Source organism: Photorhabdus tasmaniensis (genome assembly GCF_011189505.1).
Lineage (GTDB): Bacteria > Pseudomonadota > Gammaproteobacteria > Enterobacterales > Enterobacteriaceae > Photorhabdus > Photorhabdus tasmaniensis.
This window is the reverse complement of the sequence record NZ_PUJU01000007.1, coordinates 1-57671: the sequence shown is the minus strand read 5'-3', so window position 1 is coordinate 57671 and position 57671 is coordinate 1. Positions and strand designations below refer to the sequence as shown.

Sequence of the window (57671 nt, the reverse complement as noted above, 5' to 3'; positions counted from 1 at the left end):
GCACTGGAACTCATGCCTGATCAACAGACGCTGAAAGAGCGACAACAACGCTGGATGCAAGGAGCGTCTCTGGAAGAAGTTTTAGGTGACTTCAATCCAGCGATCCAGCGAAAAATCGTCTGGCAATGGCATCAGACCTTATCAACTGATAGCCAGCCCTCTCAACGTGCTCAGTTAGAGGGCAAACTTATTGCCCCGGTACAAAAACATCTGTGGTCGCAGTTTGGTGGCCTGACCTTGCCCGTCAAACCACAACTGGATTTACCAGAATTCAGAGCGATTGTTCGTGAATTCGCGCCCACAGGCCGACAACAGGAAACGGTCCTTCTCAAGGTACTCAGCGAGATTAAATCTCTAGACGGTAATGAGTACCTGAGTGACCTAATCCGACGTGAGTTGCAAACACTTATCCCCCGTAACGGTATGGTGGATAACCTGATCCGAAACTCACATAAACTCGATTTGGAGGAATAATGGACCTGCCACAAATAAGCGAGACACTGATAACCAGCCTGGATGAACTCAACACACCTCAGGCCAGTGCCGAAAATGTTGCACATTTTGAACTGGCTATGTCCAATCAAGATCAGGGGCTTGGAAACAGTCTGATCAGCGAATTGGGCCAGTATAAACAACAAATTACTCAGGCTAAACAAGAGTTGGAAGCACAGCTGGCCGTCCCCGGCAGTGATCCCAACAGCCTGATGCAAATGCAGTGGTCTCTAATGCGGATTACCCTACAAGAAGAGCTGATTGCCAAAACAGTAGGACGATTGAATCAAAACGTTGAAACCCTAATGAAAGCCCAGTGAGGAGCCGTGAAGAAACATCCTATAATCTGCATCCTGTTAGCTGTCTTCATGCTAACAGGATGTAAAATCGAACTCTATACTGGAGTTAGCCAAAAAGAAGGCAACGAAATGCTGGCCTTGCTCAGGGAAGCAGGAATTTCCTCTGATAAGCAGCCAGATAAAGATGACAATATCAAGCTATTAGTGGAAGAATCCGATGTTGCACAAGCTGTCGAGGTACTCAAGCGTAAAGGATATCCACGGGAGAACTTCTCCTCTTTACAAGATGTCTTCCCTAAAGACGGCCTTATCTCCTCGCCGGTAGAAGAACGGGCACGGCTCAACTTCGCCAAAGCGCAGGAGATTGCCCGAACGCTTTCGGAAATCGACGGTGTACTCGTCGCACGGGTACATGTAGTCTTACCGGAGGAACAAGATAGACTGGGGAAAAAGTTATCGCCGGCCTCTTCTTCTGTGTTTATTAAACACGCAGCTGACGTTCAACTCGATACTTATATTCCTCAGATAAAGCAGCTGGTCAATAACAGCATCGAAGGACTGAGTTATGACCGCATCAGCGTCGTATTAGTTCCTGCGGCGGGCGTGCGGCAGGTACCGTTAGCACCGCGCTATTCCACACTATTTTCTATCCAGGTTACTGAAGAATCACAAGGCCGCCTGATCGGAATTCTGGTTTTATTGTTAGCCTTGTTATTCATCAGCAATCTGGCTCAGTTCCTGTGGCACCGAAGCAGGATGCAATAATGGTAACAGCATTAACACCCTACCAATTTCGGTTTTGCCCTGCCAGTTATATTCATGCGGACCATCTATCACCAGATTGGCTTTCAGTCTTGTCCTCCCTTCCTGAATGGCGTAGCTCTCCCAGGATCAATGGCCTACTGTTGACTCAATTTGACCTGAATGTAGATTATGAGTTGCCAGCCGGCTTGGGAAACATTGCCCTGCTAGAGCAATCATACTTAGAACAGCTTCTGACTTGGCTGGGAGCCTTACTGCACGGGCAAGCTATTCGCCATTGCCTGTTGGCAGCAGAGCTTCGCCATTTACATGACGCGCTTGGGAGAAAGGGGCATCACTTTTGCTTAAAATATCTCGACATCATCATCGGTAACTGGCCGGCTGGTTGGCAACGTTCGTTGCCAACCACAATCAATGCGAACTATTTTCGTATCAGTGCTTTACAGTTCTGGCTAATGGCTATGGAGCCACTTCCTGCCGATTTCGCCAAACGCCTGAGCTTACGGCTTCCCCCTCATGACAATCCCCCGGCTTGGCCTATCAGCCAGGCAGAACGACCACTGGCACAGGCATTGTGTCTCAAATTGGCTAAACAAGTGAATACAGAATGTTACCTTTTATTAAAATAACAAAAGAGCATCTTCAACTTTCTCCTGAACTTCTGATACTACGTAAAACAGACTATCAAACCTGTCTCAGCGCCCAGTCTCTGCTTGATGAAGCCCGAGTCCAGGCTCAAGAAATTGAACGAGAAGCCCAGACCGTTTATGAGCAACAAAAAGAGTTAGGCTGGCAGGCCGGTATTGATGCTGCCCGTGCAGAACAAGCCAATTTGATTCACCAGACTCAGCTCCAGTGTCAGCAATATTACCGACAGGTCGAGCAGCAAATGAGCAATGTAGTATTGCAAGCTGTTCGTAAAATCCTAAAGAATTATGACCAGGTTTCCCTTACCTTACAGGTGGTTCGTGAAGCTCTTTCATTAGTCAGCAACCAAAAACAGGTCATCCTGCGGGTTAATCCTGAACAGGCCACAACAGTACGGGAACAAATATCCCGGGTACATAAAGACTTTCCTGAGATCGGCTACTTAGAAGTCACGGCGGATGATCGCCTCGATCAGGGCGGCTGCATTTTGGAAACAGAAGTCGGGATCATTGATGCCAGCTTAGATAGCCAACTCGACGCACTCATGTCCGCTATTAATAATCAATGGCAGAGTTGACTATTTCGCCACCTAAACGGATGGAAAAAAAGACATTCTTGGCGTAATAACTAAGGAATTCGTTATTTCTGAAACATCCATAAAAAAAGAGAGTTGGGATCTTTCTGGAATGAGAGTTTTACAACATTCCAGAGACACAACTTGTTTTCGACGGAAAATGAAAATTTCTTCTGCCATTATTAATATTCTCTATTTCGACAAAACATTATGATTCACTCTATCTGATATCCAGGCTCATATTCCCTGGAATAATCCCACAAAAAACGTTCAAGGAGTGACCATTGTCTCCTATCTCAAGTATTAATCACCAAAGAATATTTCCTACCCAACAACTCGACACCACAGCTGTTAACCAGCCTCAGGGGGAACTCTCTGGCCGATCACTGAAAGTCTCTTCCCCCAGACCTGGATTGCTGGAACGTCTCTCGGCCACGATCCAACGCAACCTGCCGGGCCACTCTATGCTCGATCGCCAGCTGACAACCGACGGCAAGAAAAACCAGGAGAGCCGCTTCTCTTTCAGCATGATAATGGACCGAATCATTCACTTTGCGGTCAGCACTAAACTGGGGAGCGTTCGGGATTCTGCGGATAAGCATGGCGGCGAAGTCACCTTCAAATTTGCCCAAACCAAAGGTGCCTTTCTAGACCAAATAATGAAACACCAAGACACCGCTGGCGGCGTCTGTGAATCCATATCCGCCCACTGGATAAGCGCCCATGCCAAAGGTGAGAGCGTCTTTGACCAACTCTATGTTGGGGGTCAAAAAGGTCAGTTCCATATCGACTCTCTGGTTTCCATCAAACAATTACAGATGGATGGCATAGCCCAGGATGCCGACCAAGATACCATGACCGAATCCTGGCTCAGTGAAAACGGCATCCAACCGCGCATGAAGACGATAACCTATCAAAGCGCCAACGGGCCAATTGATTACAAGCGTCCAATCGAAGTCAATGGTCAAACCGGCAGCAATGGCACAAAAGACCTGCTAAACGCCATCCTGGACACAGGTGAGCCGGGTTCTAGCTACAAGAAGATCGGTTTTTCAGGGCAGATGGCGGGCCACACAGTAGCAGCTTATGTAGATGACCAAAAAGGGGTCACCTTCTTCGATCCTAACTTCGGCGAGTTCAATTTCCCGGATAAAACCTCATTCTCCAGCTGGTTCACTCAGGATTTCTGGTCCAAGTCCATGTATAACAAGGAAATCGGTCTGGGACAACATTTCCAAGTTCTCAACTACGAGCCTAAAACACAATGACACACGACTACCACCAACTAGTAGAAACCCTGTTCTCCAAACTCAGCCTCCCTGTGTCCCCTACCGACGATGGCATCTACACTTTGGAGGTCAACGGACGTTTTCAGGTACTGATTGGCTGCCATCACGATAATTGGTTACAGCTGTTCTGCGAATTAAGCTCCGAAGTTAGCTGCTCTAACAACCTTTTTGGACAACATTGGCCCGCCCATGTCCAAGGTGATCTGGATGGACAAGCAATCCTGTGGTCACAACGCCCTTTACCCGAGGTGGATGTGGTCGAACTACAGGCTTGGTTAGAGCGTTTCATTGACGACATTGAACAACGCCTTGCACCTGCCACTCACCAGCCCAAAGATCTTCCTCCTCCTTCCCTGATGCGGGTCTGAAAAGAGACGGCTATCGAGCTATAAGCTCAATGGAGGCCTCAAGATTTAGCGCCCTTTATAGGATAATCCGGTATACATTTCTTGTGCCGGATTTTTTCTATATAGGCAAGGAATAGTATGTAACATTTTGGCGAATACACATGCAAAAAACCCGCAATTAAGCGGGTTTTTACTATTAACAACTTTAACTGCTCAGGCTTTCACCTTCATCGCTATCGTAAAGTCGTTAATGGATTTAAGCAGTTAAGTTAAATCAAGATAATACGATAACATTTACCGCTGATGGACCTTTAGCGCCATTCTCAATAGAGAATGAAACTTCCTGACCTTCTTCCAGCGTTTTGAAATTATTGCTCTGAATTGCAGAATAATGAACAAAAACGTCTTTGCTACCATCTTTCGGAGAAATAAAACCAAAACCTTTATCGTTATTGAACCATTTTACTGAACCAGTCATTGCATTAGACATAGAATTTTCCTTTAAATTTATTTAAGTTGCCATAAGGCATGTTTAGGTCTGTTTTTCAGTTTTACTTATGGGTACTAATTAGAAGGAATTCGCAATGAAGTGGTATCGGGGATAACGCTAAATGGTGAACTGCTTTAACTTGCTTTTCATAAAGTAGGTCTGTACTTCCAAACCAGTGATGCTATTAACTCATATTTACTGACATTTAGCAAATTTTAATTTCATTTATTTTTTCTATTTGAATTTCCCTTTTCGAAAATTGCTGAAATATCAATTTGATGACCAAAAAAGCTAAGAGTGCAGGATAAGGCTGTGATTAGAGTTGCACCACAAGACGCTAATACATATGGCCTTAATACTTCATCAAAATCTTATCGCCCGCAATGGAGAACGACTGAATAGATGTATAAAAGTCTAAATGGATTCTCGCCAAATTAAGATACGACATTAAATACGATGCCGTACCTGTCGGTATTAACAAATTATTCTTACTCTATACACCTATAAGACTAAAGCAAGTTACATGCATTAGAATTTCTTCACATTTTTCTATTTCTCCTCTTGTTCTCACTCTGTAACAATTTATACTCCCAATCACGGTATTTCTGTCACATAGAGCCTGCTATCGCTAACATTCTGGTTTTCATGCTCTCAGTCTTACCTGTTTGTTACAATGCATTAACAACATTTTCACTGCACACCCTGCACGGAAAAGTGATCACATTAATAATATCTTTAGATATATTTATCATTTTCCATCTATTTGAGAGCGAAGGAAGGGATGCCCTAAACGGGAAACTAGCAAGATCGCTGACAGCGTAAATACACTATCCAGAGCATTGTGCGAAGTTAAAACGTTTAATGAATCTATGGCAGAAAACGCCAACCATGGAGCCATTTCTGTCTATATCCATAGTGGCATCACGATATTAACCTCACCACCGAAGATATCACTGAACATCAGTGTAAGCTGAATAAAACCGATATTAGTATGCTCGTTGCGTAACATCACACACTACATAGGAAAATGTAAAAATGAAGAAATTAATCGTTTTAGTAGGAAAGCCGCCTTCTCCTCACCCTAAAAGACAGGATTTTCCAGAGGCTAACTGATGAAAAATAAACTCATTAGCATACAGCAAGCCGCCGAGCATTTTTATGATGGCATGACCATCATGGTGGGCGGTTTTATGGGCGTAGGTACGCCTCCTCGTTTAATCACCGCATTACTAAACACTGGTGTAAAAGATCTGACTCTAATTGTCAACGATACTAGCCGTGTCGACTTCGGCATTGGCCCTCTTGTGGTCAACCACAGAGTGAAAAAAGTTATCACCTCACATATTGGCACTAATCCGGAAACTGGACGCCAAATGATTGCTGGAGAGATAGAGGTGGAACTGGTTCCTCTGGGAACATTGATCGAACGTATTCGGTGCGGTGGCGCAGGTTTGGGCGGATTCCTGACCCCTACTGGAGTCGGTACCTTTGTAGAAGCCGGAAAACAAAAAGTGACTCTCAACGGAACAGACTATCTGCTGGAACTCCCACTGCGTGCTGATCTGGCGTTGATTCAGTCTCATCTTGCCGATCATCAGGGCAACCTGACTTATCAGTTAAGCGCCCGTAATTTTAACCCGGTTATTGCTCTGGCTGCGGATAGCACGATTGCCGAGCCGGATGCATTGGTTGAAGTGGGTGAGATCGCACCGGACTGCGTTATGACACCAGGCGCACTGATCGACTACATCGTTTATCCGAGAGGAAATTCATAATGAACGCCAAACAACTTATTGCCCATCGTATCGCGCTTGAACTACAAGATGGCGACGTTGTTAACCTCGGCATCGGTATTCCCACGCTAGTCGCGAACTATCTGCCCGATAACATTCATATTACCCTACAGTCAGAAAATGGTTTTCTGGGCCTTGGCCCCGTTACAGAACCTCATCCGAATCTGGTCAATGCCGGTGGAAAACCCTGTGGTATCCTGCCCGGAGCCGCCATGTTTGACAGTGCATTCTCTTTTGCTTTAATACGCGGTGGTCACATAGATGCTTGTGTGCTAGGTGCTCTGCAAGTTGACCAACATGCCAACTTAGCCAGTTGGATGATACCGGGAAAAATGGTGCTCGGTATGGGTGGGGCGATGGATCTCGTTACGGGTGCCCGCAAAGTGATTATTGCAATGGAACACTGCACCAAAGACGGATCCGCAAAGATCCTCAAGCAATGTACCCTGCCGCTAACCGCCGTCAACAAAGTCAAGATGATCGTCACCGAACTGGCCGTCTTCTACTTTGAACAGGGGCAGTTAATCCTGAAAGAACATGCGCCAGGTATCACACTAGAAACTCTACAGGAAAAAACCGAAGCAAAATTCAGCGTCGCACACGATCTCAAAGTCATGTCCGTTCCAATGCAGCAAAATAGAGGATGATTGGTCATATTGACAACATACTGACTGGTTTTGTCAGCGGTTATCCCCTTGATCGACTAGACCTTACTACACCGCTGACCACACTTACCTTATTAATCAATTTAACACCCGTTTTTCCTGATGTTTTCTCTCTTAATGTCAGTATAACATTGAATTTTTTACCTGCGTTGAAAAACCCTTAACCACTGCCTTTTTACCTTTAATGATTAAGGTTTTATCTGTTTTTTCATGACACACTTAATGCGCTTTTTCCCGGTTTTAAAAACCATCTGATTGCAGCAAAATGCCATAAGGGAACCTCACTTGATGACAACAACTTGACAGTTAATGCTTACATTTAAATAATAATCATTATCATTTTCACAAGTTATTGGAAATCATAATGGTAACCCAGAAAGCCATGCCTGAAATTAATAGTTTTGCGCAACAATTTTACTTTGAACATCATGACTGGTTATACAACTGGTTACGCCATAAAGTCTCCTGTCCCTGCCATGCTGAAGATCTGACTCAAGATACATTCCTGAATGTTCTGTCCGGCTCAAATCTGTCAGATATCCGTCAACCACGGCCTTTTCTGGCAACTGTGGCTCGCTGTCTGGTTGCTAACTACTACCGCCGGAAAAAAACGGAAGAACGCTACCTGCAATATATAAACTCCATACCAGAAACGACCATACCTTCGACAGAAAGCAGATTGGTTACATTTGAACAGCTTGAAAAACTGGATATCACTCTTGATAAATTACCCAACCGGGTAAAACAAGCTTTCCTGCTGGCACAACTACAAGGTCTGCATTACAACGAAATCGCTGATAAGCTTCAAGTTTCTTCCAGTTCAGTGAAACAGTATCTGCAACAAGCCCATAACAAATGTAAAAAAGTTCAATTTTTCATTTAAAATTCACCAAGCCGTGTTACATTCAAAATTGATTTCTTTATGAAATCATAAATAAATTGAATTATTTCAATTTAACTATAATTGGACATTATGGGGAAAATTATGCGACACGGAATTACCGCTGCAATCCTGCTTTGCTGCTCTGCCGGCGCTTTAGCAACAACACCACAAATCATCGCTCACCGTGCTGGCACAGGTGATGCACCTGAAAATACAGAATATGCAATTTCCAAGTCCTTAGAGAACAAAGCGGATGCCATCTGGATAACCGTTCAGCTTGCAAAAGAGGGTATTCCTGTGCTCTATCGTCCATCAGATCTGAGTAGCTTAACCAATGAAAGTGGGCCTGTTTCTGCCTATAACGCAAGTCAGTTGACCAAATTTGATGCCGGTTACAAATTTGATTCTGATAGTGATCATCCATTTCGCAATAATGAAGTGTTTCCGTGCTAAAGGTGGTGCAAACATCATTTTATTTGGCATTAAAACCAAAGAAGATTTCAAACAGGCTAAAGAGCTTGGTGCCGATGGTGTGCTGGTGGATTCTCCCAAGCTGTTCAGTACTTTTAAAACAAAATAAGAATTTGGGGTTCCCAGAAAGAAACGCCTCCAGTAATCATTTTGAAAGAACACTTTCCCCACACAGACAAAATAGAACCCGCAGTTTTCTGCGGGTTTTGGCCGCTGACAAACCTGGTTTAACATTGCCCAAGTTTTTTCTAACCTTCGGCCTTCGGTATTGATACTCAAAAATAGCACCGTCCCTTAAGCATCCAGAATGCCATAAAAAGGTGTTAATACATATGAGGCGCATTTTCCAAGCTCAAGATAAGATTTTTAATAATCAATCGCCAATTTCTTTAAACGTGAGATCAATGTTGTTGGGTTCATTCCCAACAATTTTGCCGCACCGCCATCACCAAAGATTTTCCCTTTGCATTGTTTAACGGCAAGAGAGAGATTTTTAATTTCTAACTCTTTCAGCTGTTGCATAGTCAGCACACCTTCGATTTGTTGAAGTTCATTGTGAATATTCTGATACGTAGTTTCATTTTGCTGTTGATCTTGTTCCAGCAAATATTTGAAGGAAACCGTCCCCTGTTTTGCGGTAATGAGTGCGCGTTCAATGACATTTTGCAGCTCACGGATATTGCCAGGCCAGTCATATTGCTGTAGCACCAAAATATGCTTTTGTGAAAATGGGAGATAATTAATTTTACGCTTGTCACAAATCAACTTCGTAAAGTGTGTAACCAACAGTGGAATATCTTCTTTACGGTCACGTAAGGCAGGGGCATAAATCGGGAATACATTTAAACGGAAATACAGGTCTTCACGAAATCGTTTGTGTTTAACTTCTTCTTTTAAATTGCGGTTGGTGGCGGCAATAATCCGCACATCCACCTGCCGCGTTTTTTCTTCGCCGACTCGCTCAAAGGTTCCTTCTTGCAATACACGCAGCAGTTTACTTTGTAGCTCTATAGGAATTTCGCCAATTTCATCTAAAAACAGTGTGCCCTGATCTGCCAATTCAAAACGTCCGACACGGTCACGCACAGCCCCAGTAAATGCACCTTTGACATGTCCGAAAAATTCACTTTCAAACAGTTCCGAAGGAATGGCAGCACAGTTGACCCGAATAAGGGGTTGCTGTTTACGGTGACTGGATTGATGAATGGCTCGGGCAATCAGTTCTTTGCCTGTACCGGATTCACCATAAATCATCACGTTGGCATCAGTTGAGGCGACCACCTCGATTTTTTCAATAATCTGTAAAATGGATGTACTGCTGCCAATAATTTCATGATATTGATTTTCTTGTAAAATCTCCTCTTGCAAATATTCATTTTGCTGTTCCAGGCGGCTTTTTAAATCTTGCAGTTCTTCAAGGGCATGGGTCAGTTGTTTTTCGGTATTCAGCCGATCGGTAATATCACGGAACACCACTACCGCGCCAATAATTTCACTGTGACGAATCACTGGGGTACTGGTAAATTCCACTGGAAAGCAACTGCCATCACGGCGCCAAAAAATTTCCTGAATACCTTCATGTACAATGCCATCATGTACCGCCGCATAAATCGGGCACTCTTCTTCAGGATAGGGGGCACCATTTTCATGGGTATGGTGATGAATTTGATGGATATTGTTACCCAGTGTATCTTCAGGTTGCAATCCCAACATCTTAGCCCCGACAGGGTTAATAAAGGTACATAAGCCTTGTTTGTTAATACTGTAAATACCGTCACCGACTGAACTCAGCAATAAATGCTTGCCCGTGTCGGAGTCAATAAACAGTTCTTGCAAGGTTTGCTGTTCTTTTAAACCTATGCTGATGACTTTACCGGCATTTTTATTGAGTTGGCGCAGTTCTAAAGCTTTGACATCCATCAACGACCATATCAGCAAGGTCTTGTTTTTATAGGGCAATGAAATAGAAGTAATATCCAACTGGATTTTTTCACCATTTTTATCCAAGGTATACAGTTCATTGTTCCAAGCCCAACCTTTTGCTAAAGCGCCTTCGGTAAATGCCATAAGGTATGGCAGTTGTCTGAAATGACCAAAAATGGAAGTTACCGTTTTTTGAATAATTTCATGACGTTCATAACGTAATAGTTTAGTAGCACTGATATTTACATCAATAAACCGGTTTTGATGTGGGTCCAGCACAATTAATGCCTGTGACGAGTGTTCAAACACCAACGGGCGAATCGAATCTTCAGAAACGACCCAGTCAGAGATAAAGTCAGTTGTATTCATACTATGAATTTTCATAATTTAAGTTATGGGATTTCATAATACTACGAAAAATCGTAACGTCCCAGCAGTTCAATTTATCTCCACAAAAAAATTTTCATAAACATTAAATGTTATTTTTCAATTTGATAGAAATTAACCTCCGCCCAAAAGTATAACTTGGCACAGCTCTCGCATTAATACAGTCAGACTAGACTACATGTTGGTTCATTCCCAAATAACATTGAACTAGGAGGCTGCTATGCCAAACATTGATATCGAACAATATAAAGATGGCGATTTTCTCGTTGATTATGAAGAAAAAGTGTTTGAGGACGTCAAAGCCCAGCCGGGTGAAAAAGCATTGGTGACTTTCCATACCGTTGTATTTGAAGGATCAATTGGACTGCTCAACGTGTTACAAGCAAAGCGTTTATTGCGTAAAGGCTTTGAAACCAAAATCTTGCTTTACGGCCCAGGCGTGCAGTTGGGTGTACAACGCGGTTTTCCAACTTTAGGGGCAGAAGCTTTTCCCGGTCATCTGGCCGTCAATAATCAGTTGAAAGCCTTTATGGCAGAAGGTGGCGAAGTCTATGCCTGCCGTTTTGCGTTGCAAGCGATGTATGGTCAAACCGAAAAAGCGCTTATTCCAGGGATCCGTCCTATTAATCCATTAGATGTGATGGATTTAAAACTGCTGATGCGTCGTGACAATGCCTTAATCATTGATACTTGGACTGTCTAAGTAAATATAAACTATAAGGGGATAAGGTTATGAACAGAATCGTTAAAGCTGCCGCAGTGCAATGCAGTCCAGTGCTTTATAGTCAAGTCGCAACGGTAAAAAAAATCTGTGACATTATTTTAGAGCTTGGAAAACAAAGGGTGCAATTTGCCGTTTTTCCTGAAACCGTCGTGCCTTATTACCCTTATTTTTCCTTCGTACAACCACCATTCGCCATGGGTAAAGAACACTTAAAGCTGTTGAATGAATCGGTGGTTGTCCCTTCCGAAGCAACCTTAGCGATTGGGCAAGCCTGTCTTGAAGCCAGCATGGTAGTGTCGATTGGCATTAATGAACGTGCAGGCAGTACGATTTATAACGCCCAACTGTTATTTGATGCCGATGGTTCAATCATTCAGCATCGCCGCAAAATTACCCCAACTTACCATGAACGAATGGTGTGGGGGCAAGGTGATGGCAGTGGTTTACGTGCCATTAATTCTGCGGTGGGACGTATTGGTTCGCTGGCATGTTGGGAACATTACAACCCGTTGGCACGTTTTTCTTTGATGGCAGATGGTGAGCAAATTCATGCTTCCATGTTTCCTGGTTCGTTGGTAGGGCAAGTGTTTGCCGATCAAATTAACGCAACCATTCAACACCATGCTTTAGAGTCTGGCTGTTTTGTGGTCAATGCCACTGCATGGCTGCATCCCGAACAGCAACAGCAAATTATGCAGGATACTGGCTGTGATGTCGGTCCAATTTCCGGCGGATGTTTTACCGCCATTGTTTCTCCCGAAGGCAAGTTCCTGGCTAAACCGATCACGCAAGGTGAAAGTTATTGCATTGCCGATCTGGATTTCAACCTGATTGATAAACGCAAACGCATGATGGATTCGATTGGACATTACAGCCGTCCTGAATTGCTCAGTTTATTGATTGATCGTCGTCCAACACATGTATTACACGAACTGAAAGTTGAACCATCAGATCAAAGTCATCTCGAAAGGCACTCAAAATCCAATGAAGAGCATGTCGAAACCATATTGATGCAAACCCAATCGATAGGGGGTAAAGATGTCTGCAATACAACTATTGACCGATTTGCAATGTAATGGTCTGAAATGGGAAGGCAAGTTTGGTTTGTCCCGTAAAGGTGGCGCAGGGCCAAGCGATCATAAAGCGTTGAGCCTTGACGGGCAGACCATGATGATCCCTGTGCTGAACCTTGCAGCACAAGACTCGCCCTATACCGCAAGGCCTGAACCGCACTCCGGTAAGGTGATTGTCTTTAAAAACCGGATCCCGGTGGCGACCTTAACCGCACCTGCTCGACCCCGTTTCTATGATTTAAAAACCGCCGAAGGCATTGCCTATGAACAAATTGCGACCTTACATAGCCATGATGTGTTGGCGACAACGGTGTTACAGCATTGCATTCGTATGAAGGACAAAGCAACTGCATGCCAATTTTGCTCGATTGATCAGTCGTTAAAAGAGGGTCGAACCTTAATCCGTAAACGCCCGGAACAATTGGCGGAGGTCGCGAAAGCCGCCGTTGAACTGGATGGTGTCAAGCAAATGGTGATCACCACAGGCACGCCAAATACGGCAGATCGTGGGGCAAAAATTTTATATGACTCAGTTAAAGCGATTAAAGCACAAGTCAATTTGCCAATACAGGTACAGTGCGAACCACCGGATGATTTTGCCTGGTTTCAACGTTTAAAAGAGGCAGGAGCTGTGTCGATTGGGATGCACCTTGAGGCAGTGAGCGAACGTGTACGGCAGAAAATTATGCCGGGTAAAGCCGAAGTCTCGTTAGAGAAATATTTTGCGGCATTTGAAGCAGCCGTTGCCGTATTCGGTCGGGGACAGGTCAGTACCTACATTTTGGCCGGTTTGGGCGACACTGAACAGGAAATCGTGGAGATGACCGCCAAACTGACTGAAATGGGGGTGTATCCATTTGTAGTGCCGTTTGTGCCGATTCAAGGTACGCCATTAGAGCATCATCCTAAACCTGATCACGCTTCTATGCAGTCGCTTTATCCGAAAATTGGACAGCAACTTAAACAACAGGGTCTGAACTCGGAAAATACTCAAGCAGGCTGCGCCAAATGTGGCGCTTGCTCTTCGCTGAAAGCGTATGAGTAAGGAGAATGTGATATGAAACTTTCTCACTATCCTTGGCTGCTTGATCTGAATGAAGCGCTGAAACCATTTATTAGCGATGATATTGCCATCAAAATTGTGTCGGAAGATTGGGAGCGTCGCCAATATTATCGTTTGCGTGAAATCACCTTTCGCGATGAACAGAAAATCTTGCAAGAAGATCGCGACGAGCACGATGTTGAAGCATTAGGCATTGTTGCCATTGGGAAAATGTTTGGTGAGCATGACCGTGTGATTGGTGCAGTGCGGATTTTCCCTGATGGCGAACAGACGTGGTATGGCGGGCGTTTATGCGTAGAACCTTTATATCGACGTCACCATATCATTGGTAAAGCATTAATCAATACCGCAGTATCAACCGCCAAAAACCTGGGATGCCGTACTTTTTTAGCCACCGTGCAAAGTCAAAATGAACGCTATTTCCAAAGGTTATGTTGGGATAGCTTGCGTCAGTTGACCATTGCCAGCATTCCACATGTGCTGATGCAGGCACAGATTGAAAACTATCCGTTACAGCATATCCCAATGCAAGCCTATATGCTAAAGGAGACCCGATGATGGCACTCAATCAACTACTCGAAATGTTAAAACAGACACCCGCTATGCAGTCCAAACAGGCGATTGCTCACACGGTTTCAGTCAATACAACTTGCCACATGGATTCATTGGATAACTTATATGCCTGTCCCGGAGATGATACGGCGGCACTGCCGCTAAATGGTCAATATGTATTGCACGCCTGTGAAGGCATGCTACCCAGTTTTGTGACCCATCATCCTTATTTTGCCGGATGGTCAGCGGTGATGGCGAATATCAGTGATATTGCCGCAATGGGTGGCCGGGCATTGTCGGTGGTGAATAGTTTTTGGCATACCAGTAGCGAACATGCCCAGTTATTAATGCAAGGTATGCAAGATGCTTGTCGTGCTTATGGTGTGCCATTGGTCGGTGGACATACCCATCTTGACGTCGTTTATCAGCCCACTTTATCCGTTGCGATTCAAGGCATAGCGCGAAAACTGCTCTCGGTGCTGCATGTCAAACCACAACAAAAAATTCTGATTGCGTTAAATCTGCGAGGGCAATTCCACGCTAATACCACTTATTGGAAATGCTTTGAACAGGTGCCTGACCGCATTTTACAGTCACAAATTGCCTTGTTGCCGCAATTGGCGGAGGCAAATCTGGCTCATGCCGCCCGTGATATTAGCAATGCCGGTATTTTAGGCAGTTTGTTGATGCTGCTCGAAGCGACAGCATCGGGGGCGCATATCAACTTAGATGCCATTCCTAAACCTGATGATGTGGACTGGTTTAAATGGCTGCAAATTTTCCCCAGTTTTGGTTTTTTACTGACAGCCGATGCAAATGAATGTGAAGAAATTATCGGGCTGTTTCACCGGCAGGGCATTGCCTGCGCGGTGATTGGTGAAACCAATGTCAGTGGTGCGGTTGCAGTGCAGCAGCAGCAGTACGACATATTTTGGGATTTTAACAACCAAATGTTTACCGGTTTTTGTTATGCCGATGTTTTAACCAAGTTACAGGCTCAATCCGTACAGATTGAGGCTAAAAGTCAGCAGGAGTCTATGTTATGCCCAGTGTGAATTTTACTGTGAAATGGCCTGATGGGGAGCTGATTCAATATTACTCACCTTCAACGGTGATTTATGAATATCTGTCCATTGGTCAGCATTACCCAAGTACGCAGTTCTTGCATCAGGTTGAAAATGGCCTGAATGCCGCATCGGAAAGGGTGCAGGTACGTTATGGCTTTGCCTGTAGTTCAGCAATGGACACTCTGGCAATGATCAAACGCCAAGCCCAGTTCTTCGGGTTAAGTCCGGAAGATCAAATTGAAATTATTGAAATGACTAATCAATGAGAGGGGTGTCCCATGTTAAATATCCAAAATCAAATGTTACAGCCAGATTATGATGTGGTGATTATTGGTGGTGGTCAGGCAGGTTTATCTATCAGCCATTATTTGCAAAAAATAGGCATTGACCACGTGATATTAGAAAAAGAATCCGAGTTGACCCCTAGCTGGCACCGTAAACGTTGGGACAATTTTACCTTGGTGACACCGAACTGGCAGTGTCTATTGCCTGAACATCCTTATCAGGGAAAAGACCCTGACGGTTTTATGACAAAGCCTGAGATTGAGGCATATCTTGATGATTTTATTGAAAAAATCAACCCTCCTGCCATTTTAAATATTCAGGTAGAACAGGTGAAAAAAGTGGCGGCACATGAGTTTGTCATTAAAACCAATCACGGTACAACCACCGCCAAACAGCTTGTCGTTGCAGCAGGTGGGTATCACACCCCGATTTATCCAAAACTCAGCGATGCCTTGCCTAAGCAGGTGAAAGTGATGCATTCGGAAGAGTATTTAAATGCAGATCAACTGCCTGAAGGTGCGGTGTTGGTGGTTGGGTCAGGGCAGTCCGGTGCACAGATTGCCGAAGATTTACATCTGGCAGGCAAAAAAGTCTATTTATCGACAGGCAATGCACCACGTTGTGCCCGATTCTATCGCGGTAAAGATGTAGTGAAATGGCTGTTTGATATGGGTTATTACGAAACTACGGTCAACAATCATCGTTATAGTGAAGAAGTACGTAACAGCACCAACCACTATGTCACCGGGCGTGATGGTGGGCGTGATATTGACCTGCGCAAATTTGCCTTAGAAGGTATGCAACTGTTCGGATATTTTGATGACTTTAAAGAGGGTCAATTCTGGTTTAGTCCAAATTTATCAGAAAACCTGGACAGTGCCGATGCCACTTATAATCGCATTAATGCCTCGATTGATGAATATTTAGAGAAAAACAATATTGCAACCGATGAACCTGCATCGGTGTATCAACCTGTTTGGCAGCCTGAACAGGAAATCACCCACATTGATTTAGCAAAAGAAAATATTACTTCCGTGATTTGGTGTATTGGTTTTAGACCAGATTATTCATGGCTTGATTTAGATATTTTTCAAGCCAATGGTTATCCAAAACATGACCGTGGTATTACCATCGATCCGGATGTCACGTTTATTGGTTTACCGTGGTTATATACATGGGGCTCCGGGCGTTTTATGGGGATTAATCAGGATGCCGCCTATGTGGTGCAGCATATTGAGCAACAAATAAGTCAGCAAAATATAGATATGTTATCTACTTTAATTAAAGGAGCTAAATCTGAAATCAAAGATGAAAGAATATCTCAAATGTGAAATTTCTCACTTCGCCTGACAAAATATTTTTAAACTCTTATTTTTTCAATAAGAGTCTGATAAGGCGTTTTACTTTTCAAACCATCATATGGTCTGTAGTCATTGTAAAATGCCTTCCATTCAACCAATTTGAATAGTGTATTTTAAACCTAAATACTTATAAGAGAGTTTTTTTAGATACTTCTGGTATAGGCGTTATTGAAAATATTTTACCGACAATAGCAAGTTTCAGTTTTCTTTTCAGCGAATTTTACGTTTCATAAAACACAATTTCATTTTTAGCAACGAAATAGGGAAACAAAAAATTAAATGCCAAATAAAAAACCAACGCTTTGTCAGTCAGTGTGATTTTGAAATCTGGAAAAAAGCAAGACCGCCATTAATCAAAATCATTGTTGCAAAAACGGGGATAACCATAGATTTTATGCTCTCAAAAAACGTCGATGTTATACTGACATTGGCGCTGTGTTATTTTTATCTGTGGATGGAAGGGATATCCAGTGTGGCAGAGGCCAAAATGGTGGATGGACCCGGCTTAATGGGGCAAAATGGATACAGCATTTTTCATAATGAAAAAACAAGCCACATTCAAAATAATAGGGTTTGTCAGCGGTCTGGATGCATTGAATTATCACATAAAAATCAATAAATTAAGCTGATATTTCGATAGGATTCTGTATTTGACTCTCGACCATATTTTGTATGATTGCATACAGGTCTACATCTGTTTGCGGTGCATGGATAGAAATGATAAGGCTATAATTTGCCACGGAATCATAACGCTCAAGCACACCTCGCGTTCTCCACCACCCCTGCGCAGGATAAACCGCCAGATACCCGCAGTTAGCCAGTTCTGCCGCGGTTCCTCGCCAAATATCTTGATGTAATGAGCCTTTGTGTCTCTGTGTTGCTCCCAATAACCAATTATCATCGTTGCCTGTAGCACCATAATCATTATCATCCGAATCAGCAGCCGCATTGATTCTGGTGGTAAATTCGTCTAACGACTCCATTTGTCGTTTCACAGCAAACCGAAGGCGATGTGATGGATAATGATACTTCGAAGCTCCCCCGCGTTCTGATGGATTGGGTTCAATGAAGTAAGAGAGCGTAACACGCATTTCAACCTCTGTATTTTGCAACACCTGTAGTTGCTCTTGCGGCCAAGGCAAAGTGTGTAAGTTTAAGTCGCGCGTTTTAATTCCCTTGTTAGTTTTTCGATAGGGTTGCAAGCTGTCTTCTGCAATAAGCGTTAAGCTGTTTTTTACGCTCCACAGTGCTCTTTCAATATTGGGTGCGCCCCAGCCACAGTGGCGGACAAGCAATGCGTAGCCTTTTTTTGTGCGTGCTGGGTACATCTCCAACATCGCTGGTGTCCATTGTGCAGAATGAGTAATCAGCGCACGAATTGTTTCCGGGCGTAGGGAAGGATATTGAGCCATCAATTGCGCTGCCATACGGGCGCAAAGGGCAGAAGCCGCACTAGTCGCGTTTGTTGTCCAGAAAAGGCGATGTTGTGGAGAAGCGTTTGTAGTTAGTAGCTCTAAACTTGCGAAGTTATCGACAATTTCTGTGTTTGATGCCGCATTCCCACCTTCGAATACGACGTCTGGTTTGTACGGCCAAACCCTGTCCCATTGAATAGATGTCGTGGTAAAAGGGCTTAATGCTCCTTGGCCGGCGACAGAGGAAAAGTCATCAACATCATCTTCGCTGATGTCAATTTTATTAGTAAATGCGCCTACGGTAATTGCATTCCAGGCTTGCCCCGGGTCATGGATTTGGTTTAATGAAAGGCTGTCAGGATATGTTGCCCAGTGATCTCTATCGCATATGTTTCCAGCCGAAAGCACGAAAAGACGGGGGAATGCGTTACCTGACAGAGCATCAGCAGCAAGGGAATCAACTATGGATGACCAAGCGGAAGGACGACCAAAATCACGATAGTCAGTAGCAGTAACGGCAGAGCAGAAGACGCGTCTTCGTTGACCAAATAAAATTTCAGGTCGGGCTACCGCAGCGCTAAACAAGTAAGCATGCTGTTTCGCATCTCCTGCGTTAGCGCCCTGACTTGGCGTGAGTTTTACTGACTCAAGACGATGACGAATATCGATTATGGTATTGGATGTTAACGTTTCAAACAGGTCACCATAAACAGCTATACCGGCTAAACCCGTACCGTGATTAGCCGTATCATTTATACCCCAAGCATCATTAACCGTATGCACATCTCGCTGATGTAATACAGGAGCAAGCATTGGATGCCCGCGATTTACTCCTGAATCGAGTAAACAAACATAGGGTACATTATCGTCTTCCGATGGAGTCTGTAGTCGTTCAAGCGCATCATCAGACCAAAGCCGTTGCTCCGTGATTGAAGAACCGACAAAGAATTCTGCGGTATCTTTCGCTCGTCTTAATTCTGCTACGCAATTTAGAATCAATTCTGCACGGGAAAATTGTCTTTGAGAGCAAAACATCCATGTAATGGTTCGTTCAGGAAAAGGAACTTGATGTTCACTAATACGACATTCAGCGAGATGGCTTAACTTACGAAAATCTGCAACAACGGCATCTCTGTTGCCTCTGACAGGAAGCCAAACCTCCCACCAAAACGCTTCATCTAAATCAGTAGGAAGAAGATCAAGATCATCGGTCCATAATGACCTTATTCCGGCAAGCCGTATCGAAGAAATAGTGTTTATTAGCGCTTTGTGATCGGCAGCTTGACCATCGGTTCGACACTTTTTTTTCAAATAATCCTGAACATAATTCTCAAAGTGCTTAATTTTACCGTCAGGAATAAATACGTTGGCAGAGATAACCGCCTCTTCTTCGTGAATACTAAGTACTTCAATATGTCTGTCTTTGTTCCTACCTTTTTCGCTGCTAAGACTTTCAAACGCAAGGGCTACGTCGGGCTGACCAACAAACTCAACCTGTAAGCCAATACCACTTCTGAGTTTTAACTGGATATGCTGATTTCGCGATTTGGCTGCAATGGCTTTTAACTGCTGTAATTGTGCATTTAGAGCTTGTCCATGCTCCCTACGCTCCCGCTCTGGAAGATCTTGTGATGAACCTCTGCCAGTGGAGTGAGCTGTATATAGTTGGGAAATAGACGTTTTTGGGAGAGTTAGATGTAGCCTTTTATCGTGCGTTGTTTCCATCATAGCTTAATTTATTTTTTTCGTTAATTGATAGTTTATTACTGATTAAACGACGTTGTTCTAAAGCTTGCTTTAGAACAACGGGATCAACTTGAGTGCGGTCGCTCATAATTGCATCTTTTATCGATTCATCTACCGCTCTGCAAATTTCAGCATAACTTAAATCTAGTACATGCTTTTCTAATCCACTTTTACGGAAAGGCTTAGGTATAAAAGAACCTAAACGAGACTTAATCAAGTTCAAGGCTTGTTCTAAAGTAGGTAAGTGATATTCGATGACATCATCAAAACGCCTGAACAGTGCATAATCCAATATTTCAGGATGATTTGTTGCAGCAATGATTATGCTATTTGAGGTGTCTTGCTCAATCATTTGAAGAAAACTGTTCAGTACTCGACGAATTTCACCAACATCGTTTGCAAGACTACGCTGGGAACCAATAACATCAAATTCATCAAAGAAATAAACGCCCCGAATATCAGCGATTGCATCAAACACTTGCCGAAGTTTAGACGCTGTTTCTCCCATGAATTTTGTAATTAAGGCATCAAAACGAACTTGGAACAAGGGAATACCTAACTCACCAGCGAGAGCCGATGCAGTCATCGTTTTTCCTGTTCCCGGTGGGCCAACAAGCAGTACTTTTCGTCTGGGTGACAATCCATGCTCTTTGATGCGAGACATCATCCGCTGTTCTCTTATCAATCTTTGAAGCTGTATATTGGCAGATTCATCCAATACTACGTCAGATAGGCGATAAGCAGGGTGGCTTACATTAAGTAAATTACCAAGATCAGTACGATTTTTAGCGGCATTGGCTAATGGAACTAATTTACCGCCCTTATCATTAGCGAGTTTTGCTTTCGCTTTATCCAGTAAATTTAGCAGATCCTCTGCCAATCTACCGTGTCCTTGTTTGGCTTCGTGCGCAGCAACTTGCATAGCAACTGAATAAAAATGGCTATCATCGCGACTGATGTACGATTTGATAAGTGCCTTGAGTTGCTCTGCGCTTGCCACGTTGATATTCCTATCTTTTGCTTGCCTGAAATTCACTTGCATATTTCTAGGAGTTTAGCAAGTAAGCCGATACAGAGTAAACGTAATAATGCTTGTGTTTTTAGTCTTTAAAGACTGAGAAAGTATATATAAAAAATATTTTCAAAATCCAATTTCTAGTTGTCTTAGCAGAGAAATAGGTAAAAAAACTAAATATTAAATAAAAAAACCAATATTTTGGATAACTATTCCGTCGATCGACGTTTTTACATCCAATTCTATGCCTACTGACCACCCTGTTGACGTAAACGTGTAACTTATTTCACATATTGATTATTAGCACATAGTTTCACAAAGTCACTTGGATTCACATAATAAGTGCAACATCGTTAATCTAGAAGTAAACATGTTCGTATTCCCTTAAATAATTCATGTCGCTACTTTTCAAATCATTTCCGTGCCCTATTAACGCTTAAATATCCATCTCCCCCAAATACTAAAAGTTCGCTTTGCCCCTAATTAGCATTTGGGAAGGAGTATTCCGCCGATTTATTAAACTCAAATAATCCGATGCTTCTCTAACTGAACCTGTCGGGCTGCTTCACGAGCCATACGTCTCTTACGAGCATCACAAGGTTCTGGGCAATCACACACTTTCTCTACCCCAATGCTGCTTAAACCCCCACAGCTCCCTTGTATGCTTTTACGTTTAATCATATAACCTAATGACATTCCCGCAAAAGCCAGCAGGAAAAAGATGAAGGTTGCAATAAATACTTTTAACATTCCCTTCTCCTTTCATTGATTTTTCTGTAAGTATGGCTCAAAGGCTTTACTATAACGCTCTTCAAAGCCATTTTTTGTTTTTACAATCATAAAAACCGGGATATTCAAGCTTTCTGCAACTTTCAATCCTTTTTCCGGCCCTAACACATTCAACCCGGTAGAAAGCCCATCAGCACTCATGCAAACCGGTGCAACTACAGTAATAGAGACCAGATTATGCGAAATAGGATCACCTGTTTTTGGATCAATCGTGTGTGAATAGCGCACACCATCTTGTTCAAAATAGTTACGGTAATCGCCAGAAGTAGCAATCGACATATTTCCAGGCGTTATCACCTCCTGAGCACTTTGTTCCATTCCGGTATCAGAAGGCTTTTCAATCGCAATCCGCCACGGCAGATCTTTACCATTATGGCCTGATGTACGAACTTCACCACCAATATCAACCATGTAATCGTTGATATTCTGCAATTCCAGATATTCAGCAACAACATCTACACCATAGCCTTTAGCGATAGATGACAAATCGACATACAGCTCCGGCACTGTTTTAATCAGATTATTGCCTTCCACCGCCAGCTTCTCAATCCCCGTCCATTCACGACGTTTTTCCAGTTCACTTTCAGAAGGTGCTTTCGTCACACGGCCTTCAGGGCCAAAACCCCATAAATTCACCAACGGCCCCACTGTTACATCCAATGCACCATCCGTTAATCTATTAATACGGATCGCTTCTTTGACCACTTTTGCTGTCGCCGGTGATACAGGGAATAGCTTGTTAATTTCACGACTTTGATTAAAACGACTCAATTCAGAATCAGGACGATAAGTTGACATCTGGTCGTTAACCTCTTCCAGCAAACGATCAATCTCTTTTTGCAAAATTTCTGGCGAGGGGGCCGACGAGCCAGTGACAAATTTAATGACGTAATAAGTCCCCATCGTTTGCCCATGAATATTTTGCTGCTCCTGACCATCACATGCTGCCAACAACAGTACTGCAAACATTAACGCTATCCAGCTACTTATCTTTTTACGCACAATTCATTACCCTTCCTGAACCACCAGCGCCCACAAATTGTGGGCGCCAGCATTAAATCAAACTGTTTATGGCCTATCAGCCACCGAAATCATCCAGCATGATGTTTTCATCCTCAACACCAAGATCTTTTAACATCTTGATCACTGCGGCATTCATTACCGGAGGTCCACACATGTAGAATTCGCAATCTTCCGGTGCCGGATGGTCCTTTAAATAGTTTTCAAACAAAACGTTATGGATAAAGCCGGTGTAACCATCCCAGTCGTCTTCAGGCAATGCATCAGATAGCGCCACATTCCAGGTAAAGTTTTCATTTTCAGCCGCCAGCTGATCGAAATCCTCGGTATAGAACATTTCACGTTTAGAACGAGCACCATACCAGAAGCTGATCTTACGTTTTGAATTCAATCGATTAAGTTGATCAAAAATATGAGAACGCATAGGTGCCATACCCGCGCCACCACCGATGAAAATCATTTCCGCATCAGTATCTTTTGCAAAAAATTCACCGAATGGACCAGAAATAGTCACTTTGTCACCGGATTTCAGTGACCAGATATAAGAAGACATAATTCCCGGCGGCGCTTGCGAATCCCTTGGCGGTGGCGTCGCAATCCGAACGTTAAGCATGATAATGCCGTGTTCTTCTGGGTAGTTCGCCATTGAGTAAGCACGAACTGTCGGCTCTTTCACCTCAGAAACAAAACGGAACAAGTTAAATTTATCCCAATCTTCACGGTATTCTTTCGGCACATCATAATCTGAGTAACGAGCAATATGTGGTTGAGCTTCAATCTGAATATAGCCACCAGCACGGAAAGGCACGACTTCCCCATCAGGGATTTTCAGTTTTAGCTCTTTGATGAAAGTGGCCTTGTTATCGTTGGAGATAACTTCACACTCCCATTTCTTAACACCGAATATCTCTTCCGGTAATTTGATTTTCAGGTCCTGTTTTACATTAACCTGACAAGCCAGACGGCAACCCTCTTTTGCTTCACGCTTACTAATGTGAGAAAGCTCTGTTGGCAGAATATCGCCACCACCATCTTTAATCTTTACACGGCACTGACCACAAGAGCCACCACCACCACAGGCAGAAGAGACAAAAATGCCCTGGCTTGATAACATATTCAGCAACTTATCACCGGCAGGAGCGGTAAAACTCTTTTCCGGATCGCCGTTAACTTCAACTTTAATATTCCCGGTGTTAACTAACTTTGATTTTGCGAACAAAATCAGGGCCGTTAGTACCAACACAATCAGGGTAAACATCACTACGCCTAAAATTATTATATCCATGAACGCTTCTCGCCTTTATAACTGCACACCAGAGAAGGACATAAAACCCAATGCCATCAAACCCGTGGTGACAAAGGTGATCCCCAATCCTTTCAGACCTGCCGGAACATCAGCATATTTCATTTTTTCACGAATAGAAGCCAGCAAAACAATTGCCAACATCCAGCCTATACCGGAACCAAAGCCATATACGATAGATTCAGAAAAGTTATAGTCACGCTGCGCCATGAAAGAAACACCACCAAAAATTGCACAGTTAACCGTAATCAGTGGCAAAAAGATGCCGAGCGCGTTATAGAGTGAAGGGAAATAACGATCGAGGATCATTTCAAGAATCTGCACTAATGCCGCAATCACGCCGATAAAAGTAATAAAGTTCAGGAAACTGAGATCAACCCCTTCAACCAATGCACTGTCACGCAAGACAAAGTTATAAACGAGGTTATTGGCAGGAACAGAGATCCCAAGAACCACCGTTACTGCAATACCTAAACCAAACGCTGTGGTGACATTTTTCGATACGGCCAAAAAAGTGCACATACCAAGGAAGAAAGCCAACGCCATATTCTCAATAAAGACGGCACGGACAAACAGGCTTATAAAATGTTCCATGTTGTCAGTTACTCCTTCTCAGCCTGCGCTGGTTTCAAAGTCCTCAGACCCCAAATCAGCATACCAATAATGAAAAACGCGCTGGGTGCTAACAGGAACAAGCCATTAGGCTGATACCAGCCACCATTCTGTACGGATTCCATAACGGTAATACCGAACAATTTGCCGGAGCCAAACAACTCACGCAGGAAACCAACCAGTACCAGAATAACGCCATAACCCAGCCCATTACCGATACCATCCATAAAACTCTCAATAGGGGGAGACTTCATGGCATAGGCTTCTGCACGCCCCATGACAATACAGTTAGTGATGATAAGACCAACGAATACAGACAATTGCTTGGAAATCTCATAAGCATATGCCTGTAAAATTTGGTCTACGACGATAACCAATGATGCAATGATTGCCATCTGTACAATGATCCGTACACTGCCGGGGATGTAATGACGGATCAATGAGATAAAAAAGCTAGAAAATGCGGTAACCAACGTCACAGCGATTGTCATCACCAACGCAGTTTCCAGTTTGGTTGTTACAGCCAGCGCGGAACAGATCCCCAAAACCTGCAATGCAATCGGGTTGTTATTCAATAATGGCCCAAGCAGGACGCGTTTTATTTCTTTACTATCAGCCATCTTTCAACGCTCCTTCGCGTACTTTTTTCAGGAACGGACCAAAACCGTTATCGCCTAACCAAAAATCAAACATATTCTGCACACCAGCAGAGGTCAGAGTCGCACCAGACAAGCCATCAACACCATAAGGATTATCGGCAGCAGCACCGCCACGGACAATTTTGATCGCCGGATGGCCTTCATCATTATACAGTTTTTTACCTATCCACTTTTTACGCCATTGCGGATTATCAACCTCACCACCCAGCCCTGGGGTTTCTCCGTGTGAATAATAGGTAATTCCGCGGGCGGTTTTGCCATCCACATCAACAGAGATAAAGGCATACATAACAGACCACAGACCAGAGCCATAAACAGGCAGAACGATTTCACTGGTTTTACCCTGTTCATCCTTCACCAGATAGATCTCCGCCATATTGGCGCGACGGCGGATTTTCGCCAGATCCTTCTCAGGAGGCAATGCAATACTGGTATCATCACTGCGCAACGCATCATTCAGGTTAAACTTGCCATGACTCTTTTCAAGCGTTGCCGTATCCAGATTCAGTAATTCAGCTTTAATACGACTTTTAAACGTTTCTTTAAGCTCATCAGCACTCATTTGGGGGGTTAATAACCCGGCAACATCAAGAATGTTACGCTGTTTATCCAGCAGTTTTTGTTCCTGTTGCTGAGATTTCAGCCCTACCGCCGAGCCTGCTACAACAATTGAACAAACGAGGCAGAGCACAAAAACAACGATAAACGTTCTGCCGATGCTGTCATTATTTTTTTGTTTATCATTAGCCACGGGCTTTTCTCCGCTTAATATTGGCTTGTACTACCAGATAATCAAACAATGGCGCAAACAGGTTGGCGAACAGAATCGCCAGCATCATACCCTCCGGGTATGCCGGGTTAACGACCCTGATCAGAACACACATCACACCAATCAGAATGCCGTACCACCATTTACCTTTATCGGTAAATGAGGCGGATACCGGATCTGTCGCCATAAAAATCATACCAAAAGCGAAACCACCCAGAACCATGTGCCAATACCACGGCATAGCAAACAACGGGTTAGTGTCTGAACCGATAGCATTAAACAAATAGGAAGTTGCGACCATCCCCAACATGACACCAGCGACAATGCGCCATGAAGCAATGCGGGTAAACAGAATGATTGCCCCACCGATGAAAATCATCAGCGTAGAAACTTCACCAATAGAACCCGGAAGATTGCCAATGAAAGCATCCATCCAGGTAACAGGCTGACCGGTAACGGTATTCACTAATCCTTGGCTACCACCGGCAGCCCACTGAGACAACGGGGTCGCCCCGGAAAAACCATCAGCCGCAGTCCATACCAAGTCACCTGAAATTTGTGCAGGATAAGCAAAGAACAGGAAAGCGCGACCAGCCAATGCCGGGTTCAGGAAATTACGACCAGTGCCGCCGAAGACCTCTTTCGCAATCACAACACCAAATGTAATACCCAGCGCCGCCTGCCACAGGGGAATTGTTGGCGGAACAATCAACGCAAACAGAATAGAAGTAACGAAGAATCCCTCGTTAATTTCATGTTTACGGATAATGGCGAACAGGACTTCCCAGAAGCCACCAACAACAAATACAACCGCGTAAATAGGCAAAAAATAAGTTGCCCCAAGCAACATTTTACTGCCCCAACCCGCATCAGGTGTCAGTGAGGCACCAAGAAGTTGAGCAACACGATAGTGCCAGTCAGATGCCAGCAATTGTTGCAATTCTGCACCATTGTATAAATGATGCAGTGCAGGTAGCGCCTGTTGACCTACGTTATACATTCCCCAGAACATTGCCGGGAATACCGCCAGCCATACTGTGATCATCATACGTTTTAGATCGATAGCGTCACGGACATGGGCACGGCCAGAAGTAACGGTACCTGATGTATAGAAAATCGTCGTTATCGCTTCATACAACGGGTAATATTTTTCTAATTTTCCCCCGGGCTCAAAGTGGTGCTCAATTTTTTCAAACAAGTTTTTCAGGCCCATGGATCATCCTTCCTGCTCAATCTTAGTCAGCACTTCACGCAGTACCGGACCATATTCATATTTGCCGGGACAGACATAGGTACAAAGCGCCAAGTCTTCCTCATCTAACTCCAGACAACCCAGTGCCTGAGCACTATCGGTATCACCTGCAAGCAGATCCCGCAGCAAATGCGTTGCCATCACATCCAAAGGCATAACACGCTCATAGTTACCGATTGGCACCATAGAGCGTTCACCACCATTCATCGTGGTTGAAAAAGCAAAACGCTTATTCTTCAGGAAATGACCAATAGTAGTTCGAGTAACAGAAAACTTATCGGTGCCCGGCATGATCCAACCAAACAGCTCTTTTTCGCGGCCTTCACGCAAAACAGAAACTAAGGTGTGGAAACGTCCAAGATAGTGATGAGCATCATCTGACTGCGTACCACACAATACAGAGCCTGAAATAATACGGTTTTCACCCGCGTTCAATTGATCCTGAGTCAACTCAAGTAGGTCTGCACCCAAGCGGGTGCGTATAAGACGCGGCTTCTCAACTTGTGGCCCTGCCAGTGCTATAACCCGGTCAGTATAAAGTGTGCCGGTAGTGAATAACTTACCGATAGCAATCACATCCTGATACCCCAGGTGCCATACCGTTTTTGTCGCACTGACGGGTTCAATAAAGTGGATGTGAGTTCCAGCAAGTCCCGCAGGATGTGGACCAGAGAACTGATTATAAGTGATTTGTGCATTATTACCGGCATTCGGCAAACTTCCTGCACCGTGGCAAACATGAACTTTACCTTCGGTTAATCTGGTCAGCACATTCAGACCATCAACAAAAGCCTCTTCCTCGGTAGCGATAACCACCTGTGGATTTGCAGCCAGAGGCTGGGTATCCATTGCTGTTACAAAAATTGCTTTCGGCGAGGAGCCGAGAGCCGGGCTTTGACTGTAAGGACGGGTACGCAGTGCAGTCCATAACCCGGAATCAATCAGATTCTTTTCTGCTTGTTCCCGAGATAACTGGGCAAGTTGACAACGATCATAACGGTCAAAATCAACCTGCTCGTCTCCAGTTATCTCAATCACAATTGACTGAAAAACACGTCGCTCACCACGATTAATCGCAACGACCTGCCCACAGGCCGGACTGGTGAAAACTACCCCTGAATTCTTTTTATCTTCAAAAAGAATCTGGCCTTTCTTAACATGCTCACCTTCCTTAACCAACATAGAAGGACGCATTCCAACATACTCATCACCCAGCAGTGCTACATGGCGAATCGTCGGACCGTCTTCTATCACTTGAGCAGGCGCTCCTGCAATCGGGAGGTCGAGTCCTTTTTTAATTTTAATCATAAGATTTGCACAAGTTTATCAATTAAATCATATGCTACAGATTACCTGGTGGTAACATAGCCACTCTATAAAAAACCCCTTAAGTCACGAATCGTGCTCAGGTTATAATTCTCCGATAATTGTTACGATTTTCTTTTAATCTCAGGGCGGCAATTTTAACATCTCCCTCTTTCGACTGTCTGACTAATCAAGTGATTTAGTTCAAGCAAACAGGAATAATTTTGACCCTGAACAATCAACAGATCGCAAAAAACGAACTATTGCATCACCTTTCCCGACAGCTGATTATTTTTTGATCTCATGATCACTTTACAGGATAAAACCATGGTTATTATTTTTTATTCACAAAATCGAACACTCATGGCAATCTTAAGCTAAATTTCAGGTTAGCCCACAACATCTCTATACGGTAGTCACATGAAAAAAACTGCTGCTTTTGCTGCAATAACATTGTTGTTTTTTAGTTCATTCCTACCTGTCTATGCTCAGGATACTTTAGTTCAACTTAAGCAAGGCTCCCCCACGCCACCCGGATATCCCATCTTTATCCAAATATTCAAAGAGGAGCGGATACTGGAGCTTTACACTAAAAATAATCATGGAAACTACCAACTGACTAAAAGCTACCCCATTTGCAATTACTCTGGTGGCCTCGGCCCTAAAACCACAGAAGGTGATTTGAAAAGCCCAGAAGGTTTTTATCGTGTAAAAACCAGTCAGCTAAATCCAAATAGTCGGTATTACCGATCTATTAATCTCGGTTTTCCAAATGAATACGATAAATCCAGAGGCTACTCCGGCAACCATTTAATGATCCACGGCGAGTGTAAATCTGTCGGTTGTTACGCGATGACTAACGGTTACATGGATGAGATTTACCATTATGCAGAAAGTGCATTATTACGCGGACAGTATGAAATTGATATCAGCATTTATCCATTCAGAATGACACCGAAGAACATGTTACGCCACCGCTCATCCTCCCATTATCTATTTTGGCTGCAATTACAACCGGCCTATGAGTATTTTGTCAAAAATAACCGGCCGGCAGCGATTAACGTCATCAATGGTCAATATTCGGTTAACTCAACACCTTATAAATCGCCATCTTTGCAGAATCAATCACGATATGCGCTCACCAAGATGAAATAGCGCATAATCACCCGGCTCAATCCGGTTCCAGGACTCATTGCCGGTTAAAGGTTGAGTCACAATGACAGAAACGACATCATCCGGCTTAGTGTGCTGTTGGAAATCAATTTCAACATCCTGATCCAAAAGTTTTGCTTTACCAAACGGCGCACGGCGGGTAATCCAATAAAGATGAGTTGAACAATATGCCATCACAAAACACCCATCTGACAGCAGCATATTAAATACACCTTTTTTCCTGAGTTCATCCGCCAGTGAAGCAATAAAACGAAAAACCGCAGGCCAGTTAGAGGGAGTCCTTGGATATTTTTGTGAGAGTTGATGTAAAATCCAGCAAAAAGCATGTTCGCTGTCAGTTTGCCCGACAGGCCGATATTGACCGGTTTCAAGCCGCCGATAACCCTTAAGTTGCCCATTATGGGCATAGGTCCAATTGCGCCCCCACATCTCACGGATAAAAGGGTGGGTATTTTCCAACGCCACATTACCCCGGTTAGCCTGCCGGATATGCGAAATCACCACTCTGGATTTAATCGGGTACTCTTGTACAAAACGGGCAACGGGTGAATGGCAACCTGGTTGATGATCTTTAAATGTGCGACAACCCCGCCCCTCATAGAAAGTGATCCCCCAACCATCTTTATGAGGCCCGGTATGACCGCCACGCTGAATCAGACCACTTAAACTAAAGCAGATATCTGTTGGCACATTTGCACTCATGCCAAGTAATTCACACATTGCCCACCTCTGTAGCCGCTAAAATCAAGCTCTAACCATCTCTTTTTCAATAAGTTGAATCAGGATATGAATAACTTTGATATGAATTTCCTGAATACGATCTGCATAGCCAAAATGCGGGACACGAATTTCCACATCCGCCACGCCGGCCATTTTACCGCCATCTTTACCTGTTAGCGTAATCACTTTCATGCCTTTTAAACGGGCAGCTTCAACGGCTTTGATAATATTGCCGGAATTACCGGAAGTGGAGATACCCAGCAAGACATCCCCTGCTTGCCCGACCGCTTCCACATAACGGGAAAAAACGAATTCATAACCAAAATCATTACTGACGCAGGAAAGATGGCTGGCATCAGAAATCGCAATCGCCGGATAGCCCGGACGGTTTTCACGGTAACGGCCTGTCAATTCTTCCGCGAAATGCATTGCATCACAGTGCGAACCACCATTACCGCAAGACAGTACCTTGCCACCCGCTTTAAATGAATCAGCCAGTAATACCGCCGCTTTTTGAATCGCTTCAATATTTGCATCGTCACTTAAAAACTTTGCCAGCGTATCTGCGGCTTCGCTCAATTCACTGCGGATCAGGTTTTGATACATAGGTTCCTCATTTCAGTCATCAGGTAATCTTTAATGTTATGCCGAATGGCAAGTTTACCGGATCAAGAGTATTGAAAGAAGATGCCATCCCATTTTAGGGAAATTAATCCGCTCCCGATTACCACGAGTTTGTGAGCTGCATTGTAATTAAGATGTAAATATATTGCTAAAAACAGTTTCCTGGTCTAAAAAGAAAAGAACACCAACAGGTCAGACCTCTGATGACTTGGCCGACCCTGAGATTAACCAGGAGCTTTTATTATGACCACATTGAGTATCATTCTATTTTTAGTCTTGATTGGGATACTTTGTTATCACAAAGTCAATCTCAGCCTCAGCAGCCTACTGCTCCTCGTCTATACCGCCTTAATGGGCGCTATTGATGCATGGAGCTACTGGATGTTGCTACCCATGGCCATCATTCTATTCCCGTTGAATTTTGCGCCAATGCGTCATTCCTTATTTACTGTTCCGGCATTAAAAGCCTTCCGTAAGGTGATGCCAAGTCTATCCCGCACGGAAAAAGAAGCGCTTGATGCCGGCACTACCTGGTGGGAAGGCGAACTGTTCCGCGGTGAACCCGATTGGAAAAAACTACATGATTATCCAAAGCCTCAGTTAACCGCGGAAGAACAAGCATTTTTGGATGGACCGGTAGAAGAAGCCTGCCGCATGACCAATGATTTCCAGATAAGCCATGAACTTGCCGATTTACCACCTGAGTTATGGAACTACCTGAAAGAACACCGCTTCTTTGCCATGATTATTAAAAAAGAATATGGCGGCCTGGAATTTTCAGCTTATGCGCAAGCACGGGTATTGCAAAAACTGGCGGGGACATCCGGCATTCTGGCTATCACCGTAGGTGTACCAAACTCCCTCGGCCCAGGTGAATTATTACAGCATTATGGCACCGACGAACAAAAGAACCGCTATCTACCAGGACTTGCCCGTGGTGAAGAGATCCCTTGTTTCGCTTTGACCAGCCCGGAAGCCGGCTCTGATGCAGGATCAATCCCGGATACCGGCGTAGTTTGTATGGGAGAATGGCAAGGCGAACAAATTCTGGGTATGCGTCTAACCTGGAACAAACGTTACATCACCCTTGCCCCTATCGCCACCGTACTTGGTCTGGCTTTCAAACTGTCTGACCCTGACAATTTACTGGGCGATACAAAAGAGTTAGGCATTACCTGTGCATTGATCCCGACAAATGTACCAGGAGTCGAAATTGGTCATCGCCATTTCCCGCTGAACATTCCATTCCAGAATGGTCCGACTCGCGGTCAAGATATTTTTGTACCTATCGACTATATCATCGGTGGACCGAAAATGGCCGGACAAGGCTGGCGGATGTTGGTTGAATGTCTGTCTGTTGGCCGTGGCATCACCCTGCCGTCAAACGCAACCGGGGGGGTGAAAAGCGTTGCTATGGCGATTGGCGCATACGCTTATATTCGCCGTCAGTTCAAAATGCCAATTGGTAAAATGGAAGGGATTGAAGAGCCGCTAGCACGTATTGCCGGTAACGCCTATCTGATGGACGCCGCTTCAACGCTTGCTACAACAGGTATCATGTTGGGCGAGAAGCCCTCCGTATTATCGGCGATTGTGAAATATCATTGTACTCACAGAGGCCAGCGTTCGGTTATTGACGCAATGGATATTGCTGGTGGTAAAGGTATTTGCCTTGGCCCATCCAACTTCCTTGCCCGCGCTTATCAGGGCGCACCTATCGCCATTACCGTTGAAGGTGCCAATATTCTGACCCGCAACATGATTATTTATGGTCAGGGAGCTATTCGCTGTCATCCTTATGTACTTAATGAAATGGCTGCGGTTGAAAATAACCGTATTAAAGATTTTGATAAGGCATTGTTTAGCCACCTCGGTCACGTTGCCAGTAACCTGTTACGCAGTTTCTGGCTTGGCCTGACCAATGGCCGCACCAGCAGCACACCGGTTAATGATGCAACCCGCCGTTACTATCAGCAATTAAACCGCCAGTGTGCCAACCTTGCGCTATTATCAGATGTGGCAATGGGGGTATTAGGTGGCAGCCTGAAACGTCGTGAACGTGTCTCCGCCCGTCTTGGAGACGTTCTGAGTCAAGCATATTTGGCCTCAGCGACCTTGAAGCGTTATGAAGATGAAGGTCGTCAAAAAGAAGATTTACCGCTAGTCCAATGGGCCGTTCAGGATAGCTTGTATCAGGCAGAACAGGCGATAGATAATTTACTGCGTAATTTCCCGAACCGTCTGGTTGCAGGTCTGATGCGTGCTATTGTCTTCCCATTAGGACGTGTACATTCAGCCCCATCTGACCGTCTGGATCACAAACTGGCGCAGCTCTTACAACAACCTTCAGCTACCCGTGATCGCATCGGTCGTGGTCAGTTCCTGACACCGACCGAACATAACCCTCACGGATTATTGGAAGAAGCTCTGCACGATATTATTGCCGCAGAACCGATCCACGCCCGCCTGAGCCGTGAAGCAGGTAAACGCCTTAGCTTTACCCGCCTGGATAAACTGGCGGAACAGGCACTGGCAGAGCATAAGATTTCGCAAGACGAGGCTGAAATTCTGAAACGCGCTGAAGCAAGCCGTCTGCGTTCTATTAATGTCGATGAGTTTGAACCAGAAGTGTTGGCTGTTCCTGCTCCCGTCGAAAAGCCAAGAACGCAAGCAGCCTGATACTGCTGACAACGAAAGAATGAACGTAATCACGGGGCGATACCCTAAGGTATCGCCCCAGATTGTTAACCAATCCATTTAAAAACAAGGGATGTTTTCGCATCGTCGAAAATTTCAGATAATGTGTTGTCGGTTTATTGGTTTTTCTACAATGCTTTAATGGCATTAACGAAAGTGAAAGGTCTGACGGATTAATATAAGTGAAAGCAGCTAACAACGTAGTAATTTAAAAAATAAAAAGAATAAATCAGCCAGTAAATAGCCTGATGATATAAAGATACCCCTTTATATTTCTTCGGATAATCAAGCCTTTTTCAGGGCTTTAATCCGGCTAAATCAACCGTTTTATCCATTTTTTTATTGCACTATTTATTTAATAGCTTATCATGTGAATCCGCCCTCGTTTTTCATTTTCTTGTATTTTATTTTTTTAGGTTTAAAACCAGCGAGAATAACAGATGAGTTAACGGTATTAATAACAACGTTCATTTTTCTAATAATCTTTAATGCTTTTTAACTGACAATCTGCTTAATATGGTTAACCCTGTTAAATGCTTTAATATAATCGCATGTTTTTGTTATTGGGTTAATGTTATTATTTTGTCACGGTGGATTCACATAATAATTGCACATCGTTAATCTGGAAGTAAACATGTTCGTATTCCTTTAAATAATTCATTCGGTATTTTCCCACCCTGTGTTTTTCCGGGGCGGTTATTAAATGATTTTACCGATTTATTTAAACACCATTTAAATAGATGTCGATCGGTAAGCTGTTTTTTTCGGTGATCCGTTAAATAAGATTCTAAAATGGTGCTACATCTTATATCACTCATAACTCTATGTATAACAATTGGTTGAAGAAGGCTGTGTGTGGCAGAATTATGAAACGTTATTTAACTGAGGATAAAAAACAGGTATCCATTAATGCCAGATTTTGAAAAGGTACAGAATAACTAAAAACGGCTTATTCCCTATCATGTTTAATGTGTTTATCAACGATGTTATCCTTCGCTTATTTTACATTTACCTGTCCTGCCATAACCATTTAAAAGCACGAAAACAGATGTATTAAAGCTTTTATATAAAAGACGGATTTAACTATAAGTGCAGTTTTTTAAATATAGAGAGGAGCTTCATAGATATTTTTTGCATCACTGACTACCCAACTAGAAAGCTGGTTTTTTTTCCGATTAAGAATACCTTCTTCCACTTTGGCAATATTTTCCGGGGAATATTTTTTTAACCCTTTTAGCTCATGAGTATGAAAACGCAGGTGAGCGCCAAATTCTTCACGAAAGCGGCGATAGCAAGCCAGAATACATTGCTTTTTCTCTAGGGTGTAGCCCTGTTTAAAAAACAGGGTAATCGAGATACCCAAGCGGGAAACGGCCAGTCCATCGGCATTGAGAAAAAGAAAAGAGGTCAGTTGCGATCTCAACTGGGAAAAATAATCTAAAGTTTCCATAATTTTCTCCGTTAATTATGAAGCTGTGGCAAATGTCACACTAGCTAATATTGCAAGGACAGTAGCTAAATAGTGGTATCGGTTTTACATAGCAAATGCTTTTTAAAGAAATACTGGCGGACTGACAGGATTAAGGGATAGGTTTGGACGATACCTTAAAGTATCGCCCCATATTTCACAGCACAGATGTAAAAGATACCTCCTCCAGCGTTAATAACTCTTCAATCGTTTGACGACGGCGAATCAATTGAGGTTTACCATTTATGAACAACACTTCTGGGATCAGCGGACGACTATTGTAATTAGAAGACATTGACGCACCATAAGCACCGGTATCATGGAAAACCAGATAATCACCAACCTGAACAGGCGGTAACATTCTTGGCGCAACCCCACCACCCTCAACCTGTGTGAAAACATCACCTGATTCACATAACGGACCTGCGACTAATGTTTCCTGTAATGGCAGCTGTTCAAGTTGACGTCCATCAGCAGGCAAAACCGAGATATGGTGATAACTGCCATACATTGCCGGACGCATTAAGTCATTGAATCCCGCATCCACCAGCACATAATGACGGCTTCCCATCTGTTTAACAGCCCGAACTTCTGTCATCAGAATGCCGGATTCAGCAACCAGAAATCTCCCAGGTTCAATTTCCAGCGTAACGCTATGGCCTAAATGTTGCTCAATTCTTTTACGGGCATCATCCCACAACCCAAAATAGTGGGCGATATTGATCTGTTCATCCCCCTGCCGATAAGGAGTAGATAAACCACCGCCGGCTGAAATTGCCTGAATATCTTCACCACAGAGAATAACCTGTTCAACCATTGCATCACACACACTGGCAAGATGCTGATAATCAACACCAGAGCCGATATGCATATGCAAACCAAGCAATTTCAATCCATAATGCCGAATTTTCCCAATTGCCTGTGAGAGATCTTGATACCAAATACCATGTTTGCTGTTTTCACCACCAGTATTGGTTTTCTGGCTATGACCATGACCAAATCCAGGGTTAATCCGCAACCATACCGGATGCCCTTTTTTACATTGACCAATCTGCTCCAGCATATCAATAGAACCCGCATTAACCGGAATATCCAGTTCAGTTACCTGATTAAGCGTTGCTACATCTATCAAATCAGCAGTAAAAACGATTTCTGCCATCTCTCGGCCTGGACTAAAGCCAGCCCATAAAGCACGCTCAATTTCACCCAGTGAAACTGCATCAACTTTCACACCGTATTCACGCATAAGGCGCAAAATGTGAGTATTAGAGCAAGCCTTCTGCGCAAACCGGACCACATCAAACTGACTTAACATCTTGATTCTTTGAATAATCGTTTCGCTATCATAAACCCATAACGGAGCACCATAAGTTTCTGGCAGACAGCTTAGATTTTCGGGTATCAGATCAGAACAACTATTGCGGATAAAGGTACTCATTAGGGTTTCTCTCAAAAAATCAGCAGATAACCCATTATTGGCGGTAAAAAACAGGAATAAAAATATCTGTTTCGCTATAGTCTATTCATCTGTGATATAGCGTTATCATCTGAAGGAATCATCTATGTCTTTTTGTTCATGGCGTCATATTGAAATCTTCCATGCGGTAATGACGACCAAAAATCTGACAGAAGCGGCCGTTTTATTACAAACGTCACAACCGACTGTCAGCCGTGAATTAGCACGATTTGAACATCTGATAAAGTTCAAACTGTTTGACCGGGTAAAGGGCCGCCTGCATCCGACAGCACAAGGATTACGCCTTTTTGAAGAAGTTGAGCGTTCCTATTATGGACTTGAAAGAATAATGAATGCGGCTGACAGTATCCGCAAATTCCAACACGCTCAACTTTCTATTACCTGCCTGCCGGTATTTTCACAATCCTTGTTGCCTAAAGTTTGTCACCACTTCACTCGCCAATACCCTGATGCTAATTTAACCATCATTCCGCAGGAATCACCGCTATTGGAAGAGTGGCTCTCAGCTCAACGTCATGATCTTGGCCTGACCGAACATTTGCAAACACCACCCGGTACACAAAGAGAAACACTGATCACACTGAATGAAATTTGCGTATTACCCGCCGCTCATCCGCTTAGTCATAAATTATTACTGACTCCAGAAGATTTCAGTGGACAACATTTCATCAGCCTTTCGATAACAGACAGCTATCGTCAACTGATTGATGGAATATTCGCAGAGCACCATATTAACCGCCGCATGATTATGGAAACTCACAGTGCCGCATCAGTATGTGCAATGGTGCGGGAAGGTATCGGCGTTTCTATTGTCAACCCGCTGACCGTACTCGATTATCTGGACTACCACGGCGAAGCTGAAATATGCGCCCGCCCGTTTAGTATTAACATTCCTTTTACTGTCAGCCTGATCAAGCCCATTCACCGCCCTTCTTCCGCCCCAGTCGATACTTTTATTGAACACCTGAAAGCACAAATTGCCCTGTTTCCGCAAAAATTGAAGTCAGCTTTTCAGCATTAGCTTTTGCCAGTATGGCGAAGAAGCAAACCATTTCACCAAAAAATCGAGTAATGCCCTGAGCGTTGCCGGCATATTTTGACGACTAGCATAAATACCATAAATACCCATGGCCTGAGGTTGATATTCCGGCAACAACTGAATCAGTTTTCCTGATGCCAGATGAGAAGCAACAGAATAATAAGGTTGCATAGCCATTCCCGCACCTTGCAATGTTGCTTCCATTAAAACAATGGATTCATTAGCGCTCAAAGTGCCGCTAACAGGAACAGAATATTTTTCCCCCTGACGTTCAAATAACCAAAGACTTTTACCAAAGAAGTTATAAGTCATACAGTTATGCAATGCCAAATCAGCAGGCTTTTGCGGGATCATTTTTCCCGCCAGATAGGAAGGGGCAGCACAAATAACAGAGTGACAAGTTGACAATGGTCTGGCAATCAAATTCGGTTCCAGATTATTCGTGATCCGTAACGCCAAATCTATCCGCTCTTCAACCAAATTTATTGCCTTATTACTCATCTGCATATCAATAGCTATCTGAGGATAAATTTGCATAAACTCAGGAATAGCCACAGACAGTGCGCTCATAGCCAGAGACTGAGAACTGCTTATCCGTAAAAGGCCACTCAGCTCCTGAGCGGCTTCTGGCTGATGAACGGGGATCGCCTCTGCCAATTGCAACAATTTACGGCTGCGCTGATAGGCTATCTCACCTGCCGATGTCAGGCTAATCTTTCTCGTTGTACGGTGCAATAGGCGTACTCCTGCCCATTTTTCCATTTCAGCTAAATAGCGAGATACCATTGCCCGCGACATATCTAACCGTTCTGATGCAGCAATCATGCTGCCTTGTTCTACAATTATAGTGAACACTTGAGCAGCAGTGACTCTATCCATCAATTAGCTCGATTTATGCAACAAATAATTGCCAATTATGCGGTTTTTCCATCGAAAAACGCAACTTATTATAAACCCCGTTGACACAACATCAGGAATTCAATCATGACTCGCAAAACAACATTAAATATTGCGCTGGCCGGTATCCTTTCTCTGGGTACTGTTTCTCTGGCACAAGCCGCTTATCTGAAACTGGATGTTTATAATCCAGGCGAAAAAAGCGTCTTTCCCGTCTCTTCTGAAATCATTAGTGGTGATAAAGAAGTTGTACTGATCGACGCTCAGTTCCAAAAAAATGATGCCGAAGCACTGGTCAAAAGAATTAAGGGTACCGGCAAGAAACTGACAACCATTTATATCAGTCAGTCCGATCCTGATTTCTACTTTGGTCTTGATACGCTGACCAAAGCGTTCCCTAATGCAAAAGTCATTGCATCACCAGAAACAATTAAAGAAATCAACCAGACCAAAGATGGCAAACTGGCTTATTGGGGAGGTGTCCTGAAAGAACAGGCACCCAAAAAAGTTATCGTGCCGCAACCATTGGAAGGTAACACTTTTACAGTTGATGGTGAAAAGCTGATCGTCAAAGGTCTTGATGGCCCCGCAGCTGACCGTACTTTCGTTTGGATACCAAAACTGAAAGCGGTAGTCGGTGGCGTCACCGTTTCAGGCAACATTCATGTCTGGATGGCAGATACCCAGACTAAAGAATCCCGCAAAAATTGGATGCAAACGTTGGATCGTATCAAAGAACTGAAACCGACCATTGTGGTGCCGGGACATTTCATTGGTAACGCACCAATGACATTGCAATCGGTCAAGTTCACTCAAAAGTACCTGGCTATTTTTGAGAAAGAATTACTAAAAGCGAAAGATTCAAAAGCGCTGATAGCCGCAATGGAAAAATATTATCCAAAACTTGGAGACAAATCCAGCCTCGAACTGAGTGCCAAAGTGCTGAAAGGCGAAATGAAGTGGCCTCAATAAGTCAATTAACTCTTTTTCAGGAATAAGTAAATATGCCCGGAATGACTCTGCACTATATCTATGATCCCCTATGTGGCTGGTGTTATGGCGTTTCCGCTCTAATACAAGCGGCGCAAGAGGCCACAAATGTGAAAATTAAATTGCATGGCGGCGGAATGCTAACTGGAGATAACAAACGCCAAATAGACAGCACATGGCGTGATTATATCCTGAGTCAGGATAAACGGATCGCAAGTCTTACCGGGCAAGTTTTCAGTGAACAATATGTCGCACTGTTAAACGATAAATCACTAATGATGGATTCATTACCACCAATATCAGCCATCCTTGCAGCAGAAAAGCTGGCTGGTAAAGGTGTCGAAATGTTACTGGCAGTACAAAAAGCGCATTATGTTCGTGGATTAAAAGTCAGCGAAACTGAAACATTATTGAATTTAGCAAATGAATTACAGCTTGATTCAAAACAATTCCAGCAAGAGCTGACACTGAATAATGAATCAGAAAGTCTCCAGCATATCAAGAACAGCCGTGAACTATTGGCAAAAGTTAGCGGCTCAGGCTTCCCTACTTTTATTCTGGAAAATGACAGAAACGAGCTATCTGTTATTTCTCTTGATAAATATTTGGGACAACCAAAACGTTGGCAAGATGCACTGATTCACTCTCAGTTTTAATACCACCGTTTAACTACTGGCGCCCATACCTTATTCAGTTATTGGGCGCCATCCACGATAATCCATCAATTCCCTGTAAGTTCAAATAAAGCATTATGATCGCAGAAATGGCTATATAGGGGCCAAAAGCGATAGGTGCCTGATAATTTCCCCGTAATTTCCACATCCACAAGCATCCAATAATGCCAAACAGTGAAGACAGGAGCATTAATAAAGGAATTGCGCCAACACCCAACCAAGCACTAACTGCCGCCATTAACTTAAAATCACCATACCCCATTCCCTCTTTATGATTGATAACTTTGAATAACCAATAGAACGACCATAAACTCAAATATCCCGCTACCGCGCCTGTTACAGCGAGTTCAATAGGCACAAAAGTTTGATTCAAATTCAATAATAAACCTAACCATAAAAGTGGATAATTTATTATATCTGGTAATAATTTGGTTTTTATATCAATAAAAGAAAGTATAATTAGCATCCAAATAAATATCAAAGCAACATATAAATTAAAATTCAATGGAAAATAAATCACAAAAAAAGCAGTTACAAACAGTGTAACTAACTCAACCTGTAAATAACAAAAAGATATTTTCTCATATCCATAAACAACCCCAGAAAACACAGATATTATTTTATTTAAAGTAATTCCTGACACTATTCCAATAGAAATAGCCAGAATAATAATCATTATATTAAACCCCATCCAACAAAACACCTTTAATTTCAACCAATTATATTAAAAACACCTTAACTGAATAACAGAAGCAATTTCCACTATATTTTCGACACAATAAGATAATAATAAAAACCACATTAAAACAACAAAATAAATATAAAACATGCCAATAAGAGATAAATATGCGAGCAGACTCGCAACATTTATTCAGAGATAAAAATCTATATCAGAGATAGCTTGATAGTTGGATTGAGCCTCCCTTATCATAGCACCATTATTTATTGCCTTATGTATAGCTCTACCCCGCAGGAAGGAAAGAAAAACATGCGTATACCCCGCATTTATCACCCGGAATTACTCACACCCAACACTGAAACTTATTTGAGTGATGAGGCAGCCAACCATGTCGGGCGGGTACTCAGAATGAGTAACGGTCAACAGTTACAACTGTTTGATGGCAGTAATCAGATCTTCGATGCTGAAATTACCGAAGCCAATAAGAAATCTGTCAAAGTTCACATCAACAATAGTGAACTTGCCGATAACGAATCACCACTTAATCTGCATCTGGGACAAGTCATATCCCGCGGTGAGAAAATGGAATTTACCATTCAAAAATCTGTAGAGTTAGGGGTGAATGTTATTACACCTTTAATTTCTGAACGCTGCGGTGTCAAACTGGATGGAGAACGGCTGGCTAAAAAACTTCAGCAATGGCAAAAAATTGCCATTGCTGCCTGTGAGCAATGTTGCCGTAATCGCATACCTGAAATTCGTCCGGTAATGCAACTTGCACACTGGTGTGCAGAAAATGATGGCAGCTTAAAATTAAATTTACATCCACGCGCCAGCCAAAGTATCAACACCTTGCCTTTACCTGTGGAAAAAGTACGCCTACTGATTGGTCCGGAAGGTGGCTTATCAATAGACGAAATTGCTATGACAGCTAATTACCAATTTACTGATATCCTGTTAGGACCACGTATCTTAAGAACAGAAACGACAGCACTTACCGCAATTACTGCATTACAAGTGCGTTTCGGCGATTTGGGTTAAGGAGAAAGAATGATCAAACTCGGCATAGTGATGGATCCCATTTCATCCATTAAAATCAAGAAAGACACCAGTTTTGCTATGCTATTGGAAGCACAACGCCGTGGCTGGGAACTCCATTATATGGAGATGAGTGATCTCTATCTATACCAAGGAGAAGCCCGCGCCCGTACCCGCCTATTGCAGGTAAAAAACAATCCACAGCAATGGTATCAATTCGATAGAGAACAAGATCTGGCACTGGAAACACTGGATGTCATCCTGATGCGTAAAGACCCTCCATTTGATACTGAGTACATTTACGCCACTTACATTCTGGAACGTGCTGAAGAAAAAGGCACGCTTATCGTCAATAAGCCACAAAGCCTGCGCGATTGTAACGAAAAACTCTTCACAGCCTGGTTCCCTGATTTAACACCGGATACATTAGTGACCCGCAATGCGGCTCACCTGCGTGAATTCCATCAAAAACAGGGTGATGTCATCTTTAAACCGCTGGATGGCATGGGCGGTGCATCTGTATTCCGCCTGAAAAAAGATGATCCAAACGTTGGTGTGATTATTGAAACCCTGACAGAACACGGCAATCGCTTCTGCATGGCACAGAATTTCTTACCTGCTATAAAAGAAGGCGACAAACGAATATTAATTGTCGATGGTGAACCTGTTGCTTATTGTCTGGCCCGCATTCCAGCCCAGGGAGAAACCCGAGGTAACCTTGCTGCCGGTGGTCGTGGTGAAGCGCACCCGCTTTCAGAAAGTGACTGGGCTATAGCCAGAGCTGTTGCGCCAACGTTAAAAGAAAAAGGGTTAATTTTTGTTGGACTGGACATTATCGGTGACAGATTGACCGAAATTAATGTCACCAGCCCAACCTGCGCACGCGAGATAGAAGCAGCTTTCCCTGATATTTCAATAACCGGCATGCTGATGAATGCGATTGAAAAACGATTGGAGAAATAAAAAGCTCTTTTCGTTAATTTTCCTGTCAAGGTTTGTCATTTGCACTTTTAGCCCACATACTGTGGGCTAAATAATCCTTAAATAGCCAGGTTAATTACCAAAAACAAAATGAATCTACAGCATCATTTTCTTATCGCCATGCCCACATTATCTGATTCCTACTTCAAACGCTCAGTTGTTTACGTTTGTGAACACAACGAAAACGGGGCAATGGGATTGGTGATAAATAAACCAATTGAACAAATCTCTGTTCGGAAAGTTCTACAAAAACTGAAAATCTCACCAGAAGATCGGGATGAAAGTATCAGCCTAAACAAGCCGGTCATGACAGGCGGCCCTCTTGCTGAAGATCATGGTTTTATATTGCACACACCACAACCAGGTTTCAGTTCAAGTATCAAAATTTCCGATGATACGATGATTACCACATCCAAAGATGTACTTGAAACCCTGGGCACACCACGCCAACCAAAACAGATACTAGTCACTCTGGGGTATGCAAGTTGGGAAAAGGGGCAACTTGAAAAAGAGATAATGGAGAATAGCTGGCTAACCGCAAACGCTGATCCACATATTATTTTCAACTCACCCATTGCAGATCGCTGGCGTGAGGCCGCATCTTTGCTCGGCATCAATATCTATAACATTGCCCCACAGGCAGGACATGCATAAATGAGTAGCCGCACAATAATGGCCTTCGATTTTGGCACTCGTAGTATCGGTGCCGCTATCGGGCAGGAAATTACAGGTACCGCCAGAGCGTTGACCTCATTTAAAGCCACAGATGGTATCCCCAATTGGCAACAAATCGAAAAATTACTTAAAGAGTGGCGGCCAGATCTGGTTATTGTTGGTCTTCCCCTCAATATGGATGGCACTGAGCAACTTGTAACAGCACAGGCACGTAAATTTGCAAACCGGCTTCATGGCCGGTTTGGTGTGCAAATTGAACTCCAGGATGAACGCCTGACAACGGTTGAAGCCCGCGCTCATCTGTTTGACCGTGGAGGCTACAAAGCTTTAGATAAAGGTAAAGTCGATGCTGCATCTGCTGTTATTATTCTGGAAAGCTGGTTCGAGCAGCACTATTAAGCTATTAGCTAACAATATCAGAGAATCAACCAACAACAGCGATTAACTGTTAACCTCCGTCTACTCTGCCAATAATCCCTGTAATTTACGCTGCTGCCAGCCTTGCTCATAGGTTTGCATTCCACTGGCAGCACCAGTCTGCATAAGCGTTGTTATTTGATGATTTTTACCTTCCCGTATCAGATGACTGACCGCCTGATTAACCACCAACACTTCATACACGGCGATCCGTCCTCCATCCTGCGCAGAAACCAATTGTTGCGCTATCACAGCCTTCAAACTCCCTGCAAGCTGACTGCGTACCCATCCTTTTTCTTCCGCCGAAAATATATCCACCAGCCGATCAATTGCCTGTACTGCACCTCTGGTATGCAAAGTTGAAAATACCAAATGCCCTGTTTCTGCCGCAGTTAATGCCAGACGTATTGTCTCTTTATCCCGTAGCTCACCCAACAGCAATACATCAGGATCCTGCCGGAGAGTACCTTTCAGCGCTTCCTGATAGCTAGAGGAATCCAATCCGATTTGTCGTTGCTGTATCAGACAATTGCGGCTGTGGTGAATAAATTCCACAGGATCTTCTAATGTAATAATGTGCTGACAACAATGACTGTTCAGCATATCCACAATGGCGGTTAAGGTTGTCGATTTCCCACTGCCTGTGGCACCGGTCACCAGAATCAATCCACTTTCTTCCCGTAAAATCATTTCTCGGACAATTTCAGGTGTTTTTAGCTGTTCCAGCGTTGGGCACTGAGAGCTAATTAAGCGCAGAACGACTGACAGCCCTGATTGCTGACGAAAAATGTTACCTCTCAATCGTTGGTGGCTTTCTGTCTCCATCGCAAAATCCGCATGCCCACAAATTAATAGCTGTTTTAACTGATTTTCTGATAAAAACTGCCTGCTCCACTCTTCCAACAAAGTATTATTTACAGATGGCAGTTGAGTTTGTGAATAAAGCACACCATTTATACGTAATACAGGAGCTTGCCCAACACAAAGATGCAGATCAGAAGCATTATGCTTTACACTAAGGGCCACTAATTTATCCATATTCATTTTTTAATCTCCTGAGTCACTATGAACAATATTGAACAAAACTTACAAGATGTCAGGACCCGCATAGCCGTTGCCGCACAGAAATGCGAACGCTCTCCAGAAGAAATTACTCTGCTTGCAGTCAGTAAAACCAAACCTGTGGAAGATATCGAAAAAGCAATCGTTGCCGGTCAGCGCCAGTTTGGTGAGAATTACGTACAGGAAGGGGTAGAAAAAATTACTTATTTTGCAAATCGTAATGATTTGATATGGCACTTTATCGGTCCGTTACAGTCTAATAAAAGTCGTCTGGTGGCAGAAAATTTTAACTGGTGCCATACCGTTGACCGCCTGAAAATAGCACAGCGTCTGAGCGAACAACGCCCAGAGGGAATGGAACCACTGAATATTCTTATTCAAATAAATATCAGTGATGAACAGAACAAATCAGGTATTCAACTTGCTGAACTCCCCACTCTGGCAGCCGAAGTCAGCAAACTGCCGAATGTGAAGCTACGCGGTTTAATGGCAATCCCCGCACCGGAGCCTGACTACGAACGCCAATTGGTGGTTTTCAGGCAAATGGAACAAGCTTTCTTTAACCTGAAAACTCAATATCCTCAAATAGATACCCTCTCTATGGGGATGACTGATGATATGGCTGCCGCCATTAATTGTGGTTCCACATTAGTACGGATCGGGACGGCAATTTTCGGTGCACGTCAGTATCAAAATTAACCATATCAATGCTACGAGGTATTTAATGGAAAAACGTAAAATTACCTTTATTGGTGCAGGTAATATGGCTCACGCCATCATTGCCGGATTGGTAAAAGAAGGCTACCCTGCTGAACTGATTAATGTTTGCGCTCCTGGCAACGCTCGCCGCGATGTACTGGCAAAGGAGTATGGCGTCAACAGCAGCAGTGATAATATTCGCTGCGCACAGGAAGCCGATGTTATTGTTATGGCGGTAAAACCGCAAGTAATGGCAGATGCCTGCCAGCCGCTAAAGGAGCAGGTAGATTTCAGTAACAAATTGGTTCTGTCTATCGCAACAGGAATTTCTGTCACACGCTTTAACGTTTTATTACAAGACAAACTCAACATTGTTCGTATCATGCCAAACACCCCGGCATTAGTCGGTCAGGGGTTGAGTGGATTATTCGCACCTGAGCAAGTCAGTCAATCTGACCGTGATTTCACTCAAGCATTGATGAACAGCGTCGGTAAAACTTACTGGGTAAAAGATGAAAACGGCATCAATGATATTATCGCCACAGCAAGTAGTGCACCCGCTTATTTCTTCCTGTTTATGGAATCAATGCAACAGGAGGCGGAACGCCTAGGTTTTGACAGTGAAACAGCCCGTGAAATCGTTTTGCAAACAGCAACCGGTTCTGCGGCACTGGCCGCATCAAATGCAGATCTCTCTTTTGCAACCCTGCGCGAGCAGGTAACATCTAAAGGTGGTACCACGGCGGAAGCATTGCGCATTTTTTATGAAGGCAAATTGCCGGAAATCGTATCCAGTGCCATGCAGGCAGCTATTCGCCGCGCACAGGAAATAGAAAAACAATTTTAATTTTATCAGGGCTGCTAAATGCAATTTTTAACTTTTATTCTGTTCACCGTTCTGGATTTATACATCGTTGTTTTATTACTTCGAGTATGGATGCAATGGGCCCGCTGTGACTTTTACAACCCATTTGCCCAGTTTGTCGTAAAAATTACTCAGCCAGTCGTTCGACCACTGCGCCGTGTGCTCCCGGCTATTGGTCCGCTTGATACCTCTTCCGTTGTTGTAGCTTATGCTTTGGTATTACTTAAATTAACCATGCAACTCTGGTTCAGTACCGGCGCGTTTGCCTTCCTTACGCTTTTCATCCCTATCGGGTTAATTGAACTGCTGACAGCCGCAGGCAAGCTGGTATTTTGGCTGGTGCTGGCGCGTGCTCTGTTAAGCTGGATAAGCCAAGGCCGCAATCCGATTGACTATGCTCTGATGCAACTGACAGAGCCATTAATGGCACCTATCCGCCGCATTATCCCAGCAATGGGTGGCCTTGATTTCTCCGCAATGATCGTCATCTTGATCCTCTACGCGCTGAACTATCTCCGCGCTGATGTTCTCTCATGGCTGATACAGTAAATAAGAATTAAATTGGGTTCAAAATAATGCAAAAAGTTGTTCTGGCAACCGGCAATCCCGGAAAAGTTCGTGAACTGGCGCAATTACTGGCTGATTTTGGTCTGGATATCGTTGCTCAAACTGAATTAAGCGTAAATTCTGCCGAAGAAACCGGGCTGACATTTATTGAAAATGCCATTCTTAAAGCTCGTCACGCCGCACAAGTTACCGGTTTGCCAGCAATTGCTGATGATTCCGGTTTATCCGTCAACATTCTTGGCGGCGCCCCAGGCATCTATTCAGCCCGTTATGCGGGTGAAGATGCCACCGATCAGCAAAATCTGGCAAAGCTGTTGGATGCAATGAAAGATATTCCTGATGATCAACGCCAGGCTCAGTTTAACTGTGTGCTGGTTTATATGCGCCACGCAGAAGATCCTACGCCTCTGGTATTTCATGGCCGCTGGCCGGGGGTTATTGCCCGTGAACCTGCCGGTGATGGCGGGTTTGGTTATGACCCCATCTTCTACATACCAGAATTGGGCTGTACTGCGGCTGAGTTAAGTGGTGAACAAAAAAATACCGTTTCACACCGCGGTCAAGCGCTGAAAATGATGTTGGATACACTACGTAATGCTTAAGCTTCCACCACTGAGTCTGTATATCCATATTCCGTGGTGTGTACAAAAGTGTCCTTATTGTGATTTCAACTCTCATGCATTGAAAGGTGATGTTCCACATCAAGAATATGTTGACCATTTATTGGCAGATCTGAAAGCGGATCTGCCAATGGTCAACGACCGGGAAATCACCACTATCTTCATTGGTGGTGGGACCCCCAGCCTGCTCAGTTCACAAGGGATGCAACAATTACTGGATGGTGTTCGTACTCTCCTGCCGGTATCGCCACAAGCTGAAATTACAATGGAAGCCAACCCAGGTACAGTGGAAGCTGACCGTTTCAGTGGTTATCAGCAAGCCGGCATTAACCGGATATCCATTGGCGTCCAGAGTTTCAGCCCGGATAAACTGGTACGTCTTGGCCGTATTCACGGCCCGGATGAAGCCAAACGAGCAGCACATTTAGCCGCCAGTTTGGGGCTACGCAGTTTTAATTTGGATTTGATGCACGGTTTGCCAAACCAAAGCCTTGATGAAGCACTGGATGACTTACGTCAGGCAATTGTGTTATCACCACCGCACCTTTCGTGGTATCAACTGACTATTGAGCCGAATACCAGCTTTGGCTCCCGTCCTCCGGTTCTGCCTGATGATGATGCTTTGTGGGATATTTTTTCACAAGGGCATCAATTGCTGACAGCAGCAGGTTATCAGCAATACGAGACTTCTGCTTATGCCAAGCCTGGCTATCAATGCCAGCATAATCTCAACTACTGGCGTTTTGGAGATTATCTTGGTATTGGTTGTGGCGCTCATGGAAAAATCACCTTTGAAGATGGCCGTATTCTGCGTACAGTAAAAACCAAACATCCTCGCGGATATATGCAGGGGCGCTATCTGGATAAACAGCATCAGGTAGAAAATGAAGATCGGCCATTTGAATTTTTTATGAACCGGTTCCGTTTACTGGAAGCCATGCCAAAACAAGATTTCAGTGATTTCACCGGATTATCGGAAAGTTCAATCTGCAATCAAATTGATAAAGCCTTAGCCGCAGGTTATCTCTCTGAAACAACAACACACTGGCAAATTACGCAGAAAGGAAAATTGTTCCTGAATTCATTACTGGAGCTATTTCTTTAACGCAGAATGACCTCCGAAGAATTCAGCTTCACAAAGATCATCTTGTGGATAAACTCGATACCACCGTTGGTTTCGAGTTTATCAATAACTGTGCTTAAATAAGCAGAATTTTGGAATCAAGAAAGCTAATAATCGGAAGAAAATCGTTATATTTTCATAATATTACTGCAATCATAAATTGAAAAACATATAAAATCAACTAGCCATTACCCAAAAGTAATAATATAAATATCCGGCCTGCAATTATTTTTACCCATGTGGATAATAACTAATGCTTATTAGCAACAAACGTATTAGTTGCGACTTGATAAAATCAAACATCGTATTAATAACAAGGTGAACATCCTGATTTTAATATATGTGAACCATAGCACAATAATACTATTTAAAATTATATCAAAAACCATTATATTTAATTCCCACTTAAACTGGAGTAAAAAATGCACATTGAAAATAAAGAAATGTTATATACTTTATCCAAAGAAAACCTGGCTACAGTACTAACTCCATATTATAAAGATTTTTATGATCAACTTTCCGATTATCAAAAAGCAAACATCAGCCTTGACATGGTTGTAAATGATGCTCACAAGAAATTATCCATTAATAATTTAACGCATCTTCACATTGACAGAGAATTAAAACCAATTGAATACGCAGGTGTACCTCCATGTATTCTTGCCATTGGTACAGTTGTCGCTGATGCTTTTGGTATTGTATTCCAATTTTTAGGTATAAATGAAGCCGAAACTCGTGCAGCCACACGCGCATTATTAAAAGAGTTAGGCCAAGATACTCTACGTGGATTACTCGCTACAATCGAAGACTTTAAAAATGCGACTTCTCTTCTAGATAAAGCGAAGATTATTTGGTCATTAATTTCTGAAATTAAGAATGCTGTAGGTTTTTCTGGAATAATCAAGGCATTAAAAGACTCAATGCATTGGTATGACTGGGTAATTACTGGGGTAACCGCAGCAGCACAATTAACTATATGGTTTGCTACAGATGGCGCTGCATTTATTGCAGAACTAGCTATGGCTGGTGCTGCTATAGCTACATTGGTGATTGATGCAGCAAACGCAGTGCATGTTTGCTCATAAAACCTTTATCTATATTCTTATTTAACTATGAAGGAACTTATTACTTATTATAAATTCCTTCCAATATAAATATCTGGAATTCAATCTGACAGTCACCGGTAATATTAACTGTCAAACTAACCGCCTATCCCATTAAGATTACTGGGATAGGCTCTAAAAAAACACATGATTGAATTTTAATCACAGACCAAATTCAACATGATAAAAATGACCTGATTAAAGAGCATCCTCAACAGCTTTAATTTGTGTGGCTAAACTTTCCAAACCACCACCCGATAAATACCACAGATCAGATTTTAGATAAGTAATTTTGCTATTCTTATATGCAGAAGTAGATTTTACTTTATCATCCTCAAATTGTGCTTTATCCAGCTTACCAACGCCAATTGCTTCACTACGATCAATAATCAGAATCACATCAGGATTAGCCTGAGCAATCATTTCAGAAGTAACAACACGGCGTTTGGTTTTATCTTCATCAGCAGCAATAGGTAATTCGGCTCTCTGTGCCTTAACCACGTCATACACTACGCTCTGGTCACTCAGAATTAATTTACCTGCGTTATGCAACAATACCAAAACTTTCGCACCAGAAGACTTGGCTTTATCCTGAGCTTTAGCAATGATTGTTTCCAGATCAACAATCTGTTCTTTTACTTCACTTTGCTTTCCAAATAACTCACCTAACAATGTCAGGTTACCTTCAACTGAAACCAGGTAATTTTTGCTATCTGTTCCCAGATTAATCGTAGGTGCTATTTTTGACAGATTTTCATAAGAAGGGCCTTGGCGGGCAGTGATAACGATCAGATCGGGTTTAATTTGTGCCAATTTTTCCAAATTTGGCTCTTTTATGCCCCCTGCATTTTCTACCCCATTAGGCAAATTATTCCGGAGATATTCAGGCGTGTTACCAAGAGGTAATGCAACAACCCGATCAGATAAACCTAATTTAGCCAATGAATCATAAGTACCGAAATCAAATAAAACGACTTTCTGAGGATCCTTTTTGACCTCAGTTTCACCAGAGAGATGTTTAACTGTAATCTTATCATCAGCCTGAGCTGTGACAACATTTGGAGTGAATACAGCAGATGTCTGACTAAATGCAGAATGGCTTGCAACAACAAATAATGAAGCCAGAACGACAGGGATTATCTTTTTCATATATCGCGCTCCAAGAAAGGATATTATTGACAATCCGCATTCTAGGTGGCAGGAAAAATATGTCAATCTAAATAAGAATCAATTTCAAATTGATTCTTATTTGTAATTATTGGGAATTACTTAATAGAATTCAGTAATTCAATTCTTTGTTGTTCAAGGCCGCTGACTCTACCACAAACCTCTTTGCCAAAACGCTGGAAATCTTCTTCCTGAGCTTTCCATTCGGCTTTCAGATTATTCTGCAATCCACCCAAGCCACCAAGCAAAGATTGTAATGCCTGATTATTATCGCCATTTAAGCTAAATTGTTTATTGCCAATCTCATTAATACTGTCCTGTAATACTCCACCAAGGCTCTGTTCAATTAAACTACGGCTCTCTTTTTCAACTTGTTTAATCGCCTGATGATGAAATGCTATACCTTCTGAGCGGGTTTCAATAATTCGGTTTATCTGTTTATTAAGCCCCGATTCAAGATCAGATAGCCGGTTACGCACATTACTGTCTTTACCCATAGTATCTGCCACCACTTTGTCCAAAGATTTACGGGCAGTTATCAGATGTTTGCTGGTTTCTTGTTGAATCCAAGGCAAATCTTGCCGCAAAGCCTGCTGATAACGTTGTGCTTTTCGACGTTGTTCCGTATTTAAGTTCAGATGTTTACCATCACGGATAACTGAACCATCAGGTGAAATCTGGAGATTGCCGCTTGCTCCCACAACCTGAACGGATTGAGACGTAATAATAATGTCATTCTGCGGGTTTACCTGGCATTCATAACCTGCCTGGGCCTGAGCAACAAATAGCAAAGATACAGCAATGATAGTTTTGCGTAACATATTTTCTCCTAAGAAAACCACCTGAGAGTTAAAAAACAGATCGCCCAACACGATCGGCTAACAGTTCTAAGGCAGCACAACCCGCTAAAGAGTTCCCTGATCGATCCAATTCCGGTGACCAGACAGCAACCGTCAATTCTCCCGGCACGACACACACGATCCCACCGCCAACACCCGATTTTCCCGGCATACCAATTCTGAATGCAAATTCACCTGAACCATCATACATGCCACAGGTCATCATCAGCGCATTAATCTGCCTAGCCTGACGTGGACTTAAAATCTGTTGTTCAGAGCCTATCGTACTCCCCTGATTCGCCAAATAAATGAAACACCTGGCAAGCTCAATGCAATTCATTTTCAAAGCGCAATAATGGAAATAAGTTTGCAGTACAGCAAGCACATCGTTATCGAAATTACCAAAGGATTTCATCAGATAGGCAATCGCCGCATTTCGGTGAGAATGTTCCATTTCAGAACGGGCAACTTTGTTGTCGTAACAAATATCAGGGCAACCAGCAAGTTTACGTACAACCTCCAGCATACGCTGCTTAGGTGCGCTCAACCGCGACTGTAACATGTCACACACAATTAACGCACCCGCGTTAATAAAAGGGTTACGGGGTTTGCCTTTTTCCAGTTCTAACTGAACTAATGAATTAAATGGCTGACCAGAAGGCTCCTGTCCGACCCGCTGCCAGATTTCCTGTTCCTGATAACGTGTCATCGCTAAGGTCAGGCTCAATATCTTAGAAATAGACTGAATCGAAAAACGCTTTTCAGCATCTCCGGCATGAAATATCTGCCCATCAATGGTACAGATAGCGATTGCCAGGTTATCAGCGGGAACCTCCGCCAGTGCAGGAATATAATTTGCCACTTTCCCTTGGCCAATCAGGGGGCGAACTTGTCGCAAAATATCCGACAATAACGTGTTAGAGAACGTTGTACTCACTGATTTTACTCCAGACAGGGGCACTTATTAATAGGCACCCCTGTTGTTATTCACTCAGGCTATTTTACAACGATATGTTACTCAATCCCACCAAACATCAAACAGTTCAGAGGTCATGACATCTTCCATACCGCGATCTTTCAGCCATTTCTCAACCAATTGACGGTGTTCTTCTGTACACATACCAATTTTTTGCAGGCAGATTAAACCTTCCCAATGCAGGTAACCACTGGCATCCAATGCTAAACCATTAGATTCAATCAGTTCATCAATAAATGCATCAACAGTGCTGTCAATAATATCTATAGGTGTATTAGACGGAAAGCTCCACTTAATAGAAAAGCCCATTTCTTTGAATTCATCAATATGCATCTTTTTACGCAAACGACGACTGCGGTTTTTAGCCATTACTTAACCCTCTTAAACATGATATCCCACACGCCATGCCCCAACCGCTGACCGCGCAATTCAAATTTCGTTACTGGGCGTGAAGATGGACGCGGTATATAATCACCATTCTCAGACAAATTAAGGTAATTATCCACGCTATTCATCACTTCCAGCATATGTTCAGCATATGGCTGCCAGTCAGTCGCCATATGGAATACACCGCCTACTTTCAACTTACTTTTTATCAGTTCAGCAAATGGCGGCTGGACAATCCTGCGTTTGTTATGACGCGCTTTATGCCACGGATCGGGAAAGAAAAGCTGTACCATTTCCAGACTGTTCTCCGGGATCATATTTTCCAGCACTTCAATAGCGTCATGACACATCACCCGCAAGTTACTGATATTTTCACCGTCAGCAGAAGCCAGGCAAGCACCGACACCAGGTACATGAACTTCAATCCCAAGAAAGTTTTTTTCGGGATTCTGGCTTGCCATAGTGACAAGTGATGCACCCATGCCAAAGCCAATTTCCAGTACAATGGGGGCTTCACGCCCAAAAAGTGCCTCCATATCCAGCTTTTCCGTCTGATATTCAACACCCATTTTTGACCAGAGATCATCAAGTGCTTGTTGCTGACGATTAGTTAACCGGCCTTGACGACGAACAAAACTCCTAACACGGCGCAATGGCCTGCCATTTTCATCAAATTCCGGCGAAATTACGTTATTTATCATGGTATTTCTGTCAGTTTAAAGGCATCTATTCAGGCGTTTATGGCTGCTTTACCGGCAAACCACATAAAGAGAGCGCATTATCCAAAGATGGGCGATTTTAGCAAGTCCAATAGTGACAAGTACAATTTTAATCCCAGATTGAGCAGTGCCGCGAAAACAAAGTTCCGGTTTACAGCAAGGTAACACTATGTTGCAATCCTGTTCACGAAACACTGATATTCCCTAAAGATAATTATCCCAATGATGGAAGCAAAGCAATTCTCCAAAGTGGTACTGGATTGGTACCATCTTTACGGTCGTAAAACCCTGCCCTGGCAACAGGAAAAGACACCTTATCACGTCTGGCTTTCAGAAGTGATGTTGCAACAAACTCAGGTTGCGACAGTCATTCCCTATTTTCAGCGCTTTATTTCACGTTTTCCTGATGTAGCTTCACTTGCCGCCGCACCGCTTGATGAAGTTCTTCATTTGTGGACCGGTCTGGGTTACTACGCCCGCGCTCGTAATTTACATAAAGCAGCGCAACAGATTGTGGAGCGGCATCATGACGAATTCCCAACAACATTTGATGATGTTGTTGCCCTGCCTGGCGTCGGCCGTTCAACCGCCGGTGCAATCCTTTCGCTTTCTCAGGGTAAACATTTCCCGATTCTTGATGGCAATGTTAAGCGAGTATTGGCCCGCTGTTACGCAATAGAGGGTTGGCCGGGTAAAAAAGAGGTTGAAAGTCACCTCTGGCAAATCAGCACCAACGTAACGCCAGCAAAAGAAGTGGAATATTTCAATCAGGCAATGATGGATTTAGGGGCAATGGTTTGCACCCGTAGCAAGCCAAAATGTGAAATCTGCCCATTAAATCAGGGATGTATCGCCTATGCGAACCATAGCTGGGCAAAATACCCGGGTAAAAAACCTAAGCAAAGTATTCCAGAGAAAACAGCTTATTTCCTGCTGATGCAAAATGACCATACGGTTTGGCTGGAACAGCGCCCACCAACGGGGATCTGGGGAGGATTATTCGCGTTTCCTCAGTTTGAAAGCCTAGATGTGTTGAATAGCTGGCTGGAACAATCCGGTATTTCTCACAGCAAACATGAGCAACTCACCGCATTCCGCCATACATTTAGCCATTTTCATCTGGATATTGTGCCGATAAAAATAAATATTTTATCTTTTGCCGCCTGCATGGATGAACATAAAGGACTTTGGTATAACTTACAACAACCCGCGACTGTTGGGCTGGCAGCACCAGTTGAATATCTGTTGCAACAACTGAGCTGAATCCCATACCCGCTATTTTGAGGATTTATTATGAGCAGAACTGTTTTTTGTACTTTCTTACAACGTGAAGCCGAGGGGCTGGATTTTCAGCTGTATCCGGGAGAGTTGGGCAAACGCATTTTCAATGAAATTTCCAAAGAAGCGTGGGGACAGTGGATGAGTAAACAAACCATGCTGATCAATGAGAAAAAACTTAGCACCATGAATCCAGAAGATCGTAAATTGCTTGAACAAGAAATGGTTAAATTTCTGTTCGAAGGTCATGATATTCAAATTGATGGATATACCCCACCAGAAAAATAATATTCAGCTTTCATCAGAGCCAACGGCTCTGATGTTGTATTCAACACCAGATGGCAATGTAAGATGAAAAAACTGTTAGCGCTGTTTGTTATTGCCCCACTGCTCGTTTCCTGTACCAATACCAAAGATACCAAATACAACGAAGAATATATAAAAGATACCAATGGTTTTGATATTTTGATGGGCCAATTTGCCCACAACATCGAAAACATTTGGGGGTTGCACGAAGTACTAATTGCAGGCCCAAAAGATTACGTTAAATATACCGATCAATACCAGACCCGCAGCCATATTAATTTTGAGGCCGGTACGATCACGATTGAGACAATTTCTCCGACAGACCCCACAACCTATTTGCGCAAGGCTATTATCACCACCTTATTAATGGGTGACGATCCAGGTTCTGTCGATCTCTATTCTGATATTAACGACATTCAGATCAGTAAAGAGCCCTTTCTTTACGGGCAAGTTATGGACCATAACGGTCAGCCTATCCGTTGGGAATGGCGGGCAGCACATTTCGCAGATTATCTGCTGGCGAATAAATTACAAAAACGCCAAGCGGGTTTACATGTCATTTGGTCTGTCACCATGCAACTGGTACCAAACCATTTGGATAAACGCGCTCATAAATATCTGCCACTGATCCGTCAGGCTTCCATTAAATACGGAGTAGACGAATCCCTGATCCTGGCAATTATGCAAATAGAATCCAGTTTTAACCCATATGCCGTCAGCCGCTCTGATGCACTTGGACTGATGCAAGTTGTACAACATACCGCAGGCCGTGATGTCTTTAAAATGAAAGGTAAATCAGGACAACCAAGCCGTAGTTATCTATTTGATCCAGAAAATAATATTGATGCTGGCACGGCATACTTATCAATATTACAAAACAGTTATCTGGGTGGCATCACTAACACCACCTCCCGCCGTTATGCGGTGATAACCGCTTACAATGGCGGTGCAGGTAGTGTATTAAGGGTATTCTCCAGCGATAAGAAGAAAGCGGCTCAAATCATCAATGGAATGGCACCGGGTGATATTTATGAAACCCTGACAACTAAACACCCATCGGCAGAATCACGCCGCTACCTGATGAAAGTCAATACTGCCCAGAAAAGCTATCATCATTAAGGCGATAGCATAATAACGGAGAGCGATTTTTCTACTCTCCGTTATTTTTTGCCTATATTTTTAACTAATCGAGTAATTTCAAAACACAAATCACTATTTCAAAAGAAATATATTGACGGGTTCTACCGAATACGGTTTAATGCGCCCCGTTGCCCGGATAGCTCAGTCGGTAGAGCAGAGGATTGAAAATCCTCGTGTCGGTGGTTCGATTCCGCCTCCGGGCACCAATTCAAAGCGCGTTGGTTGAGAGATAAAAAAG

59 protein-coding genes, 1 tRNA gene and 2 pseudogenes (1 of these 62 running past the window's edge) are annotated in these 57671 nt (G+C 43.3%); 38 read left to right on the top strand and 24 right to left on the bottom strand.

The features are described from left to right. From C5471_RS04580 to C5471_RS04550, 7 genes are all read left to right on the top strand, one after another. Positions 1 to 474, top strand: the 3' portion of a protein-coding gene (locus tag C5471_RS04580; protein WP_133815301.1) for a YopR family T3SS polymerization control protein. The gene continues 93 nt to the left of window position 1, outside the view; 474 of the gene's 567 nt are visible here — the last part of the coding sequence; its start codon lies off the left edge, out of view; its stop codon occupies positions 472 to 474. Continuing rightward, positions 474 to 812 carry a type III secretion system inner rod subunit SctI gene (sctI, locus tag C5471_RS04575; RefSeq protein WP_133815300.1) on the top strand — a complete coding sequence of 113 codons (339 nt, stop codon included), beginning with the start codon at positions 474 to 476 and terminating at the stop codon, positions 810 to 812. Before C5471_RS04580 ends, sctI begins: the two co-directional genes overlap by 1 nt. A gap of 6 nt (positions 813 to 818) precedes the next feature. After that, positions 819 to 1556, top strand: a complete 738-nt coding sequence (sctJ, locus tag C5471_RS04570; RefSeq protein ID WP_071880956.1) for a type III secretion system inner membrane ring lipoprotein SctJ — start codon at positions 819 to 821, stop codon at positions 1554 to 1556. Continuing rightward, positions 1556 to 2182, top strand: coding sequence for a Yop proteins translocation protein K (locus tag C5471_RS04565; RefSeq protein WP_133815299.1), 627 nt, complete (start codon positions 1556 to 1558; stop codon positions 2180 to 2182). The genes sctJ and C5471_RS04565 overlap by 1 nt, the downstream gene beginning before the upstream one ends. Next, the gene (locus C5471_RS04560; protein ID WP_133815298.1) at positions 2161 to 2778 is read left to right on the top strand and encodes an HrpE/YscL family type III secretion apparatus protein; all 618 of its coding nucleotides are present in this window, start codon (positions 2161 to 2163) and stop codon (positions 2776 to 2778) included. The genes C5471_RS04565 and C5471_RS04560 overlap by 22 nt, the downstream gene beginning before the upstream one ends. Positions 2779 to 3059: 281 nt before the next feature. Continuing rightward, the gene (locus C5471_RS04555) at positions 3060 to 4043 is read left to right on the top strand and encodes a YopT-type cysteine protease domain-containing protein (RefSeq protein WP_133815297.1); all 984 of its coding nucleotides are present in this window, start codon (positions 3060 to 3062) and stop codon (positions 4041 to 4043) included. Continuing rightward, positions 4040 to 4432 carry a CesT family type III secretion system chaperone gene (locus C5471_RS04550; protein WP_133815296.1) on the top strand — a complete coding sequence of 131 codons (393 nt, stop codon included), beginning with the start codon at positions 4040 to 4042 and terminating at the stop codon, positions 4430 to 4432. Before C5471_RS04555 ends, C5471_RS04550 begins: the two co-directional genes overlap by 4 nt. A gap of 253 nt (positions 4433 to 4685) precedes the next feature. Here C5471_RS04550 and cspE read toward each other — a convergent pair whose 3' ends face one another. Continuing rightward, positions 4686 to 4901 (bottom strand): transcription antiterminator/RNA stability regulator CspE, encoded by a 216-nt coding sequence (gene cspE, locus C5471_RS04545; protein ID WP_021323801.1) that lies wholly within the window; start codon positions 4899 to 4901, stop codon positions 4686 to 4688. A 1112-nt stretch (positions 4902 to 6013) separates the two neighbouring features. Between cspE and atoD the strand changes: the two genes are divergently transcribed. From atoD to C5471_RS04520, 5 genes and pseudogenes are all read left to right on the top strand, one after another. Beyond that, complete coding sequence (atoD, locus tag C5471_RS04540; RefSeq protein ID WP_133815295.1) at positions 6014 to 6676, top strand: acetate CoA-transferase subunit alpha; 663 nt, start codon at positions 6014 to 6016, stop codon at positions 6674 to 6676. After that, positions 6676 to 7341, top strand: coding sequence for a CoA transferase subunit B (locus tag C5471_RS04535; RefSeq protein WP_133815294.1), 666 nt, complete (start codon positions 6676 to 6678; stop codon positions 7339 to 7341). Before atoD ends, C5471_RS04535 begins: the two co-directional genes overlap by 1 nt. Further along, positions 7338 to 7523, top strand: coding sequence for a hypothetical protein (locus tag C5471_RS04530; RefSeq protein ID WP_166295666.1), 186 nt, complete (start codon positions 7338 to 7340; stop codon positions 7521 to 7523). The genes C5471_RS04535 and C5471_RS04530 overlap by 4 nt, the downstream gene beginning before the upstream one ends. Positions 7524 to 7723: 200 nt before the next feature. Then, the gene (locus tag C5471_RS04525; protein ID WP_242688566.1) at positions 7724 to 8242 is read left to right on the top strand and encodes a sigma-70 family RNA polymerase sigma factor; all 519 of its coding nucleotides are present in this window, start codon (positions 7724 to 7726) and stop codon (positions 8240 to 8242) included. Positions 8243 to 8344: 102 nt separating this feature from the next. Further along, a pseudogene (locus C5471_RS04520) lies at positions 8345 to 8659 on the top strand (glycerophosphodiester phosphodiesterase family protein); the annotation flags it as partial. Positions 8660 to 9079: 420 nt separating this feature from the next. Here C5471_RS04520 and C5471_RS04515 read toward each other — a convergent pair. Next, a complete protein-coding gene (locus C5471_RS04515; RefSeq protein WP_207627199.1) occupies positions 9080 to 11005 on the bottom strand; it encodes a sigma 54-interacting transcriptional regulator in 1926 nt (641 codons plus the stop codon). Positions 11006 to 11243: 238 nt separating this feature from the next. Between C5471_RS04515 and C5471_RS04510 the strand changes: the two genes are divergently transcribed. From C5471_RS04510 to C5471_RS04480, 7 genes are read left to right on the top strand one after another with little or no spacing between them, the layout of a single operon-like run. Next, positions 11244 to 11726, top strand: coding sequence for an MSMEG_0572/Sll0783 family nitrogen starvation response protein (locus C5471_RS04510; protein WP_133815292.1), 483 nt, complete (start codon positions 11244 to 11246; stop codon positions 11724 to 11726). Positions 11727 to 11755: 29 nt separating this feature from the next. Then, on the top strand, positions 11756 to 12823 hold the full coding sequence (locus C5471_RS04505; RefSeq protein ID WP_242688565.1) for a Nit6803 family nitrilase: 1068 nt from the start codon (positions 11756 to 11758) through the stop codon (positions 12821 to 12823). Next, positions 12786 to 13865 (top strand): MSMEG_0568 family radical SAM protein, encoded by a 1080-nt coding sequence (locus C5471_RS04500; RefSeq protein ID WP_133815291.1) that lies wholly within the window; start codon positions 12786 to 12788, stop codon positions 13863 to 13865. The genes C5471_RS04505 and C5471_RS04500 overlap by 38 nt, the downstream gene beginning before the upstream one ends. Positions 13866 to 13877: 12 nt before the next feature. Further along, positions 13878 to 14441 (top strand): MSMEG_0567/Sll0786 family nitrogen starvation N-acetyltransferase, encoded by a 564-nt coding sequence (locus tag C5471_RS04495; RefSeq protein WP_133815290.1) that lies wholly within the window; start codon positions 13878 to 13880, stop codon positions 14439 to 14441. After that, positions 14438 to 15490, top strand: a complete 1053-nt coding sequence (locus C5471_RS04490) for a sll0787 family AIR synthase-like protein (protein ID WP_133815289.1) — start codon at positions 14438 to 14440, stop codon at positions 15488 to 15490. Before C5471_RS04495 ends, C5471_RS04490 begins: the two co-directional genes overlap by 4 nt. Continuing rightward, positions 15478 to 15768, top strand: coding sequence for an MSMEG_0570 family nitrogen starvation response protein (locus tag C5471_RS04485; RefSeq protein ID WP_133815288.1), 291 nt, complete (start codon positions 15478 to 15480; stop codon positions 15766 to 15768). Before C5471_RS04490 ends, C5471_RS04485 begins: the two co-directional genes overlap by 13 nt. A 12-nt stretch (positions 15769 to 15780) precedes the next feature. Further along, positions 15781 to 17118 carry an MSMEG_0569 family flavin-dependent oxidoreductase gene (locus tag C5471_RS04480; protein WP_133815287.1) on the top strand — a complete coding sequence of 446 codons (1338 nt, stop codon included), beginning with the start codon at positions 15781 to 15783 and terminating at the stop codon, positions 17116 to 17118. Positions 17119 to 17768: 650 nt separating this feature from the next. Here the strand turns inward: C5471_RS04480 and C5471_RS04475 are convergent. From C5471_RS04475 to C5471_RS04430, 10 genes are all read right to left on the bottom strand, one after another. After that, a complete protein-coding gene (locus tag C5471_RS04475) occupies positions 17769 to 20291 on the bottom strand; it encodes a S8 family peptidase (RefSeq protein WP_133815286.1) in 2523 nt (840 codons plus the stop codon). Continuing rightward, positions 20269 to 21309, bottom strand: coding sequence for an AAA family ATPase (locus C5471_RS04470; protein WP_133815285.1), 1041 nt, complete (start codon positions 21307 to 21309; stop codon positions 20269 to 20271). Before C5471_RS04470 ends, C5471_RS04475 begins: the two co-directional genes overlap by 23 nt. A gap of 537 nt (positions 21310 to 21846) precedes the next feature. Continuing rightward, on the bottom strand, positions 21847 to 22074 hold the full coding sequence (gene nqrM / locus C5471_RS04465; RefSeq protein WP_133815284.1) for a (Na+)-NQR maturation NqrM: 228 nt from the start codon (positions 22072 to 22074) through the stop codon (positions 21847 to 21849). 12 nt (positions 22075 to 22086) lie between these two features. Further along, on the bottom strand, positions 22087 to 23082 hold the full coding sequence (locus C5471_RS04460; RefSeq protein WP_207627203.1) for an FAD:protein FMN transferase: 996 nt from the start codon (positions 23080 to 23082) through the stop codon (positions 22087 to 22089). Positions 23083 to 23191: 109 nt separating this feature from the next. After that, a complete protein-coding gene (nqrF, locus tag C5471_RS04455) occupies positions 23192 to 24418 on the bottom strand; it encodes an NADH:ubiquinone reductase (Na(+)-transporting) subunit F (RefSeq protein ID WP_133815282.1) in 1227 nt (408 codons plus the stop codon). 15 nt (positions 24419 to 24433) lie between these two features. Beyond that, on the bottom strand, positions 24434 to 25030 hold the full coding sequence (gene nqrE, locus C5471_RS04450; protein ID WP_023045063.1) for an NADH:ubiquinone reductase (Na(+)-transporting) subunit E: 597 nt from the start codon (positions 25028 to 25030) through the stop codon (positions 24434 to 24436). A gap of 8 nt (positions 25031 to 25038) precedes the next feature. Continuing rightward, positions 25039 to 25668 carry an NADH:ubiquinone reductase (Na(+)-transporting) subunit D gene (locus C5471_RS04445; RefSeq protein ID WP_133815281.1) on the bottom strand — a complete coding sequence of 210 codons (630 nt, stop codon included), beginning with the start codon at positions 25666 to 25668 and terminating at the stop codon, positions 25039 to 25041. Next, positions 25661 to 26458, bottom strand: coding sequence for a Na(+)-translocating NADH-quinone reductase subunit C (locus C5471_RS04440; protein ID WP_133815280.1), 798 nt, complete (start codon positions 26456 to 26458; stop codon positions 25661 to 25663). Before C5471_RS04440 ends, C5471_RS04445 begins: the two co-directional genes overlap by 8 nt. Continuing rightward, the gene (locus C5471_RS04435; RefSeq protein ID WP_133815279.1) at positions 26451 to 27689 is read right to left on the bottom strand and encodes an NADH:ubiquinone reductase (Na(+)-transporting) subunit B; all 1239 of its coding nucleotides are present in this window, start codon (positions 27687 to 27689) and stop codon (positions 26451 to 26453) included. Before C5471_RS04435 ends, C5471_RS04440 begins: the two co-directional genes overlap by 8 nt. A 3-nt stretch (positions 27690 to 27692) precedes the next feature. Continuing rightward, positions 27693 to 29036 (bottom strand): Na(+)-translocating NADH-quinone reductase subunit A, encoded by a 1344-nt coding sequence (locus C5471_RS04430; RefSeq protein ID WP_133815278.1) that lies wholly within the window; start codon positions 29034 to 29036, stop codon positions 27693 to 27695. A gap of 417 nt (positions 29037 to 29453) precedes the next feature. On the opposite strand from C5471_RS04430, the gene C5471_RS04425 reads away from it, so the two are divergent. Further along, on the top strand, positions 29454 to 30188 hold the full coding sequence (locus C5471_RS04425) for a L,D-transpeptidase family protein (RefSeq protein WP_133815277.1): 735 nt from the start codon (positions 29454 to 29456) through the stop codon (positions 30186 to 30188). Here C5471_RS04425 and C5471_RS04420 read toward each other — a convergent pair. Together C5471_RS04420 and lpcA are read right to left on the bottom strand one after the other, a co-directional pair. Then, positions 30159 to 30926: a class II glutamine amidotransferase gene (locus tag C5471_RS04420; protein WP_133815276.1), complete on the bottom strand. Its 768-nt coding sequence runs from the start codon at positions 30924 to 30926 to the stop codon at positions 30159 to 30161. The two genes, C5471_RS04425 and C5471_RS04420, sit on opposite strands and share 30 nt — an antisense overlap. Positions 30927 to 30950: 24 nt before the next feature. Beyond that, positions 30951 to 31532, bottom strand: coding sequence for a D-sedoheptulose 7-phosphate isomerase (lpcA, locus tag C5471_RS04415; RefSeq protein WP_133815275.1), 582 nt, complete (start codon positions 31530 to 31532; stop codon positions 30951 to 30953). A 261-nt stretch (positions 31533 to 31793) separates the two neighbouring features. Between lpcA and fadE the strand changes: the two genes are divergently transcribed. Beyond that, on the top strand, positions 31794 to 34229 hold the full coding sequence (gene fadE, locus C5471_RS04410; protein WP_133815274.1) for an acyl-CoA dehydrogenase FadE: 2436 nt from the start codon (positions 31794 to 31796) through the stop codon (positions 34227 to 34229). Between the two features lie 1120 nt (positions 34230 to 35349). On the opposite strand, the pseudogene C5471_RS04405 reads toward fadE, so the two are convergent. Next, positions 35350 to 35697, bottom strand: a pseudogene (locus C5471_RS04405) (type VI immunity family protein); the annotation flags it as partial. Between the two features lie 175 nt (positions 35698 to 35872). After that, positions 35873 to 37153: a diaminopimelate decarboxylase gene (gene lysA, locus C5471_RS04400; RefSeq protein WP_133815272.1), complete on the bottom strand. Its 1281-nt coding sequence runs from the start codon at positions 37151 to 37153 to the stop codon at positions 35873 to 35875. Positions 37154 to 37277: 124 nt separating this feature from the next. Here lysA and C5471_RS04395 point away from each other — a divergent pair, with 124 nt between their 5' ends. Then, positions 37278 to 38213 (top strand): LysR family transcriptional regulator, encoded by a 936-nt coding sequence (locus C5471_RS04395; RefSeq protein ID WP_133815271.1) that lies wholly within the window; start codon positions 37278 to 37280, stop codon positions 38211 to 38213. On the opposite strand, the gene C5471_RS04390 is transcribed toward C5471_RS04395, so the two are convergent. Continuing rightward, positions 38196 to 39110, bottom strand: a complete 915-nt coding sequence (locus tag C5471_RS04390; protein WP_133815270.1) for a LysR family transcriptional regulator — start codon at positions 39108 to 39110, stop codon at positions 38196 to 38198. The two genes, C5471_RS04395 and C5471_RS04390, sit on opposite strands and share 18 nt — an antisense overlap. A gap of 105 nt (positions 39111 to 39215) precedes the next feature. Between C5471_RS04390 and C5471_RS04385 the strand changes: the two genes are divergently transcribed. Next, positions 39216 to 40100 carry an MBL fold metallo-hydrolase gene (locus tag C5471_RS04385; RefSeq protein ID WP_133815269.1) on the top strand — a complete coding sequence of 295 codons (885 nt, stop codon included), beginning with the start codon at positions 39216 to 39218 and terminating at the stop codon, positions 40098 to 40100. 32 nt (positions 40101 to 40132) lie between these two features. Then, positions 40133 to 40774 carry a DsbA family protein gene (locus C5471_RS04380; protein ID WP_133815268.1) on the top strand — a complete coding sequence of 214 codons (642 nt, stop codon included), beginning with the start codon at positions 40133 to 40135 and terminating at the stop codon, positions 40772 to 40774. 34 nt (positions 40775 to 40808) lie between these two features. Here C5471_RS04380 and C5471_RS04375 read toward each other — a convergent pair whose 3' ends face one another. Continuing rightward, positions 40809 to 41468, bottom strand: coding sequence for a prepilin peptidase (locus tag C5471_RS04375; protein ID WP_242688564.1), 660 nt, complete (start codon positions 41466 to 41468; stop codon positions 40809 to 40811). A 312-nt stretch (positions 41469 to 41780) separates the two neighbouring features. Between C5471_RS04375 and rsmE the strand changes: the two genes are divergently transcribed. The 4 genes from rsmE (at position 41781) to ruvX (ending at position 44564) form a co-directional block, all read left to right on the top strand. Then, positions 41781 to 42512, top strand: coding sequence for a 16S rRNA (uracil(1498)-N(3))-methyltransferase (rsmE, locus tag C5471_RS04370; protein ID WP_133815266.1), 732 nt, complete (start codon positions 41781 to 41783; stop codon positions 42510 to 42512). A 9-nt stretch (positions 42513 to 42521) separates the two neighbouring features. Further along, positions 42522 to 43472, top strand: coding sequence for a glutathione synthase (gene gshB / locus C5471_RS04365; RefSeq protein ID WP_133815265.1), 951 nt, complete (start codon positions 42522 to 42524; stop codon positions 43470 to 43472). A 108-nt stretch (positions 43473 to 43580) separates the two neighbouring features. Then, positions 43581 to 44144: a YqgE/AlgH family protein gene (locus C5471_RS04360; protein WP_036849968.1), complete on the top strand. Its 564-nt coding sequence runs from the start codon at positions 43581 to 43583 to the stop codon at positions 44142 to 44144. Beyond that, the gene (ruvX, locus tag C5471_RS04355) at positions 44145 to 44564 is read left to right on the top strand and encodes a Holliday junction resolvase RuvX (RefSeq protein ID WP_133815264.1); all 420 of its coding nucleotides are present in this window, start codon (positions 44145 to 44147) and stop codon (positions 44562 to 44564) included. A gap of 60 nt (positions 44565 to 44624) precedes the next feature. On the opposite strand, the gene C5471_RS04350 is transcribed toward ruvX, so the two are convergent. After that, a complete protein-coding gene (locus C5471_RS04350; RefSeq protein WP_133815263.1) occupies positions 44625 to 45626 on the bottom strand; it encodes a type IV pilus twitching motility protein PilT in 1002 nt (333 codons plus the stop codon). 21 nt (positions 45627 to 45647) lie between these two features. Between C5471_RS04350 and C5471_RS04345 the strand changes: the two genes are divergently transcribed. The 6 genes from C5471_RS04345 (at position 45648) to C5471_RS04320 (ending at position 50603) form a co-directional block, all read left to right on the top strand. After that, positions 45648 to 46343 carry a YggS family pyridoxal phosphate-dependent enzyme gene (locus C5471_RS04345; protein WP_133815262.1) on the top strand — a complete coding sequence of 232 codons (696 nt, stop codon included), beginning with the start codon at positions 45648 to 45650 and terminating at the stop codon, positions 46341 to 46343. A 25-nt stretch (positions 46344 to 46368) separates the two neighbouring features. Further along, positions 46369 to 47190: a pyrroline-5-carboxylate reductase gene (gene proC / locus C5471_RS04340; RefSeq protein ID WP_133815261.1), complete on the top strand. Its 822-nt coding sequence runs from the start codon at positions 46369 to 46371 to the stop codon at positions 47188 to 47190. Positions 47191 to 47208: 18 nt separating this feature from the next. Then, positions 47209 to 47757, top strand: a complete 549-nt coding sequence (locus tag C5471_RS04335) for a YggT family protein (protein WP_133815260.1) — start codon at positions 47209 to 47211, stop codon at positions 47755 to 47757. Between the two features lie 26 nt (positions 47758 to 47783). Then, the gene (locus C5471_RS04330; protein ID WP_133815259.1) at positions 47784 to 48377 is read left to right on the top strand and encodes an XTP/dITP diphosphatase; all 594 of its coding nucleotides are present in this window, start codon (positions 47784 to 47786) and stop codon (positions 48375 to 48377) included. Next, a complete protein-coding gene (gene hemW, locus C5471_RS04325) occupies positions 48370 to 49500 on the top strand; it encodes a radical SAM family heme chaperone HemW (RefSeq protein ID WP_133815258.1) in 1131 nt (376 codons plus the stop codon). Before C5471_RS04330 ends, hemW begins: the two co-directional genes overlap by 8 nt. A gap of 440 nt (positions 49501 to 49940) precedes the next feature. Continuing rightward, positions 49941 to 50603, top strand: a complete 663-nt coding sequence (locus C5471_RS04320) for a hypothetical protein (RefSeq protein WP_133815257.1) — start codon at positions 49941 to 49943, stop codon at positions 50601 to 50603. A gap of 216 nt (positions 50604 to 50819) precedes the next feature. Here the strand turns inward: C5471_RS04320 and C5471_RS04315 are convergent, their stop codons facing one another. From C5471_RS04315 to trmB, 5 genes are all read right to left on the bottom strand, one after another. Next, entirely contained in the window at positions 50820 to 51770 is a 951-nt protein-coding gene (locus C5471_RS04315) for a siderophore ABC transporter substrate-binding protein (RefSeq protein WP_133815256.1), read from the bottom strand. A gap of 116 nt (positions 51771 to 51886) precedes the next feature. After that, a complete protein-coding gene (locus C5471_RS04310; protein WP_133815255.1) occupies positions 51887 to 52609 on the bottom strand; it encodes a YggN family protein in 723 nt (240 codons plus the stop codon). Between the two features lie 28 nt (positions 52610 to 52637). Continuing rightward, positions 52638 to 53564, bottom strand: a complete 927-nt coding sequence (glsB, locus tag C5471_RS04305; RefSeq protein WP_133815254.1) for a glutaminase B — start codon at positions 53562 to 53564, stop codon at positions 52638 to 52640. Between the two features lie 81 nt (positions 53565 to 53645). Further along, entirely contained in the window at positions 53646 to 53972 is a 327-nt protein-coding gene (locus C5471_RS04300) for a YggL family protein (protein ID WP_133815253.1), read from the bottom strand. Continuing rightward, entirely contained in the window at positions 53972 to 54691 is a 720-nt protein-coding gene (gene trmB, locus C5471_RS04295) for a tRNA (guanosine(46)-N7)-methyltransferase TrmB (RefSeq protein WP_133815252.1), read from the bottom strand. Before trmB ends, C5471_RS04300 begins: the two co-directional genes overlap by 1 nt. 240 nt (positions 54692 to 54931) lie before the next feature. On the opposite strand from trmB, the gene mutY reads away from it, so the two are divergent. The 4 genes from mutY (at position 54932) to C5471_RS04275 (ending at position 57639) form a co-directional block, all read left to right on the top strand. Beyond that, on the top strand, positions 54932 to 55972 hold the full coding sequence (gene mutY, locus C5471_RS04290) for an A/G-specific adenine glycosylase (protein ID WP_133815251.1): 1041 nt from the start codon (positions 54932 to 54934) through the stop codon (positions 55970 to 55972). Positions 55973 to 56002: 30 nt separating this feature from the next. Then, a complete protein-coding gene (locus tag C5471_RS04285) occupies positions 56003 to 56275 on the top strand; it encodes an oxidative damage protection protein (RefSeq protein WP_132355663.1) in 273 nt (90 codons plus the stop codon). A 63-nt stretch (positions 56276 to 56338) separates the two neighbouring features. After that, positions 56339 to 57412 (top strand): membrane-bound lytic murein transglycosylase MltC, encoded by a 1074-nt coding sequence (gene mltC / locus C5471_RS04280; RefSeq protein WP_133815250.1) that lies wholly within the window; start codon positions 56339 to 56341, stop codon positions 57410 to 57412. A gap of 151 nt (positions 57413 to 57563) precedes the next feature. Then, positions 57564 to 57639 (top strand) — tRNA-Phe (locus C5471_RS04275). The last annotated feature ends 32 nt before the right edge of the window (positions 57640 to 57671 follow it).

Coding starts and splice junctions, on each gene's coding strand:
- sctI (WP_133815300.1), top strand. CDS start 474: ATGGACCTGCCACAAATAAGCGAGACACTGATAACCAGCCTGGATGAA.
- C5471_RS04565 (WP_133815299.1), top strand. CDS start 1,556: ATGGTAACAGCATTAACACCCTACCAATTTCGGTTTTGCCCTGCCAGT.
- C5471_RS04560 (WP_133815298.1), top strand. CDS start 2,161: ATGTTACCTTTTATTAAAATAACAAAAGAGCATCTTCAACTTTCTCCT.
- C5471_RS04550 (WP_133815296.1), top strand. CDS start 4,040: ATGACACACGACTACCACCAACTAGTAGAAACCCTGTTCTCCAAACTC.
- cspE (WP_021323801.1), bottom strand. CDS start 4,901: ATGTCTAATGCAATGACTGGTTCAGTAAAATGGTTCAATAACGATAAA.
- atoD (WP_133815295.1), top strand. CDS start 6,014: ATGAAAAATAAACTCATTAGCATACAGCAAGCCGCCGAGCATTTTTAT.
- C5471_RS04535 (WP_133815294.1), top strand. CDS start 6,676: ATGAACGCCAAACAACTTATTGCCCATCGTATCGCGCTTGAACTACAA.
- C5471_RS04530 (WP_166295666.1), top strand. CDS start 7,338: ATGATTGGTCATATTGACAACATACTGACTGGTTTTGTCAGCGGTTAT.
- C5471_RS04525 (WP_242688566.1), top strand. CDS start 7,724: ATGGTAACCCAGAAAGCCATGCCTGAAATTAATAGTTTTGCGCAACAA.
- C5471_RS04515 (WP_207627199.1), bottom strand. CDS start 11,005: ATGAATACAACTGACTTTATCTCTGACTGGGTCGTTTCTGAAGATTCG.
- C5471_RS04510 (WP_133815292.1), top strand. CDS start 11,244: ATGCCAAACATTGATATCGAACAATATAAAGATGGCGATTTTCTCGTT.
- C5471_RS04505 (WP_242688565.1), top strand. CDS start 11,756: ATGAACAGAATCGTTAAAGCTGCCGCAGTGCAATGCAGTCCAGTGCTT.
- C5471_RS04500 (WP_133815291.1), top strand. CDS start 12,786: ATGTCTGCAATACAACTATTGACCGATTTGCAATGTAATGGTCTGAAA.
- C5471_RS04495 (WP_133815290.1), top strand. CDS start 13,878: ATGAAACTTTCTCACTATCCTTGGCTGCTTGATCTGAATGAAGCGCTG.
- C5471_RS04490 (WP_133815289.1), top strand. CDS start 14,438: ATGATGGCACTCAATCAACTACTCGAAATGTTAAAACAGACACCCGCT.
- C5471_RS04485 (WP_133815288.1), top strand. CDS start 15,478: ATGCCCAGTGTGAATTTTACTGTGAAATGGCCTGATGGGGAGCTGATT.
- C5471_RS04480 (WP_133815287.1), top strand. CDS start 15,781: ATGTTAAATATCCAAAATCAAATGTTACAGCCAGATTATGATGTGGTG.
- C5471_RS04475 (WP_133815286.1), bottom strand. CDS start 20,291: ATGATGGAAACAACGCACGATAAAAGGCTACATCTAACTCTCCCAAAA.
- nqrM (WP_133815284.1), bottom strand. CDS start 22,074: ATGTTAAAAGTATTTATTGCAACCTTCATCTTTTTCCTGCTGGCTTTT.
- C5471_RS04460 (WP_207627203.1), bottom strand. CDS start 23,082: ATGTTTGCAGTACTGTTGTTGGCAGCATGTGATGGTCAGGAGCAGCAA.
- nqrF (WP_133815282.1), bottom strand. CDS start 24,418: ATGGATATAATAATTTTAGGCGTAGTGATGTTTACCCTGATTGTGTTG.
- nqrE (WP_023045063.1), bottom strand. CDS start 25,030: ATGGAACATTTTATAAGCCTGTTTGTCCGTGCCGTCTTTATTGAGAAT.
- C5471_RS04445 (WP_133815281.1), bottom strand. CDS start 25,668: ATGGCTGATAGTAAAGAAATAAAACGCGTCCTGCTTGGGCCATTATTG.
- C5471_RS04435 (WP_133815279.1), bottom strand. CDS start 27,689: ATGGGCCTGAAAAACTTGTTTGAAAAAATTGAGCACCACTTTGAGCCC.
- C5471_RS04430 (WP_133815278.1), bottom strand. CDS start 29,036: ATGATTAAAATTAAAAAAGGACTCGACCTCCCGATTGCAGGAGCGCCT.
- C5471_RS04425 (WP_133815277.1), top strand. CDS start 29,454: ATGAAAAAAACTGCTGCTTTTGCTGCAATAACATTGTTGTTTTTTAGT.
- C5471_RS04420 (WP_133815276.1), bottom strand. CDS start 30,926: ATGTGTGAATTACTTGGCATGAGTGCAAATGTGCCAACAGATATCTGC.
- lpcA (WP_133815275.1), bottom strand. CDS start 31,532: ATGTATCAAAACCTGATCCGCAGTGAATTGAGCGAAGCCGCAGATACG.
- fadE (WP_133815274.1), top strand. CDS start 31,794: ATGACCACATTGAGTATCATTCTATTTTTAGTCTTGATTGGGATACTT.
- lysA (WP_133815272.1), bottom strand. CDS start 37,153: ATGAGTACCTTTATCCGCAATAGTTGTTCTGATCTGATACCCGAAAAT.
- C5471_RS04395 (WP_133815271.1), top strand. CDS start 37,278: ATGTCTTTTTGTTCATGGCGTCATATTGAAATCTTCCATGCGGTAATG.
- C5471_RS04390 (WP_133815270.1), bottom strand. CDS start 39,110: ATGGATAGAGTCACTGCTGCTCAAGTGTTCACTATAATTGTAGAACAA.
- C5471_RS04385 (WP_133815269.1), top strand. CDS start 39,216: ATGACTCGCAAAACAACATTAAATATTGCGCTGGCCGGTATCCTTTCT.
- C5471_RS04380 (WP_133815268.1), top strand. CDS start 40,133: ATGCCCGGAATGACTCTGCACTATATCTATGATCCCCTATGTGGCTGG.
- C5471_RS04375 (WP_242688564.1), bottom strand. CDS start 41,468: ATGATTATTATTCTGGCTATTTCTATTGGAATAGTGTCAGGAATTACT.
- rsmE (WP_133815266.1), top strand. CDS start 41,781: ATGCGTATACCCCGCATTTATCACCCGGAATTACTCACACCCAACACT.
- gshB (WP_133815265.1), top strand. CDS start 42,522: ATGATCAAACTCGGCATAGTGATGGATCCCATTTCATCCATTAAAATC.
- C5471_RS04360 (WP_036849968.1), top strand. CDS start 43,581: ATGAATCTACAGCATCATTTTCTTATCGCCATGCCCACATTATCTGAT.
- ruvX (WP_133815264.1), top strand. CDS start 44,145: ATGAGTAGCCGCACAATAATGGCCTTCGATTTTGGCACTCGTAGTATC.
- C5471_RS04350 (WP_133815263.1), bottom strand. CDS start 45,626: ATGAATATGGATAAATTAGTGGCCCTTAGTGTAAAGCATAATGCTTCT.
- C5471_RS04345 (WP_133815262.1), top strand. CDS start 45,648: ATGAACAATATTGAACAAAACTTACAAGATGTCAGGACCCGCATAGCC.
- proC (WP_133815261.1), top strand. CDS start 46,369: ATGGAAAAACGTAAAATTACCTTTATTGGTGCAGGTAATATGGCTCAC.
- C5471_RS04335 (WP_133815260.1), top strand. CDS start 47,209: ATGCAATTTTTAACTTTTATTCTGTTCACCGTTCTGGATTTATACATC.
- C5471_RS04330 (WP_133815259.1), top strand. CDS start 47,784: ATGCAAAAAGTTGTTCTGGCAACCGGCAATCCCGGAAAAGTTCGTGAA.
- hemW (WP_133815258.1), top strand. CDS start 48,370: ATGCTTAAGCTTCCACCACTGAGTCTGTATATCCATATTCCGTGGTGT.
- C5471_RS04320 (WP_133815257.1), top strand. CDS start 49,941: ATGCACATTGAAAATAAAGAAATGTTATATACTTTATCCAAAGAAAAC.
- C5471_RS04315 (WP_133815256.1), bottom strand. CDS start 51,770: ATGAAAAAGATAATCCCTGTCGTTCTGGCTTCATTATTTGTTGTTGCA.
- C5471_RS04310 (WP_133815255.1), bottom strand. CDS start 52,609: ATGTTACGCAAAACTATCATTGCTGTATCTTTGCTATTTGTTGCTCAG.
- C5471_RS04300 (WP_133815253.1), bottom strand. CDS start 53,972: ATGGCTAAAAACCGCAGTCGTCGTTTGCGTAAAAAGATGCATATTGAT.
- trmB (WP_133815252.1), bottom strand. CDS start 54,691: ATGATAAATAACGTAATTTCGCCGGAATTTGATGAAAATGGCAGGCCA.
- mutY (WP_133815251.1), top strand. CDS start 54,932: ATGATGGAAGCAAAGCAATTCTCCAAAGTGGTACTGGATTGGTACCAT.
- C5471_RS04285 (WP_132355663.1), top strand. CDS start 56,003: ATGAGCAGAACTGTTTTTTGTACTTTCTTACAACGTGAAGCCGAGGGG.
- mltC (WP_133815250.1), top strand. CDS start 56,339: ATGAAAAAACTGTTAGCGCTGTTTGTTATTGCCCCACTGCTCGTTTCC.